This window comes from Streptococcus iniae (assembly GCF_030732225.1).
In the GTDB taxonomy this organism is placed as follows: domain Bacteria; phylum Bacillota; class Bacilli; order Lactobacillales; family Streptococcaceae; genus Streptococcus; species Streptococcus iniae.
Genome location: NZ_CP132230.1, coordinates 1970343 through 2028013 on the forward strand (window position 1 = coordinate 1970343; position 57671 = coordinate 2028013).

The following is a 57671-nucleotide window of genomic DNA, read 5'->3' on the forward strand; positions in this document are numbered from 1 at the left end:
CCATTGTAACCACAATAGCTGAACCCGTTGCACCATCAAGGCGTTCTTCCAGAAAAACTTGACTAGGATTGAGCACTTCAACTAAGCCACCAGATTGCATCTCAAAAATACCAATTTCATTGGTTGAACCAAAACGGTTTTTAACAGCCCGTAAAATACGAAAAGTATGGTGGCGCTCCCCTTCAAAATAAAGAACAGTATCTACCATATGTTCCAACATCCGAGGTCCTGCAATAGTTCCTTCTTTTGTCACATGCCCAACAATAAAGGTTGCGATGTTATTGGTTTTAGCCAACTGCATCAGCTCAGCTGTTACTTCTCTAACCTGACTGACAGATCCTTGAACACCAGTAATATCTGGACTCATCATGGTTTGAATAGAGTCAATAATAAGAAAGTCTGGTTGTAATTTTTCAATCTCAGCACGAACCTGTTGCATATTAGTTTCAGCATAGAGGTAAAATTCATTATCCACATCACCAAGACGTTCACTACGCAATTTAATTTGCTCAGCTGACTCCTCACCTGAAACATAAAGTACTGTTCCTTTTGCTGCAAGTTGAGTTGACACTTGTAATAAGAGGGTAGACTTTCCAATCCCTGGATCACCACCAATCAGAATTAAACTTCCAGGAACAACACCACCACCTAAAACACGGTTAAACTCATCCATATCAGTTTTCGTTCTGGCATAGTGAATGTTATCAACGTCTTTTAATTTAACGGGTTTACTTTTTTCGCCCGTCAGGCTAACCCGAGCGTTCTTAACCTCTTTAACTTCAATTTCTTCCACAAAAGATGACCAAGCGGAGCAATTGGGGCAACGCCCTAAGTACTTAGGCGACTGATAGCCACATTCTTGACAGATAAATTGTGTTTTCTTTTTTGCCATTTTTTAGCGTCTTAGACCTTTCTTTACTGTCCGGTACTGCCAAAACCACCTGTACGAACACCATCTGCTTGATCGTCATCTACAAGAAGATAGGGAGCAAAAACAGCTTGAACAATACGTTCGCCTACTTCAAGTCTTACCTCGTGATCAGTGATGTTTTTCATCTGCGCAAAAATATGCCCTTCGTTTCCTGGGTTACCATAATAATCCCCGTCAATAACACCTACTGAATTGATGAGTACTAACCCCTTTTTACGAGGATTTGACGAACGGTCAAACAAGAAAAGCACCTCACCAGCTTGCATATAAGCCTTAACACCTGTTGGGACCAAAGTAATCTCTCCTGGTGCAATAGTCATTGCCTCAGCTACTTTCAAATCATAACCAGCAGCATGCGCTGTCTCACGCTTGGGAAGCAAATCTTGATTTGTCATTGTTGATAATAATTCAAAGCCACGAATTTTCATAATAATCCTTTCAAATCTCTTCTATAATTAAACAGTTACAATGTCTCTATTATAAAGTATTCGTAAAAGAATAGCAAAAATGCTAAGTTATGACAAAAAACCTCCTTTATTTAAAAGAGGTTTCTAGGAGATTATTAAATATCATCTTCTACAAGGATTTCTGCTGGGATGGCAAACAACTTTGTTAAGGTAAAACATAGTCCCATACTTAATAGAGAAACCACAAAGTAGGTCAACAATTGGTAAGTATCATAGATATACATTAGGTAAGATGGTAATACTGCCAAACCATATGAATTTGATTGGATATGGAACAAGGAAAGCAAGGCAGCACCTGTCCCTGATGAAATCAACATCATATACAGTGGTTTTAAGTTATAGCGTAGGTGTAAACCAAAGAGGACTGGTTCACTGACACCAAATAATTGTGACATAAATGCCCCCATAACGGTTTGTTTGACACGGTCACTTTTAGCAGAGGTGTAAAAAGCCAAACAGGCACCTAAATTGGCAAAACCATACATGGCACATAGGGTAATTAATTGGTTAAAGCCTGTATTGGCAAGTAGGGATGTTTCAATCACAACATACATATGATGTAAGCCGGTAATGACAGCTAAAGGATATGTTGCTCCAACAAAGAAACCACCTAAGCCAAATGGTAAATTCATTAAGCCCTGCGTTAATGCAATCAAGCCTTTTTCTAACCAATGTACAATTGGGGCAAATCCCATTAAAGCAACAACAATCATCACTAGCATGGTAATAAAAGGGGTTAGGATTAAATCAAGTGAATTTGGCATCACCTGACGCAATTTACGTTCTAACTTAGCACCAAGAAAACCCGTTAAAATAGCTGTCACTACTGACCCTTGTGCCCCCATAACAGGTAAAACCCCTGCAACCATAATGGCTTTGGCATCACCTGATGCAACCCCATAGGCATTAGGAAGAATTGGTGATACTAGCATCAACCCCGTCACTAAACCAATCATCGGAGTACCGCCAAACACCCTAAAGGCAGACATGGTAATTAGAGCTGGAAGAAAAGCAAAAGCCGTATCTGTCAACACACTAACGAGTTGATTGAGATAAGCTGGGAAAATAGCTGTTGAGAGACCCATTAACCCTAAAATATGATCATTGAAAATAACACCTTTAAGCCCTAAAAAGAGACCCGTTGCTGCAATAACAGGAACAATCGGAACAAAAATATCTCCAAGTGTTCGCATCAGCGCCTTAACACCTTTTTCTTGCGATTTGACATAAGCGTCTTGGTCAGCTTTAGCCGCAGTTGTCACATTTAACTGCTCAACTTCAGCAAAGACCTTGTTAACAATTCCAGTTCCTAAAATAATTTGATATTGCCCACTATTGTAAAAAGTCCCTTTAACTTCATCAATCTTTTCAACTGCTTTACTATCAATTTTGCTATGGTCTTTAACCACTAGTCTTAAGCGTGTTGCACAATGGGTTGCTGAGATGATATTTTCAGCTCCTACTTCATTAATAATTGCTCGCGCAATGTGTTGGTATTTTTCAGTTGCCATTTAGTTTTCCTCCAAAATGAGAGCAGCAAAAGGCTCTAAAGTGATGTGTTTTTGAGTTAATGTAACTTTTGCTAAATTATGGAATAAAATGTTAGTAAGGGGTTTGTTAATCGTCGTTTTTCTTTCTTGATTACTGAAATTAACGATGATAAGCAAGGACTTTCCCTTATACTGACGACGGTATTGAAAAATGGTGTCATCATCTGACTTTGGAAAAGAAATGTCTCCAAACGTTAAAAGCTCCGCCCATTCCCCCTTAGAAAAAGCAATCATCTCTTTGTAAAAATTTAAAATAGATGACTTATCTTTTTCTTGGTATTCCACTGTTAACTGAGGATTATTCCCAGCCATTGCTAACCAAGGGTCCTTATCAGAAAAACCGCCATACTTAGTCATATCCCACTGCATCGGTGTTCTAGAATGATCTCGGCTTCTTTTATTGATAACTGCCAAGGCTTCTTCTTGAGATAACCCTTCTTGCATCCCTCGGTGGTATTGATCAATTGAGGAAATGTCATCAAATGCTGCAATAGAACTTCTTTGTGCATTTACCATTCCTATTTCTTGACCTTGATAAATAAAAGAGCTTCCTCTTAAAAAGAAATATAAGATTGCCATAGCTTTAACAGCCTCAGGATTTTCAGCATCTTCCTTTAAATACTTGCTGCTTGCTCGTGGTTGGTCATGATTCTCAATAAAAGGTGCCCCCCAGCCTACTTTTTGAATGGCTAGTTGAGAGGCCTTTAAATAATCATAAAGATCAGAAGGCTTCCAATCCACTGGTTTAAACCATTCACTGCCACTTGCAACATCAAGATCAGCATGTTTAAAGTCAAAAATCATTGAAAAATAGCCATCTGGACCAATGAATTCTTCCAATTGATCATAAGGAACACCTGGTGCTTCAGCTACTGTAACAGCCTGATAAGGTTTGAAACATTTCTCATTTAATTCTTTCAGAAACACATCAATACCAGGTTGATTTCGGCTAACCTTTGTACATTTTGCCAGACCATCAACACCATCTGGCTCAATACTTTTAAAACTAAGGTCTTTTTTGATAAAGGTTATGGCATCAACTCTAAAACCTGCAATCCCAAGATCCAACCAACTATTAACCATTTTGTAGATATCTTGACGCATCTGAGGGTTTTCCCAATTTAAATCAGGTTGCTTCTTGTGAAAGGTATGATAGTAATAGGTATCTTCATTTGGTAATTTTTCCCAAACAGACCCTCCAAAGATGGATCTCCAATTATTGGGAATTTCTTTAGATGACTTAAAAATATAATAATCGCGGTATTTACTTGTTGGGTCTGAAAGTGCTTCTTGAAACCATTCATGCTCATCAGACGTGTGATTGATAACTAAATCCAGCAGAATCTTGATGTTTTTTTCCTTAGCCTGTAAAATTAATTCTTTTAGATCATCCATATCACCAAATTCATCTTGAATTGCAAGATAATCTGAAATATCATAACCATTATCAGCCATAGGAGACTTATAAATGGGGCAAATCCAAATACTAGTAATCCCTAGGTCTGCTAAATAATCTAATCTATTGATAATCCCTTTTAAGTCACCAATGCCATCATGATTGGAATCCTGAAAACTTTTGGGGTAAATCTGATAAATAATTTCTGACTGCCACCACTTTGTCATGCATTTTCCTCCTGTTTACGCTTACAAAACTATCTTAACCTAGAAAAAACCTTTAGACAAGATAATCTAAAGGTTTTGGAAATCGGTTCTTTTTTGGAACGATTTTACTCTATTTGTAAAATCGTTTCAAGTTAGTTGTAATTTTAAATAGAGTATTTCAATAGCAAGGCTATAAGGAGTGATATGCCCAGTTGGAATCAATTGTTTTTGAGAAAGATTAGGAATATAAAGATGCTCGTCAGACAGAATATGTGTCTCTTTAAAATCACTGATTAAAACAAGAAAAATGGATGCCATCCACTGTGGCGATTGCAACTCTAATGGAAAATCCTCCGGGGAGTCCAACTGAAAAACCCATAAAATCTGATGATCTAAACCTTGCTTATGACTTAACAAGGCCTGATAACTGGGTAAAATGATCACTGTCTTTCCCAATGGAAAAAAAATCCGTTGAAAATCCTTTGCAAGTCGCAGCTCTAAATCTGTCCTTGCTAGCAGATAAATACGATCTGCCCTTCGAAGGGTTTTTAGGATTTTTTCTGTGTCAAAACGTGCAATGTAGTCAACCACCTGATGATAGAGTTCCTGAAAATCACGGCGAACAATAAGAGTTGCCTCTTGTTTAGCATATTTAAGCACGGCTTTTAACTCAGAAAAGCCAGTTAAGCCTAATTTTTTACACAATCGAAACACACTTGTCGTTGACACATGACAGCTATCTGCTATTTCTTGAATGTTGTAGGAATAGGCGCTTTTATCTTCATTTAAAAAATGGAAAATCAACCATTCTGTTTCTGATAATTGCGCTTTTGAGCTTTCTACAAGTTCTTGTAAGTTCATTTTTTTTGCTCCATTGCCAAACAATAATCGTAGAACAACTGATCTATGATAAAGTAGAAAGTTGTCGAAATTTCATAAGTTCTCTTGGTTGGCGTTCTAATAGATTCCGTCGGAACATAAAGTTGGTAGTCAGCTAATTTTGCCATGCTATTATTGCTAGACTGGGTCATTACCATGGTTTTGGCAGAATGATACTGCAAGTCCTTTAGAATATTAATCGCCTCTTTAGACTCTCCCTTATAAGATAAGAGTAGCACTAAATCCTGAGAGGTAACATTTACCTTGATGTAATCATATTCTCCTTGATCAAAGAAAACAATAACTTCTTTACCAACCGAAGTAAACAAATGCCGCAAGGATTCAACTTCCATTTTTTGGGCATTGCCGGTTCCATAGACATAAAGTCTATTGGTTGTTGTTAAGAGTTTGACCAATTGATGCAAATCTTGTTTTTCAAAAATTTGATCAATGTACCTGTGATACCTGCTAAGAACACGGCTAAAATCTGTCTGATTGACAGGTGCTTTAGACTCTTTTTGAGCTAAAAGAAACTTTAATTCTGCAAAACTATCTATTTCTAATTTCTTTAGCAAACGAGAAATGCTCGAGCGCGAGACAAAACAAGCATCGGCTAAGTCTTGGCTTGTCATTTCTGCTAGTTCTTGCTGATGCTTTTCCAAATAAGTAATAATGGCTAAATCTTGTTCGGTTAACTTCTTATAACAGTTATCTGTTCGTTTGACCCAATCCATTCAAAAACTCCTATTGTTCAGGCACAAAAAGTATTAATACGGCAGTCATGACACAAGTCATAACAAATAAGACTATTTTAAGCATTATGATGGGACTTAATGTGATTGAAATCGCCATTAACACATAGACTTGAATTAAAATATGTCGCTTACGTTTGCGTGACATGACTCTTGTTTCAGGATAATCACCAACGTAAAGCTCATATAATCGACTGTTTTTAAGCCAGTTGGTAAATCTATCTGAACTTCTAGAAAAGCAAAAAGCTGCTAGTAATAAAAACGGGGTTGTTGGTAAAACAGGTAAAAGAATCCCAATAATCCCTAAAATAAAGCTTACCAAACCAAGGGCAAGATAGATTATTTTTTTCATAATACTCCTTTGATTACTTGTTATTATAACAAAAAAATGCTGTATCTGCTTTCTAGTACTGCTTGACGCATTTCTCGTGAATAAATTCACAGTTTTCCCTATTTTTCCTTGCATTCTAATGGTCAAAGCGTTATGATATGTTTATAAGATTAAATTATCTTGAACTTTCAGAAAAAAGAGGAAACAATATGAAACTTATTGGACTTGTGGGAACCAATTCAAACCGTTCTACCAACCGTCAACTTCTTCAGTACATGGAGAAACATTTCTCTGATAAAGCAAGTATTGAACTTATCGAAATCAAAGATATTCCTATGTTTAATAAGCCTGCTGATAAAAAAATCCCAGACATTGTTTTGGAAATTGCAGGTAAAATCGATGACGCTGATGGTCTCATCATTGGAACTCCGGAATACGACCATTCCATTCCGGCAGTACTAATGAATGCCTTAGCTTGGCTATCTTATGGTGTTTTCCCACTCTTTAATAAACCTGTCATGATTACAGGTGCTTCTTATGGGGCTCTTGGCTCATCGCGTGCACAACTACAACTGCGCCAAATCCTTAATGCTCCTGAGTTAAAAGCAAGTGTTCTACCTGATGAATTTTTACTTTCTCATTCTCTTCAAGCCTTTGACAGCGAAGGAAACCTCATTGATCTTGAGACTATTCAAAAATTAGACGCTATTTTTGATGATTTCCGAATCTTCGTTAAGATCACTGAAAAATTATCACACGCACAAGCACTTCTTAAAAAGGAAGCTGAAAACTTTGACTGGGAAAGCCTCTAGGCCAGAAAGGAAGAACCTATGAAACTTGTTGGAATCGTCGGCTCAAATGCTGAACAATCATATAATCGTACCCTACTTGAATTTATTAGACGTCAGTTTAAGCTGAAATTTGAATTGGAACTGTTAGAAATTAAAGATGTTCCTATGTTCAATCAAGATAAAGACCAGTCAAACTGTTTTGCCATTCAATACCTCTATAACAAAATTACTCGTGCAGACGGTGTTATTATTGCTACACCTGAACATAACCATACCATCACTCCGGCATTAAAAAACACATTAGAGTGGCTATCTTACAACCTTCACCCCTTAGAAAACAAACCTGTTATGATTGTTGGAGCATCCTATTATGATCAGGGAACATCTAGAGCTCAAGTCCATTTACGTAAAATTTTAGAAGCTCCAGGAGTCAATGCCTACACACTTCCAGGAAATGAATTTTTACTTGGTAAAGCTAAAGAAGCCTTTGACGACAACGGTAATATTATCAACGAAGGTACTGTAACATTTTTAGAATCTTGCCTAGATAATTTCATTAAATACGTAGGAGTTGTATCATCCTTGAAAAAACCAAAACCTATTCTACCTGAAGACCTAGATGCTGGTAAACCAATTGCAACAAGCATCACTGAAGTTGATCCTGATGATCCCGACTGGTTGGAAAAAGCATCACAGCTTGTTAATGCTGTCGAAGGAGATACTTATGTTAAGTTGGATCAAGGATTATTAACAGTTAATCAAATCAACATGTTCTTAAACGCAATGCCATTTGAATTAACCTATGCTGATGACAATAATCAATTCCTCTATTATAATAATGCCCATCAAGATCCAGAAACCATGTTTGCTAAGCGTGTCCCATCTCAAGTTGGTAATCGTATGTCAACTGTACACGGCTCCCTCCCACCAGCACGTATGAAAAACGTTGAGTGGGTAATCGGTACTCTTCGTAATGGTAATCAGGAATATGTTCGCACTATTGTTCCTGGCTCCCCAGCTGAAGTTATCAATACACACAATTATCAAGCCATGTATTATCCTGACGGCTCTTATGCAGGTATCAATGAAATTGTCTTTAACTTTAAGCCTTGGTTGGACTGGTACCTTAAAGAAACAGGTCAGCATTTAGCCGGCGGAAAAGCTGCAGCTATGCCCCATGCTGTCGATGCAACTTCAGGTGCTTCTGATGCCACATCTGCTCATGGAGCTGATGTGGATGCGACTTCTGGCGCTTCTGAGCATTAAGCCAAAAAACTCTTGTCTTCAGACGGGGATTTGCCATTCCCGTCTTTTCTATTTTTACATGTAATGAGGTTTTTATGTCTGTATTTCAAGAAAAAATCGAGGCTGCCTGTGCTAAAAAGGTCGCTCTCTATGATGAAAGTCTTGCAAGATATGCTTTACGCTCTATCTTTGCTGGAGCTTTTCTGACCATGTCAACAGCTGTTGGTATCTTAGCTGCGGACCTTATTAGTACCCAATTCCCATCTTTAGCCCGTTTCTTCTTTACCTTTTTATTTGCGATTGGATTGATTTACGTTTTAATCTTCAACGGTGAATTGGCCACATCAAATATGATGTACTTGACTACTGGTGCTTATTATAAAAAACTTAAATGGTCAAAAGTAAGTCTAATGCTCTTATACTGTACATTCTTTAATTTGGTTGGAGCTATTATTTTAGCATGGCTTTTTAACCAATCCTTTACTTATGGACAGCTAACAGATAAAAGTTTTGTGATCAATGCTGTTCAACTCAAACTTGGAAAAACAGATTGGATGAACTTCATTGAGGGTATTACAGCAAATATGTTTGTCAATATGGCTATCTTAGGCTATATGCTCTTAAAAAGCGAAGGAGCCAAGTTTTTCATTGCCTTGTCTGCAATCTTTATGTTTGTTTTCTTGATTAATGAACATTTAATTGCAAATTTTGCTTCATTTATGTTAGCAGGTTTCAGTCCAGTAGAAGGCATTAAAGGCTTTACTTTAGTCAACATCCTACGACAATGGACAGTTGTTTTCTTTGGTAACTGGCTAGGTGGTGGACTTTTCATTGGTATTGCTTACGCCTGGCTAAATCAAACCAAAACAAATCATCAAGAAAGTTAATCAAAAATATTGAAAACTTTCTCCGTCAGAAAAAGTCAGAGATTCGCTATTAATGTGCGGCTCTGATTTTAATTTCCTGTAATTCTTATATCAATTTCCACTCGGCTTTCCCTGAAGGTTACAACAATTGTCTGTCTGTCTTTTCACTTCAACTGTCGGTCGTTTTCTCTGATTCACATAGAGACCTTTCTAATAATTGTTGCAACTAATAAATTATTAAAAAACCAAGACATGTAATCGCTTTCGTTATATAATAAAAATAAAAAGGAATGAGTTTATGTCAAATCTTCAAGAACAATCTTATGATTTTTTTATTAGTACTGTTAATGCAGCGAGTAAATTACCCTTTGTTAAGGTAAATAGGGATGAGTTTTTAAAAAAACAATTTAAAAATGACCCTCATTTAGATGATATTTTACGATATGGACCCCAAGTTGTATTTACAGCAGATTCTTTACTTAAGATGGCTGATAAAATATCATCTGATATGACAAAGCAAACCTCTAGTCTTTCTTTTATGGCTGGTTTACCATCTAATCCCCTAACTGCCCCAGTGTCAGCAGGTGCAGATATTGTTCAATTTTTCGGTTATGCTTTAAATATGTCACAAAAAATAGCCTATCTTTTCGGAGAAGACGATTTATTCAATGGTGATACAAATCATCTGCCAGAAGAAGTTAAAATAAAAATTGTTTCTTATTTGGGAGTAATGTTTGGTGCAAGTGGTGCTAGCACTTTATTAATTAATTTTTCAAAAACTATGGGGGAAAATGTTGGTAAGAAAGTCGCTCAAAAAGCTTTAACTAAAACAACCTGGTATCCTCTTGTAAAAAAAATAGCTACTACTATTGGAGCTAAATTTACAAAAAAAACTGTACAAAATGTTTTAACAAAATCAGTACCAATTATTGGTGGTGCAATTTCTGGAGGAATGACTTATCTGACATTTAAACCGATGGGGAATCGCTTGGCAAAAACTTTATACCAAAATCTAAATGGTGAATTTGAAAACCATGATATGGTCTATAATGAAAGTTATATTAATAAAATTATTGAAAATGATTGTGATTTGATCTGAAACCTTAAATTTAAAAATACTAAGTCAACTCAAAGTAGATAACATAGAATGTTATTATCAAAAATATTGAGAAATTAAACGACACCCCAATCGTTAGAGTTTTGCTATGTCCCCCTTTCACTGGATTAGTCCAGTAAAAAGGGGACATAGCAAAACTCTAACGATTGGGGTGCTTTTTATATTATGACAGGTATTAAACTTAACAATCTTGCTGTTTAGATATCTTTTCCTTGATAGGTAAATCGAATTTGTGGAAAATCATTGGCACTGTTTTTATCTTGCATGAAGGCTTTGGCATCTTTTTTGACTTGAACTAAATCGATTGCTTGAGCCTTAGCTGCATAGACACAACCACAGTAACACTGACGGTAAACATCATATTCTTCACACATTTCAACCGATCTACGATAACCATTATTCTTTTTAAAATCACTGGGTAGGTATTTTGTTGTGTAAACGTTTTGCACATCAATTCCCACTGCGTTAATGGTTTGCGAATTTTTATGGGGGCTAATGGTTAATGCACTGGCAAAATAGTCAAAGCCAAGTTCTACTGCTTTTTGTGCCGTTTTATCAAGCCGGTAATCAAAACAAACACGACACCTGTCTCCTCCTTCTGGTTCTTTTTCTAACCCTCTGACTGTTTTAATAAATTCATTAGGCACATAATCTGCTTCTAAAAAACACACATTATTCCCTGTCTTGGCATTAAAATCAGCGACAAATTTCTGAGTAACGTAAGCTCTGCGATGGTATTCGTCTTTAGGGTGAATATTTGAATTGGCAAAGTAAACTGTGATATCAGCATATTGCGTTAAATACTCTAACGTATAAGTTGAACAAGGTGCACAACAGACATGCATCAATATTTTTGGTCGCACAAGCTCTTTGGCCCAAACTTTGGTCATCTGCTGCATGACACGATCATAATTTATATTTTGGTTAGGATTCATTCGACTGAGAATCTCTTGTAAATCAATCATAGTTCATCACTTTCTTAACAGAATGTCTTTATTATACCATAATCACATCTTCAACTTTTAACAATTTATGAGCTAATAAGACACTAAAAAGCCTTTGGAAAATGTGCTCCAAAGACTTTTTTGTATTGTGTTGAGATTATTCAAAGACAAACTGATTATGATAAAGCTCTGAATAGAAGCCTTTTTGGCGAAGCAATTCATGATGATCACCTTGCTCAATAACAAGACCATCTTTCAGCACAATGATTTCATCAGCATTAAGTATGGTTTTAAGGCGGTGAGCAATGACAAAACTTGTTCTACCAGCAACGACAGCTTCCATTGCTTTTTGAATCTTACTTTCAGTAACAGTATCAACATTTGACGTTGCCTCATCCAAAATCAAGACCTGAGGATCTGTCAAAAGGGTTCTTGCAATTGAAATCAACTGCTTTTGACCTGTTGAGAAACTATTTTCATCATCTGAAACTTTGGTGTCATAGCCATCTGGCAAGGACATGATAAAGTCATGAATATGAGTCGCTTTTGCAGCCACCTCAACCATTTCTTGACTAATGGAAGCATCACCAAATCGAATATTATCAGCAATTGTCCCTGAGAATAACACTGACTCCTGAAGAACAATCCCCACATTTTTACGAAGACTATCAAGATCATAATCTCTAATATCAATACCATCAAAGGTGATTGAGCCACCATCGACATCGTAAAAGCGATTGATTAAGTTCATGATTGTTGTCTTACCAGAACCAGTCGGACCTACAACAGCAACCATTTTCCCTTTGGGAGCTGAAATGGTCACATCAGACAATACTTTTTGACCTGGGAAATAACCAAAATCCACATGGTTAATAGCCACACCTTCTTTTAGTTCTGTAAAGATAGTACCATTTTCTGGCCGAACTTCTTCTTTTTCATCGAACATTTCTTGAATGCGACCTGCCCCTGTGAAAGCCAGTTGTAATTCTCCCCATGAAGCTGCAACTTGCATGATTGGTTGGTAATATTGTTGAGAATATTGCACAAACATAACAACTAAACCAAGACCTGCAGCCATTGAAATAGACTTATCATTAAGCACGATGCTTGAGCCGACAAAGATAACAATGGCGGTATTCAACAGACTCATTCCATTCATAACTGGGAATAAGAGACCTGCAAATAAACGTCCTTTGAAGGTGGCTTGGCGAACTTTTTCATTATGCTCTAAAAAGCCATTGATGGTCTCTTCTTGAACACCTTGAACAATAATCGCTTTTTGCCCCGAAATTTTCTCATCCATGTAAGCATTAAGGGCTGACACTTCTTTTTGTTGAATATTAGTGTATTTGCGTGACAAACGAATAATAATAACAAGGAAAATCAAGGCTAGGGGAGTAGTAGCTACTGTTAGAAGAGCTAGACGGGTATCTTGTCTAAACATCATCCAAACCAACCCAATATAAAGGGCAATATTGGTAACAACCTGAACCAAAGACTGATTGAGAGAGTTCTGAATGTTATCAAGGTCACTGGTAAAACGAGATAAAATCGCACCATCTTTATGGCTGTCAAAGAATGATACGGTCAAACGCTCTAATTTCCCAAACAAACCTTTGCGCATTCTATTTGTGGAATGAGCAACAATTCTTGTGAATAACAGACTGTAAACAAGATTTGCTAAAGCTGTAAAAATATAGGCTAACAAGAGTTTATGCATAATTGCCATAAAGGCGGTCGTATCTGGTTTAAACCCCGATTGTCCCATCATTTTAGCTTTATAAAAACTTTGCCCAATTTTACCAAGTTCTGTTAAGGATTCTCCTAAAAATACTGGCGCTTTAACTTGTAAGTAAGTCGCAAGAATAATAGCAAAAGCAATCATTACAAATGATAATTTGTAACGTTTAAAATAAAACCAGAAAAAACGTGCTGTTTTCATTATTCTTCCTCCTTTCCTTTTTGCGTTTCATAAATTTCACGGTAAACATCATTTGATGCAACTAACTCTGCATGCGTCCCTTGACCAATCAGACGACCATCATCCAATACTAAAATGGTATCAGCTTTAACAACTGATGAAATTTTCTGAGCAATAATCACTGTTGTTGTCTCTTTAAGGTCTTTGTTTAAAGCCTCTTGAACAAGTTTTTCAGATTTAGCATCTAAGGCAGATGTGGAATCATCAAGAACCAAAATTTTGGGATTGGAAATAACCCCACGCGCAATAGACATTCTTTGTTTTTGACCACCAGAAAAGTTATTGCCACGTTCTTCAACTTGACTGTCATAACCATTGTCCATGCGATCAATAAATTCACGGGCCTGTGCAATACCTGCTGCTTTTTCCATGGTGGCAAAATCAGCCTTGTAATTTCCTTGACGTAAATTATCTGCAATCGTTCCAGAAAATAGGATGGCTTTTTGCAAGACAATTGAAATATTTTCTTTAAGAGTATTTTTACTTAAACTTTTAAGGTCCTTACCACCAATCAATATACGACCTTCTTGTGGGTCAAATAATCGTGGAATTAACTGTGCAAGTGTGGATTTCCCAGCACCTGTTGCACCAACTACACCAACCATCTGACCAGATGAAACAGAAAATGAAATGTCTTTCAACGTTGCTTCTGTGTCATTTGGATAAGTAAAACTAACATGTTCAAACACAATATCTCCTGAAATGTCGTCATCGCTTGTGTTATCAAATGTCATGGCAGGCTCTGTATCTAGCACTTCTTTCAAACGTTTCAAAGAAACAAAAGCACGACTTGCTTGCATTCCCATAAAACCAACCATGATGATAGAAAACATGATTTGCATCATATAAGTCATAAAAGAAGCAATACTTCCCACAACCATCGGATCTGTTTTCACCATTCCAGAAACCAGTAAGATTGAAACATAAATAGCCATGTAAGACACCAACATCAAAGCTGGTTGCATCATTGAAAAGCCATACCCAATAAACATGTTAAGGCCTAAAAGTTCATTTGAGGTCTCTTTAAATTTTGCGTATTGTTCACGTTCTTGAACAAAAGATTTGACCACACGCACACCACGAAGATTTTCTTTAGCAATCCGATTAATGGTATCCATTAAGGCTTGAAATTTTCCAAAACGTGGTCCCATTTGGCTCATAACTAAGGCCATAATCATTGCAATTAAAACAACCATCAAAACAATAACCCACCACAATTTAGGTAAGGTTTGTACAGCCATGAAAAAAGCCCCTACAAAAAGGATTGGTAGTCGCAATAACACTTGGAAGAGCATCATGACAAGGTTTTGAATCTGATTGACATCATTTGTCATACGAACAACCAAGTTACCCGCATTAAAAGCTTCTACATTCGCATATGAAAAACTTTGAATTTTACGAAAAGTTTGTTCGCGTAAGTCCGCAGATACTCCTTGAGCAATCTTAGCTGACAAAATCGTATTAATTGTTCCTGAAAGCAATCCAATCCCTGCAATGATTAAGAGTAGAATCCCAACTTCTTTGATTTTTCCCTTGTCGTTTTCAATGACTGCTTTTAAAATATCTTGCAAATAATGCGGCTGCAAAAGGGCACTTGCCACAACTGCAATAATCATTAGCATAGATCCTAAGGCATACCATTTATACTTTAGAATAGCTTCTTTAAGCATTCTTATCTCCTTTATACTGTTTCATATTTTTCCTGAGTTGCATGATGACTTTCCCCACAGTCTTCATGTCTTCTTTAGAAATACCTTTTAAGAAATAATGTTCAATGTCCATGCGGCATTCCTGTAACACTGGAATTTTTGACTTGCCTTCTGCTGATAGGACAATTTGTTTGTAGCGTTTATCTGTTTTAGATGGAACCACTTCAATAAAACCGTTTTTTTCCATTCGTTTGACAAGATTACTACTAACTGATTTTGAAATTTGCAATTCTTTTTCAATGTCTTTAACAAAGATTTCTTTTTCCTGATTTCTCTCTAAAAACACCAAAACATGGCCTTGAGGCCCTGCCAAATGGGTAATATCATACTTTCTAGCAGTTTCTTCGCAAATGTGTTCAATTTGATGTGTCAATTCCCGTAGTTCAGCAAATAGCCGTGACATGAATGTCCTCCTTAGTTCTCATGGTAACTATTTTAGTTCTCTTGAGAACTATTGTCAACTAAAAAAGCTTTATTTCAGAAAATAAATCTCCTCTTGCATTTTTGATTACTTCTTGCAAGGGCTTAACAACCTTTTCTGATAGAGTTCGCATAACTTCTATGATATAATAAACTGATTACTCTTAAAGGAGATACAAAATGACAAAACAAAAAGTTGCAATCTTAGGCCCCGGTTCATGGGGGACCGCTCTTGCCCAAGTCCTTAACGACAATGGTCACGAGGTCCGTCTTTGGGGAAATATCCAAGAACAAATTGATGAAATTAATACAACACATAGAAATACCCGATACTTCAAAGAAGCTGTTCTTGATGAGAAAATTATCGCAACAACTGATTTGAAAGTGGCATTGGCAGATGTTGACGCTGTCCTTTTTGTTGTCCCAACAAAGGTTACACGTCTTGTTGCCAAACAAATTGCAGACATCTTAGATCATAAAGTTATTATGATGCATGCTTCAAAAGGCTTAGAACCGGGTAGTCACAAACGCCTATCAACCGTTATTTCTGAAGAAGTACCTGCTGATTTACGTAGTGATGTTGTGGTTGTTTCAGGCCCATCACACGCTGAAGAAACTATTGTTCGTGACATTACCCTTATTACCGCAGCATCAGCTGACCTAGAAGCGGCTAAATATGTCCAAGCACTTTTTAGCAATCATTACTTCCGTCTCTACACAAATAGTGATGTTATTGGTGTTGAAACAGCTGGAGCATTAAAAAATATTATTGCTGTTGGGGCCGGCGCCCTGCACGGACTTGGTTACGGGGACAATGCCAAAGCTGCTGTTATTACTCGTGGCTTAGCAGAAATCACGCGTCTAGGTGTTGAGTTAGGTGCAAACCCACTAACTTACAGTGGTTTATCTGGTGTGGGTGATTTGATTGTTACAGGAACTTCTATTCATTCACGTAACTGGCGTGCAGGTGATGCCCTAGGCCGTGGTGAAAAATTAGAAGACATCGAACGCAATATGGGTATGGTTATTGAGGGGATTTCTACAACTAAAGTTGCTTATGAAATTGCTCAAGAACTTAATGTTTACATGCCTATTACAACAGCTATCTATAAAGTTATTTACGAAGGAATGGATGTCAAAGACAGTATTCTTGGGATGATGTCAAATGAATTCCGTTCTGAAAATGAATGGCATTAATAAAAAACGATTATAATGGAGGCACACATGACCAAAGTAAGAAAAGCTATTATTCCCGCAGCAGGGCTAGGTACACGTTTTTTACCAGCAACAAAAGCCTTAGCCAAAGAAATGTTACCTATCGTTGACAAACCTACTATTCAATTCATTGTCGAAGAAGCCCTAAAAGCTGGAATTGAAGAAATCCTCATTGTTACAGGTAAGTCAAAACGTTCTATTGAAGACCATTTTGATTCAAACTTTGAATTAGAATATAACCTTAAAATCAAAGGCAAAAATGAACTCTTGAAATTAGTAGATGAAACAACATCTATTAACTTACACTTTATCCGCCAAAGTCACCCAAGAGGTCTTGGTGATGCCGTTTTACAAGCTAAAGCATTTGTTGGTAACGAACCCTTTGTTGTCATGCTTGGTGATGATTTAATGGATATTACAGATAATAAGGCAATTCCTTTGACCAAACAATTAATGGATGACTACGAAAAAACACATGCATCAACCATTGCTGTTATGAAGGTTCCTCATGAAGAAGTTTCTTCTTACGGAGTCATTGCTCCTCAAGGTAAGGCTGTGAATGGACTTTACAGTGTGGACAACTTTGTTGAAAAACCAAAACCAGAAGATGCCCCAAGCGATCTTGCTATTATTGGCCGCTACCTTTTAACACCTGAAATTTTTGATATTCTTGAAAAACAAGAACCAGGTGCGGGCAATGAGATCCAATTAACAGATGCTATTGATACCCTAAACAAAACACAACGTGTTTTTGCAAGAGAATTTACTGGCAGTCGCTATGATGTTGGCGATAAATTTGGATTTATGAAAACATCCATTGATTATGCTTTAAAACACAAACAAGTAAAAGATGATTTAGCACAATACATCATTAAACTTGGTAAAGAACTTGACAAACAAAACAAAAAATAAAGAGTGATTCAAGTTAGACCGTCGATAACCTCTGTAGTCAACCTCTAAAATTGTCACTTTAGAGATTGACCATTACATCAAAAAAACTTTTAGAATCTCTGTTATAGAAGAATCTCTAAGAGTTTTTTTCTTTCCCAAAAACGACGAAAAAAGATTGAAGAAAAACCATCCAAAATGAACTTTTCTTCAATCTGAAAGAGGATGCTTAAGTAAGACATCTTTTTTAATGAAATGTATAAATTAGTCCTAAAATCATGATAAGTACATAGAGTGCTCCTGAAAAATAGCGCCGTCTTTTAGACCATCTAAATTGTGTTTGAGGATGTGGTAAGAAGACTGATAATAATGCTCCTCCAACAACTCCTCCCAGGTGGCCTGCAAGCCCAACATTAGGCATAAAAAGATTAAAAACAAGATTTAAGATAATCAGTAGACGATAAGATTTTGCCAATTCTTTTAAAGCTGAGCTATTACTACCAGCACCCAGGTGCATAATAGCTGTAAACAAGCCAAATAAGGAGGTAGATGCTCCTGCTGCAACTATGTTTGGTGTAATAATTAACGTAAAAAGGTTTCCCATAATACCAGATAATAGGTAAATCACAAAAAACTGTTTGGAACCAAAAAGGCTTTCTGCTAATTGCCCCACAAAATAAAGGGTGAAAACATTAATCAAAAAATGATTCCAGCCAATATGGATAAAAATTGGTGTCACCAACCGCCAAAGTTCTTGAGGCATAGCCTTAACGGCGTAACCAAACATTCCTCCAGATTGATAGATTGCTTCTGAGCTCTGTGCTAACGGGCCATAAAAAACTTGCATCAGCCCAAACACTAAGATACTTACAATCAAAAAGAAAAGCGTTGCAGGACTTCTTCGTAAATCATATGTCATTAACATAAACCTCTTTAACAGCGATATCATGAGTTTCTTCCATAAACTCTACCATTTGACAGTCAAAAACCGTACTGAAACTATCCCCTTTATAATCACTGAGGTAGTTATCATAGTAGCCTCCCCCATAACCAATACGATAACCTGCCTGGTTAAAAGCAAGCCCTGGAACATGGATAAGGTCAATCTCTGATTTAGCAACATGGATACCACTCTTTGGCTCTAGCACACCAAAAGAGGTTGTCACTAACTGCTCAGGATCATATGCCATAAAAACCATCTCTCCCATAGGGTAAGTTTTAGGAATCACAAGCTTTTTACCGTCCTGAATAGCCTTATTAATGATCAAACTTGTTTCGTATTCATGTGGTAAGGATAGATAAGTTGCCAGAACTTTTGCTTTTTTATAGGCTTGAGAATGTAAGACCATCTCTAATAGGGCTAAGGATTGCTCCCTTTTTGCTTTAGGCTCTAGTAATTTTAGCTTTGCTAGAACTTCTTGTCTAATCTCTTGTTTTGTCATAATGCTATTTTAACATAAATTCAACCCTGAAAATGCTAATCCGACGAATCTTAGCCAATAACTTTTTAAAAGCACTTCCCTAAAAACCTTTAAGGTTTCTTTAAGTAAGCACCTTTATACTATAAGTATCCTAAATAACGGTTCCCTAGACCGTTAGGGTAATTAAAATTTATTTTGATTACCCTTTTCATAAATCTCCTGGGCCTCCACTTTGTGGGGGTCCTCCCTTTTTATTACTAACATCAAAGGAGTTCAGCGCCTGCTGAACTCCTTTTGAATTAATCTTTACCAAAAATATCTCTAGTATAGACTTTATGATCAACGTCTTCCAAAACCTGATCGTGACGATTTGAAACAATCAGTGTCGCTTCTGATTTAAATTGTTCCAAATCTGAGACAACTTCTAAATCAGTTTCTTCTTCAAGCATTGGTTCATAAAGAATAACATTGACTTGATAACTTTTGATGATATCAATCACATCTTTGATTGCACTTTCTCTGAAGTTATCAGAGTTGCTTTTCATAATCAAACGGTAAATGCCTACTGTTAATTGCTCTTTGTCGACATTTTTTTGCTTCAAAGCATGTAAAATTTGTTTGGCAATATGTTCTTTACGTGTCTTATTAGATTCCACAATTGCTGAGATTAATGATTGTGGGGTGTTTTTATAGTTAGCTAAGAGCTGCTTGGTATCTTTAGGCAAGCAGTAGCCACCATATCCAAATGACGGGTTATTGTAGTGTTTCCCAATACGTTTATCGTGACAAACTCCTTCAATGACTTTTTCTGCATTCAGACCTGACATTTCCGCATAGGTATCTAATTCATTAAAGTAAGAAACACGCATAGCCAAATAGGTATTAGCAAATAACTTAACAGCTTCAGCCTCCTCAGATCCCATAAATAAGACGGCCATATCATCATTGATAGCTGCTTCTTTTAAAAGCGCCGCAAATTGCTCAGCCTGAGCAATCACATGGGCTGAGTCTCCCTCTTCGTAAGAAACAATAATACGGCTTGGGAAAAGGTTATCATAAAGAGCTTTTGATTCTCTTAAAAACTCTGGGCTAAAAATGATGCGATCTGTTTGAAATTTTTCTCTGACAGATTTGATAAATCCAAGAGGAATTGTTGACTTAACAATAATTGTAGCCTGATTATTCAAGGATAAAACCTGTTCAATAACAGACTCAACATGGCTAGTATCAAAAAAGTCAATTTCACTATCATAATTAGTTGGGGTTGCCACAATAACCAATTCAGCATTTTTGTAAGCATTTTCAGCATCAAGAGTTGCTGTAAGGTTTAGTGGGACATTTTTTAAATAATGGTCAATATCATCGTCCTGGATGGGTGACAAACCTCGATTAATCATATCGACTTTTTCTTTGATAATATCAACAACAGTTACCTCATTGTGTTGTGATAAAAGAACTGCTAATGATAATCCAACATATCCAGAACCTGCAACAGAAATTTTCACTTCTTTTACTTCCTTTCTTCGAATAATTAAGTAAGAGGTTCTTCTTCCTCTGCTTTACGAGTTCCCCAGTCAGCATTACGGATAGTAAATAGAGAATACAATCTTAGGGGTTGAAGCACAAACAAATGTAAGATACCGTAAATTGGTGATAACAAGAATGCCAATGGATGCTTAACCATATAATGGATGTTACGGCAAAGGGCAACTAAGAAAATCAAGGTTAAAAAGGCAAGTATTTTCAAGCCGTTAAATTCTTGTGCTTCACCAACAAACAAATCTAAAACAGAATACAACAACATGATAAACATTGAAACTTCCAATACTGTCCACACAGCTACAAGAGGGGTTTGCATCATTTTTTTGACAGAAATAATAGATTCACGGAAGAAAGATTTATTCCATCTATTTTGTTGTTTCAAGTAAGTTTTAAAATTAAATGGAACATCTGTATCACAGCGTGCTGTTGACTGGTAAACCGTTTTTCCAAGGTCTGTCGCATAGTTCGTTAAACATCTGTCATCACCAATACTTACAGGTATTCCCAAGAAAGTTTGTGAGGTATAGCGTTCAATATTAGGGACAACAACCTCGCGACGGTAAACACTCAATGGCCCTGAACATACTAGGATATTCCCTGTTACAGACTGGGCCGCACGCTCAACGCCAAAGGCGTTATCATAACGAATATCCGTTAAAATGGTTAATAAGTTGACATCACGGTTTCTGGCATTAAGGTGTCCTGTTGCAGCATAAACGTCTTTATCATTGAAAGACTTCAGCAATTCTTCTAATGCATCTGGATAGATGTAAGAATCTGAGTCAACCGTTAAAAAGACATCAGCATCAGATCTGCTAAAGGCCCAAGCTTGCGCATGACGTTTCCCCACGTTTTCTGGTAGGCGATGAGCAATAACATTTGTAGCATCAGGATTATTTGCAATATAATCCTCAATCATTTTAATACCAGTTTTATCGGCACTCCCATCATCCACAACAAAAATTTCTGCAATTGGATAGGTTTGACTTTGAACACTCTTCAACGTTTCAAGTAATGATTCACCATCCTCATTATAAGATGGAATAATTGCCGCTACTTTGTAGTTTCCAACTTTTCCTTTATAAGGACGATAGAAGAAGGATAGGGACATTTTTAAGGTTAAGTAAATTAATAATAAGATTCCATAAGGTGTTAGGCTACCTTTTGAGCCAAATACATAGGTATTTAAGACAATCATCAATACCCACAAAATAATAAATGTGGTAAAAGTGATTAGATTTTTCAGTTTTTCCATGTCATTCCTCCTTTATAATTAGTTTTGTCTAAAAGACAGTACCAATTTCCCTCACTTTCATGTTTATTTTAATCAATCGTTCGTTATTTTTATTGATTAAGGTCACATTTTCTAAAAACATTCTCAATTATAAGGGAGTTAAATGTCATATTCAAACCAAGAATTCATTTTAAAATACATAATTTGATGACACCATTTTATAAAGTTTAATTTAAAAAGAAAAAAGACCCTTGCCAAAACTGGCAAGAATCACATCCATTTTAATAAAGTTTTGCCTTCATAAATGCTGTCACTTCCGTCACTGCAAAAGAGAGTGCTTCCTCATTTGGACTCATTTTAGCATGATGGAGTGGATAAGGACTATCAACTCCTAACCAAAACATAAGTCCTGGCATTTTACTTAAGAGGTAACCAAAATCCTCTCCTGTCATTGCTGGAAGGCAATCAATCAGCTGGACTTGTTTTCTTTCTTTGAAAAAACGCATGAAGTCTTCAGCCAATTGGCTATTATTAACTACAGGTAAGTAGCCCGATTGGTTCAAGACAAGTTCAACTTCTAAGCCAAAACTTCTGGCAATCCCTTCTGCCATTTCTCTGATACGTTTTTGTGTTAATTGATTCATGTCTTGACTTAGGGTGCGAATGGTTCCATGTAAGTGAGCCTTTTGGGCAATAATATTATTCGTTGTTCCTGCATGCATCGCCCCAAATGTAACAACTGCTCCTTCAATAGGATCAACATTTCGACTCACGATAGTTTGAACCTGCGTCAAGAAATAAGCTGCTGCTATTAAAGCATCATTGGACTCATGGGGAAATGCTGCATGGCCTCCTTTACCTTTAAAAGTAAGTTTCATTTCACAGGTTCCTGCAAATAAGGTCCCACGATTTGTCGCAATGGTTCCTACCTTCAAATCTGGTCGTACATGTAAGGCATAACATTCATCAGGCATCCACTCATCAAAGACACCAGCTTCATACATCAGCATGCCACCTGCAGCATTTTCTTCAGCAGGTTGAAAGATGAAGAGCATATTTTCTTTGGGCTGTTGCTCTAAGACTTGTTCTAATAAGCCTAAGGCTATGGTCATGTGAAAATCATGCCCGCAAGCATGCATTTTTCCTGAATGACGACTTTCAAAAGCTAAGCCAGTTTCTTCATGAATTGGCAAAGCATCAATATCCGTTCGCCAAGCTATTCTTTTTTGACCAATTGAACCAGATAGGTGAACCAACACTCCTGTTTTCCATGTTTTAAGAGTAACAAAAGCTTTGCCACTTACCATCTGCTCAATTAGCTCTAAAAGATAGGCTTGTGTTTTAACTTCTTCTAAACCAATTTCTGGGATTTGATGTAAATGTCTTCTTATTTTTATTAAATCAAACATGCAACTCCTTTTATAGTAGGCGTAAAGCCTCTTCTAATGCTGTTTTTTGTTGCGTTTTGGCATCAATTTTTTTAATAATACGAGCAGGAACTCCTGCCACAACAACATTTTCTGGAACATCTTGTGTGACAATGGCTCCTGCAGCAACAACTGCTCCATTACCAACTTGCACCCCTTCGATAATGACAGCATTTGCACCCACCAAAACATGATCACCGACACGAACAGGTTCTGCTGAGGCAGGTTCAATAACTCCTGCAAGAACAGCTCCTGCTCCGATGTGACTGTTTTTACCAACACAGGCACGACCGCCTAAGATTGCTCCCATATCAATCATTGTGCCTGAGCCAATTTCAGCACCGATATTGATGATTGCCCCCATCATGATAACAGCATTATCTTCAATAATAACTTGGTCTCGAATAATAGCCCCTGGTTCGATACGAGCCTTAAGGCTACGTTTATCCAAAAGAGGAACAGCCGAATTACGACCATCTTGCTCAACCACATAATCCTTATTTTCAACTAAGTTTACAAGTAATGGCTGAATAGCTTTCCAATCACCAAAAAGGACATTACCGAGGCAAACTACTCCTTTTGGGATGGCATTTGCTAACTCTCCTTGAAAGGTAACCTTAACACTTGTTTTTTTCTCTGCATTGCCAATAAAGGCAATAATTTCTTGCGCGGTCATTTTTTGTGCGGTCATTGTCTTCTCCTCAAAATCATTTTTATTATTATATCAAATTTTCAGAAAATTTGGTATTTTTCCTTTTGTTTATGTAATAGGATAAATTCAAAAAAAGCCAAAGATAATATCTTCAGCTTTTGCTTTGTGACTTATTGTTTAAAGGCGAGCGTTAAGTTCTGCACTTAATGCTTCAAATCCCGGTTTACCAAGTAGGGCAAACATGTTTTTCTTGTAAGCTTCTACTCCTGGTTGGTCAAATGGGTTAACACCATTTAGGTAACCTGAGATGGCAATTGCAATCTCAAAGAAGTAAATAACATAACCAAGTGTGTATTCATCTTGTGATGGAAGTGTTAAGTAAGTGTTTGGTACACCGCCGTCCATATGAGCTAGAAGAACACCGTCCGTTGCTTTTTTGTTAACAAAATCAACATCTTTACCTTGTAAGTAACCAAGACCATCTAGGTCAGCTTCTTCATTTGGAATTGTGATGTTAAGACGTGGTTTTTCAACACGAACAACTGTTTCAAAAAGGTTACGGTAACCTTCTTGGATAAATTGTCCAAGTGAGTGTAAATCAGTTGAGAAGTTAGCTGATGTTGGGTAGATACCTTTTTGGTCTTTACCTTCTGATTCTCCAGCCAATTGTTTCCACCATTCACTGAAATATTGAAGTGATGGTTCATAGTTGGCTAAAACTTCTGTAATATAACCTTTACGGTAGAGAATGTTACGAACAACAGCATATTGATAAGCTTCATTTTCAGCAATTTTCTCTGATGAATAAGCATGACGAGCTGCGTTAGCACCTTCCATCAATTTAGTGATGTCAGCACCTGAAGCAGCAATCGGAAGTAAGCCAACAGGTGTTAAAACTGTGAAACGTCCACCTACGCTATCTGGAACAACGAAAGTTTCCCAACCATTTGCATCAGCTTCAACCTTAACAGCTCCTTTAGCTTTATCAGTAGTTGCATAGATACGTTTGTTTGCTTCGTCTTTGCCATATTTCTTAACAAGAAGTTCTTTAAACACACGAAACGCAATAGCTGGTTCAGTAGTTGTTCCTGATTTAGAAATCACGTTAACTGAGAAATCTTTATCCGCAACGTAGTCCACTAAGTCCGCTAAGTAATTTGATGAAATAGAATTCCCAGCATAAAGAATCTGAGGCGCTTTGCGTTCTTCAGCTGATTGAAGATTTACAAATGAGTTGCTTAAGAAGTCAATGGCTGCGCGAGCCCCTAAGTATGATCCACCAATACCAATCACAACAAGAACTTGGCTATCAGATTGAATTTTAGCTGCCGCTTTTTGAATACGAGCAAACTCTTCTTTATCATAGTCTTCTGGAAGGTTTAACCAGCCAGTCATTTCTGCACCAGGACCTGTACCTTGACGCAATGCTGCATCAGCTGCAGACACGTGCATTTGCATATAATCTAATTCATGTGGTGCAACAAATTGACCTAAAACTTTTGAATAATCGTATGTAATATGTGACATAATGTTCCCCTTAATTTTTATCCGTACAACTACTATATTAACTCTTTATAAGCAATTTTTCAATCTTTTTGAGTATCTTTTCACAAAAGAAGAGAAAGTTTTGAAAATGCTAAATTTCAAGTCCAAGTTAGCCAACGGTTAAAAACTCTTTAGGAGATTTGTAGTCTAATATTTTCTTAGGATAGTTGTTTATCCAATTTTCAATGAATGCGACCTCTCTTTGGGTCGTTTTCTTTGTTCCTTTAGGTAACCATCTTCTGATCAGTCTGTTGTGGTTCTCATTCGTTCCCCTTTCCCAGGAAGCGTAGGGATGTGCGTAGTAGATATCTTCTTTTGGAAAGACAAGAGAAAGTCTGTTGAATTCAGTTCCGTTATCAGCTGTAATAGAGTGAATAGAGTGAGTCTTTACTATACTTTCTAAGGCATGATTGACCGACTGAGCAGACTTATCCGGAATGAGTCTGATAATCTGGTGACGACTACGGCGGTCTGTTAGAGTTAGTAGACATTCATTCTTAGCCCTTGTTAGAATGACCGTATCAATTTCATAATGCCCATTTTCAAGTCTACGATTAATCGCATCAGGTCTTTTCTCAATGGATTGACCAGCAGGTTTGAAACGAGGGCTAGCCTTCTTTGATTTTCCCTTTCTTTTCCTTGGATACAAGATGTGATCAGAATGGATGCCAAGGTGTCCGTTATGAATCCAATAATAGATGGTTGAAACAGGAACAGCTATACCTTTCGACTTCACCATCATTTCAGGTGAAAAGTTCTGCCTCATATAGTGCAGAATCCTCTCTTTCGTATCTTTATCCAAGCCAATAGAACGAATAGAATTTCGTCGTTTATTCTCATAGCTAGCTTGAGCGTAGTCAGCTTGATAAATCATTTCAAATTTACCTTTACGAATTTGTTGTCTAACAAGTCCTCGTTTAACCTCATTATGAATGGTTTGAGGCGCTTTACCTAGCAAGTTAGCGATGGCTCTATTGGACTTTCCTTCTGACTTCCATTTCTCGATGAAGTAACGCTCAGCTATTGTCAAATGTTTTCCTTTTGGTGTATAATGTTCATGCATCTCAAAGTGTCCTATCTTGTGTTTGTGGTGAACTACAAGTATATCTCTTTGAGATGTTTTTTCATACCCTCAGATGGCTAACTTCATTTTAGAACTTTCTAAAGTTTTGAAAATCATTTTCAAGATAACATTTTAGACCATTAAACTTCTCTATTTTGGCATTTTCTATGGTATAATCGTCTTATTCTAAGACAATTGAGGGCAACTAATGAAGCGAAAATTCCCAATAATCATTCTTTTAACAACAGGTCTTTTTTTACTAACAGCTTGTTTTTCAAATGCCCCAAAAAAACTATCAGACAACCATCTTGTACTACAAAGCAAAGAGAGAAAAAATCTTCTAAATACCATCAAAAATCGGTATTATTTTAATCAACTGTCTGATGAGCAAAAAGAAAATTATCTTATTCTTCGGCAAAAAGCCTCCACTTTTAAAGACACTATATCGCTAACGCCAGCTTCCCAGAAAAGTGTGATTAAAACCATCGATGCCTTTATTATGGATAATCCCGACCTTTACTGGCTATCATCCAACCCTTATCAAATCGAGCTGTCACAAAATGACGCCTTTGTAACCTTTAAAGTCCCTGATGATGCTGAGCAAAACTATCAAAAAATTCAAGAAATCACTGATCACATCATTGCTCAAGCTCCTATGACTTCTGATTATGATAAGGTTTCATATTTTTACAAAACCATTATTGAAAACACCGACTACAACAAAGAAGCCTTAGATCGGTTTAATGCTGGTGATCAACGTTTAGCTGCTCAAAACCAAGACGTCAGAAGTGTTTTTTTAGAACACAAATCAGTTTGTAACGGGTATGCCCAAGCTTTTCAGCTGCTCTGTCAAAAAGCTGGTATCTCTTCCATTTATGTTAAAGGAACTGTTAAAAGTTCGCAGACTGAAAAAGAGTTACCACATGCCTGGAATCTTGTTGCAATTGCTGATCACTATTACGCTGTCGATACCACTTGGGGAGATCCCATTTTCGATCAGATGCTTTCTGGACAAAGGCAAGAAAATATTAACTATAATTTTCTTTGCATGCCTGATCATGTTGTTAATCGTAGTCATCATGCTAATCTTGATCTTGACTATCAAAAAGGGAAAAAGATTAAAAATGCTTGGACCTTACCTGACTGCACCGATGACTCCTTACTCTATTCCAAACAAAATCAGTTTTATTTAGAACATTTTAATACCGATGAAGTGCTTAATACCCTTGAACATCAACTTTTAAATGGGCAAAACCCTGTTTCTATTCAAATGGCAAATAAACAAGATTTCTTGAGTTTTACCAAAGACATCGAAAGCAATAACACCAAATACCATGAGCTATTTAACCATTACTGGTCAAACTATTCTGGTTATTCTTACAGCATCATTCCTGAACTCTATAGCATCAGCTTTCATCGAAATGAATAGTTTCAGTATCAACTCATTAAAAACATCAAAAAAGAGAGAATTGTGACATTCTCTCTTTTTGCTACATTGAATGCTTTAAATTCTTTGTTAGCTTTCTTTCCTTTTCAATTCGACAAATCCAAGACCCAATAATAGTGTGCCAATCGCCGCTCCAATAAGTGATGTCGTATCACCTGTTCTTGGAAGGACTGGTTTTCCTGGGGTTTTTGGTGTCGGATGTTTTGGAGGGGTTTTGCCTGTAGGAGGCGTTTGAGGTTTTGGACCCTCTGGTTTTGGTGGAGTAACTTTTACAGTGTTTGTTTTCTTAGTCATGTCTTGACTTGGATCATGATTAAATTGAACCTCTGCAGTGTTTAAGATACCATCTTTGAAATGGACATCTTTCAATGCTGTAACATCTTTGATTTTAGCATAGATAATTGCAGAAACTGTATAGCCTTTAAGGGCTTCCATAGTAGCTTCATCACTAATATCAACTGTGACGGTTTGACCGTCTGCTGAGATAGTAACTTTGCCTCCAAGTGCCGTTAAAGCTTCTTTGGTTAATTCACCATTTTCAGTCACTTTTGCAAGTAGAGCTGTCTTAGCATCAACCTTATCTTTTTTCTCTTTTGCTTTATCAAATGCTTCTTGTGCTTTAGCAATAACTTTTTGTTGGTTATCCGCTTCAACTTTGATTTCAGCTGGAGTCTTAGCTTCGTTTAATGCTTTTGATGCTGCTTCTAAAGCTTGTTTTGCTTCATTTAATTGTCCTGTCAATGCTGCTAATTCTTTTTCTTGTGCTGCAATTTCTGCAGATTTATCAATTAGAACTTTGCCTCCATCAGATCCACTTGGCGCTGTAGAATCTGTTGTTGGAGCAGTATCGTCTGGAACTTTCAATTCAGCTAGTTTGCTTTGTACAGCTTTGACTTGTGTCTCAAGGCTAGCAACTTTAGCCTTAGCTTGAGTGACCTGTTCTTGACTTGCAGTGCCTGTTGCTTTTGTAATCTCCTCTAATTTAGCTTTAGCTTCATCTAAAGCTTTTTTAGCTTCCTGATAATCTTCGTCAATAAAGTTTGAAATCGCATCAGCTTGGCCAGTAATCTTAAGAGCAACACTTGTTACTTTAAGATTGTTATCTAACCTATCTTTAATCGTAATACTTGTGATATTCTGACGTTTTTCTTTTGTCATATCTTGTGGTACGACTGATTTAATATCAAATCTAAAGGCATCGCTAGCTAAACCTAAACGTAAGCTATATGTTGGATTGTCACCATCTACTCCACTTACCGTCTTCACTGGTTTACCTGGTGTTGGTGGGTTAACTGGTGTTGGTGGTGTTTCACCTGGAGGGGTTACCGTTACAGGAACAGTATCTTTACTTCCATCAATACCATTGCTGTTTGTGAAGGCTAGATGTGCCGTATTTGGTACTTTAGAATCAGCATATTTGCTTAAGTCTGCATCTGTTTTAATGTTTGCTGGAATATAAACTTGGATTTGTTTATACCCTTTAAGTGCTGCAAAGTCTTTAACTGTTACAGTCACTTTATTGCCGTCAACAGATTTCACAAATGTTGATTCTGGTAATTGGTAACCATCTACTAAAACAACAACTTCACCATTGATTGTTAAAACGTCCTCAAGGTTATCAGTGATGACAAAGTTTTTATATGTTGAAATGTCATTTGGCAATGCCGCATTGACATTGTACATATAAGAGGTGTTACGTTCAATGTCAAGGTGTTCAAGTGTTTTGTTGATTTTCTTATCAATTCCAGGCTCCGTTGGTGTTGGAGGTAACACTGGAACAGTATTTGAATCTTTAGTCATATTTGGATCATTATTGATGATGTAGTTAGCAGTATTTGGAATACTTGTTGGACCATTTACCATATAAGGTGTCAAGTCTGCACCATCTTTAACTTTAGCTGCAAATGTTACATGTATAGCTTTTCCTGCATATGATTTCACTTGATCTTTTGTAAATGTAATAGTAACTTTTTGATCTTTAACAGTAATTTGTTCAGCAGGAACTGTTTTACCAGCTAGGGTTGCTTTGACAGCACCATCAACTGTTAAGACATTTTCAAGTGTATCTGAAATGTCAAATGCAAATGCTCCTGTTGGCATGGTTGTATCAAGTGTGTATGTAAATACTTCTTGACGCTCTGCTAAATTAGCTTTATCAGCACCATTTACTTTCTTCTCAAGAGGAGGTGTATTTGGTGTTGGTGGAGTCACTGTTACTGGTGGCGTTGATGGCGTTTCTGTGTCAGGTGTTCCATCTACATGTGATTTATTTTGGTAAGTCACTTTTGCTGTATTTGGAATGTTTTGACGCGTTACACCCTCACGAATTTGAGCTGTAATCACAAGTTCAACTTCCTTACCAGCAAGGTCACCTGCTTTAGCGAAGTCTTTCATTGTCGCTGTGACTTTTTGACCGTCTACGTTAACATCGAAGAAGTCTTTCGCGCTACCTTTAATAACTGGTGTTCCTTGGATTGCCAAGTCTTTATCTAAGGTATCAACGATAGTGAATGCTTTATACTTAGCGATATCTACTGGAAGAGTTGACTTAATGTTATAAGTATAATCTTTCTCAGTGTCAATGTCTAAGTGTGATTCTGTATCATTGATTTTCTTAGATACCGTTGGTGTTTCTCCCGGAGGAGTTACCGTTACCGGCGGAGTTGATGGTGTTTCTTCTGGCGGTGTATTTGTTCCTGGTGGTGGCGTTGTGCCATCTGTACCTGGTGTACCACTTACAAAGTTACGGTTGTAGACTACCTTAGTGGTATTTGGAATGTTTTGACGTGTTACACCTGCTTTGATTTGTGCTGTAATCACAAGTTCAACTTCTTTACCAGCTAAGGCACCTGCTTTAACGAAGTCTTTCATTGTCGCTGTAACTTTTTGACCGTCTACTTTAACATCGAAGAAGTCTTTCGCGCTACCTTCAATAACTGGTTGACCTTGAACAACTAAATCACTATCAATGTCATCTACGATAACAAATGAGGTATATCTTGTAATATTGTTTGGAAGGACTGCCTTAATATTGTAAGTATAGTCTTTCTCATTATCAACATCCAAGTGTTTTTCAGTCTTATTAATCAACTTCGTTACAGTTGGATTCTCGCCTGGAGGGGTCACTGTTACTGGTGGCGTTGGTGGGGTTTCTTCTGGCGGTGTATTTGTTCCTGGTGGTGGTGGCGTTGTGCCATCAGTTCCTGGAGTTCCGCTGATAAAGTTACGGTTGTAGACTACCTTAGTGGTATTTGGAATGTTTTGACGAGTTACACCTGCTTTAATTTGAGCTGTAATCACAAGTTCAACTTCTTTACCAGCTAAGGCACCTGCTTTAGCGAAGTCTTTCATTGTCGCTGTAACTTTTTGACCGTCTACTTTAACATCGAAGAAGTCTTTCGCGCTACCTTCAATAACTGGTTGACCTTGGACAACTAAATCACTATCAATGTCATCTACAATAACAAATGAGGTATATCTTGTGATATTGTTTGGAAGGACTGCCTTAATATTGTAAGTATAATCTTTCTCATTATCAACATCCAAGTGTTTTTCAGTCTTATTAATCAACTTCGTTACAGTTGGGTTCTCGCCTGGAGGAGTCACTGTTACTGGTGGTGTTGATGGCGTTTCTGTGTCAGGTGTTCCATCTACATGTGATTTATTTTGGTAAGTCACTTTTGCTGTATTTGGAATGTTTTGACGCGTTACACCCTCACGAATTTGAGCTGTAATCACAAGTTCAACTTCTTTACCAGCAAGGGCACCTGCTTTAGCGAAGTCTTTCATTGTCGCTGTGACTTTTTGACCGTCTACGTTAACATCGAAGAAGTCTTTCGCGCTACCTTTAATAACTGGTGTTCCTTGGATTGCCAAGTCTTTATCTAAGGTATCAACGATAGTGAATGCTTTATACTTAGCGATATCTACTGGAAGAGTTGACTTAATGTTATAAGTATAATCTTTCTCAGTGTCAATGTCTAAGTGTGATTCTGTTTCATTGATTTTCTTAGATACCGTTGGTGTTTCTCCCGGAGGGGTAACTGTTACTGGTGGCGTTGGTGGGGTTTCTTCTGGCGGTGTATTTGTTCCTGGTGGTGGTGGCGTTGTGCCATCAGTTCCTGGAGTTCCGCTGATAAAGTTACGGTTGTAGACTACCTTAGTGGTATTTGGAATGTTTTGACGAGTGATACCTGCTTTAATTTGAGCTGTAATCACAAGTTCAACTTCCTTACCAGCAAGGGCACCTGCTTTAGCGAAGTCTTTCATTGTCGCTGTAACTTTTTGACCGTCTACTTTAACATCGAAGAAGTCTTTCGCGCTACCTTCAATAACTGGTTGACCTCGGACAACTAAATCACTATCAATGTCATCTACGATAACAAATGAGGTATATCTTGTGATATTGTTTGGAAGGACTGCCTTAATATTGTAAGTATAATCTTTCTCATTATCAACATCCAAGTGTTTTTCAGTCTTATTAATCAACTTCGTTACAGTTGGGTTCTCGCCTGGAGGAGTTACGGTTACTGGTGGCGTTGGTGGCGTTGTCGTGGTTGTTCCTGGGTTACCATCTGCATCTACTTTATTAGTATACGTCATAGTAGCTTGGTTAGGAATGTTTTGACGCGTCTCACCACTACGGATTTGAGCTGTAATCACAAGCTCAACTTCCTTACCAGCAAGGGCACCTGCTTTAGCGAAATCTTTCATTGTCGCTGTGACTTTTTGTCCGTCTACGTTAACATCGAAGAATTTAGCAGCCTCACCTTTAATGATTGGTGTATTTTTGACATCAAGTTCTTTTGCAAGGGTATCATTTATCACAAATGTTTGATAAGAAGTGATATCACTTGGAAGACTTGTCTTAATATTGTAATTGTAATCCTTACCAGTATCAATATCTAAATGATCAATACTTTCATTAATCTTTTTAGTTAATGTTGGAGGAGTTACCGTTACTGGTGGGGTTGACGGTGTTTCACTGTCAGGAGTACCATCAGCATGGAACTGATTCTGATAAGTTACCTTAGCAACGTTTGGAACACCTTTTTCACCTTCGGCTAATTTAGCATCTTTATTAAGTTGCGCTGGAATGACCAATTCTACTGATTTGCTAGCATAAGCTGCTGCTGCTTTAAAGTCAGTAATCTTAGCAATTACTTTTTGTCCTGAAACGTCAACTGTAAAGAATTTAGCAGCCTCACCTTTAATTGTCGGTTTAACACCTTCTGCAAGACTAAGTCGAACATCAAGTGTATCTACAATACTAAAGATTTTATACGTCGCAATATCTCTTGGAAGTGTCGCAGTAATATTATACGTGTAATTTGATTCTGGCTCAACAACAGCCTCTGTTAAGCTGCCATTAATAGTTTTCTCCACTGTTGGAACTTCACCTGGTGGGGTTACGGTTACTGGTGGCGTTGGCGGGGTCTCAAGGTCTGGAACATCCACTACATTAGAGTTATTGTAGATAACTTTAGTCGTATTTGGAATGCTTGCCCTTGTGATGCCATCATTAATTTTTGCAGTAATAATTAGTTCTACTTCTTGATCAGCAAATGGTGCTGCCGCAGTAAAGTTATTGATGGCTGCAGTAATGATTTGCCCTTGTCCAGCAACTTTTTCAGGAACTGTTACAGTAAAGAAGCTACGCATTGCCTCATTTTTAATATCAGCTTTTATAACGGTAAGGTCTTTGTCAACGCTATCTGTGATTTCAAATTTTTTGAAACTTGCAATAGCCTTAGACAAGGTTGTCTTAATGTTATAAGTGTACTCCTTACCATTTTCAATAGCTAATTGATCACGATTTTCATTGATTTTCTTAGTTACTGTCGGTGGAGTCACTGTTACTGGTGGCGTTGGTGGGGTTGTTTTATTCGGTAGACCTTCTGAAGCTGGTTTATCATTGAAGCTAACTTCAGCAGTGTTTGGAATATTTGTCGTTACCACACCATCACGGATTTGTGACGTAATCACAAGTTCAACTTCTTGACCTGCATAAGCTTCTGCTGCTTTAAAGTCTGTGATTTTAGCGGTCACTTTTTGATCTGAAACCACAACCTCAAAGAATTTAGCGGCTTCTCCACTAATAACTGGTTTTCCTTGAATAGCAAGATCATTGTTTAAGGTGTCCTTAATTTCAAATGATGAATAATTTGCAATATCTGTCGGCAGTTGAGCTTTAATGTGGTACTTATAATCTGTCTTAGTTGGTGTGTCTAAGTGATCAAGTGTCTCATTAATCTTCTTAGTTAAGGTTGGAGGGACAACATTAACTGGCGGTGTTGGTGGGGTTTTAGTATCAGGATCGCTATCTACCGCAGATTTATTACGATAGGTAACGATAGCTTGGTTAGGAATGCCAGTTTCACCTGCGGCTAACTTAGCATCCTTATTAATTTTAGCAGTGATAACTAATTCCACTTCTTTGCCTGCTAAAGCTTTGGCATCTGAGATGTTCTTCATCGTAGCTGTAACAGCTTGCCCATTCACTGCAACAGTGAAGAATTTAGCCATTTCTGGATCTTTAATGAAGGTTGCTTTGGCATCTGAAGATACGGTCAATCGAGAATCAACATCATCTGAAATCACAAATTTCTGATATTTGGCAATGTCAACCGGAAGAACTGACTTAACATTATAAGTATAAGTTGCTTCTGGCTCAAAGACTGCCGTGTTCAATGTGTCATTGATTTTCTTAGAAATTGTTGGGGTTTCACCTGGTGGGGTTACTGTTACTGGTGGCGTTGGTGGAGTTGTTGTTTCAACAGCTGGATTTCCATCTACAGTAACATTATTACTATAAGTCACTGTTGATTGGTTTGGAATTTCTTGACGTGTAACTCCTTTATTGATTTGTGATGCAATCACAAGTTCAACTTCTACACCAGCATATTTTTTAGCCGCCTCAAAATTAGTTATTTTTGCTGTAACGGTTTGTGCTTTACCATCTTCTTTAGCACTTACTGTAATATCAAAGAATTTGGCCATTTCTGGATCTTTGATAGTAGCAGTTTTAGCTGTTAAATCTTTATCGATGGTATCGTTGATGGCAAACGTCTTATAATTTCCAATATCAGAAGGCAGAGCTGTCTTAATATTGTAATGATAAGCTTGCTCAGTTGGTGTATCCAAGTGAAGAGATGACTCATTAATCATCTTAGTCAATGGTGGTGTTGTAACGGTTACTGTTGGTGACTCAACTGGAGTTCCAACAACACCTGTTTTATTTGTAAACTCAACACTTGCTTTATTATCAACTGTGACTGGTTTTTCTGGATAGGTTTGTGTTGCATCAAGTTTGACGTGAGCAGTAATCACAAGCTCCACAGTTTTATTAGCAAGGGCTTTAGCATTAACAAAATTCTTCATTGTTGCTGTAACTTTATTGTCAACAACTGTGATATCAAAGAATTGTGTCATATCAACACCATCAATCTTAGCCATCACAGGTGTTCCTTGAATAGCAAGACGTGGGTCAATCGTATCTACAATCGCATAAGCTTTGTAAGTTGTAATATCCGTTGGCAACTTACTTGTGACATTGTAAGTGTAGTTTGAATTAAAGGCAACCGTTGCAGATGTTAACTCTTTATTAATCTTCTTATCAACAGTAGGTGTTTCACCTGGAGGTGTTACTGTTACTGGTTGTGTTTCTTTATTCTTTTCTTCATTTACAGCATTAGTAAATACTAAGTTAGCTTTATTTTCAATGAGAAGTGTTGTCACCCCTTTATTGATTTGAGCTGGAATAATTAATGCAATTTGCTTACCGCTTAATGCTTCTTTAGCACGAGCTAGATAAGCTGTTCTTTCAGTCTCAGAAAGCGTCAACGAAATAGCATTGATATTTTTCATCGTTGCTGTGACTTTTTGACCTTCAACTGTAACATCGAAGAATTCTGCTGCCGCACCACTAATAACTGGTTTTTGAGTATCTGTATTAAGAGCTGTTAATTGACTATCTAGAGTATCAGTAATAACAAAGTTCTTATAGTTCAGAATATCTGTTGGCAAGTTAGACGTAATTTCATAGTTGTATGGCACTTCGTTATCAACATCTAAATGTCCAACTTTTGTCTCTGATCCATCTGTTTCTTTCTTAATAATTGTTTTATTAAGATCAGGATCTTGTTGAGGTGGGTTTACTGTTACAACAGGTGGCTTCATCACATGAACATCGTTGTTTGGTTTGACACCTGTTTTAATAGCTTCATTTGGAATTTGTGTATCTGTTACACCAGCTTTAATCTGAGCAGGAATAATCAAACGAATTTTATACTTATCATGAAGTGTTTTCATCATGCCTTCAGGAACTGTTACAACAACTTTCTTAGTTGCTTTACCATCCACTGTGGCATCTTCAACAGATACTTTGAAATGCTCTTTCAAGTAGTCAGTATCAGTTTGGTCCATTGGTCTACCGTCATCTCGAACAGTCTCAACATATGGATTTTTTGTTTGAGATAATTGTAATCTTGGATCAAGAGTATCTTCTAATTTCCATGATTTGTATTCAAAAATATTTGAAGGCAATGTTGCATCTACAATATAATTGTAATCTTGCTCATTTTTAATAGTTAAGTCAGTAACTAAAGCCTTAGGTGTTGTTGTAGAACTTGGGTCTTCAATTTTCTTGTCAATTTTTGATTCTGTTGGTGGCGGTGGTGTGACCGTAACCTTATTTGAATCTTGAGTAAACGTGTTATTAATTGAATAACTTGCTGTATTTGGAATCTCTGCATGGTTAATATCTGTACCATATTTTGCAGAGTGATTCTCTGTGACATAACGGTAGGGCGTTAAATCAGCTTCATTATTTACTTGCGCAAGGAACTCGATATTAACAGGTTTTCCTTCATTGCCTTGAATGTCTTTGGCCCCAAATGTAACAGTTACCACTTCACGTTCAACATTATTAACTACTTTTTTCTCAATTTTGAGAATGTCAGTTAACTCAGTTCCTGTGTAACGTTTTTCTCCAACAGTAACCAAAACTTCATTTGGTAGCGAGGTGAAGTGTAATACCGGCTCTAAAACATCTGTCACAACAAAGTCTTTAGCGTTATATGGCATACTTGTTGTTAAGCCATATTTGAAGACTTCATAACGTCCTGTTAAATCTGCGTGTAGTGTGTCATTAACAGTTTTCTTTAATTCTGGCTTATTGACTGGTGGTGTCACAGTAACCTTGTTAGACTCCACTTTTGGATTGTTATTGACTTGAACAAAGGCAGTATTTGGCGCTTTTGGCATTCCATTTTGATCTGAAATGTACTTCGTCAAGCTTGCAAACTGTTTAAATTTAGCTGTAAAGCTGAGGGTAATTTCCTTATCCGCGTATTGTTTAATTTGATCCTCTGTTAAGGACACTGAAATTTTTTGTTTATTAACATCTGTTTGATCCACACTAATTTGATTTGCTGGAATCTCAACTTGTGCTCCGTCAACAGTGATAAAAACATTCCTTGGATGTTGTGCAGTGACATTAGTAACCATTTCCATTTCTGGAATCAAGGTATCTTCAATTGTAAATGTTTGTGCACCTTTTGGAACAACTGATTTAACTTTATAGATATAAGGGTCATTCCAAACAGCTAATTCAATATCTTCACCAGCTTTATTAATGACAGCTTTGTATGTTCCTTCCGTTACGCCATCAGCTTCACCAGCTTGACGTTCTGTAACAGTTGGTTCAACTGTTTTTGTCACTGGAGGAGGTGGGGTTACTGTAACTGGCGGTGTTGTTGCCGTTGGTTTGCCATTATAATTGATTGTTGCAATATTATCAATTGTACCTGTGGCACCACTTTTAACTTTAGCATTAACAACCAAGTGAATCGGATCATTAGCTTTTACTGTTGCAAATGAAGTTGACTTCATGCGTGAGTAAATAACTTGTTTTCCATTTTCAACAACAACTTCTGTTGTGAAATCAGATGCATCTGTACCAACCATCTTCAGCGGACTGTTTGTTCCTTCAAAATTGACTAATTCGATACGATCATCTAATTCATCACGAATAACATATTCTGTTGCCTTGTTAATATCGGACGGTAATGTCGCAAAAACATCATATGAGAATGTTTGACCATCAGCGCTGTTTAAATGAGTTGCTTCAGCATTAATTAGTTTTAGTGCTGTTGGTGTATTTGGCGACACTGTAACCTTATTGGATTCCAATTTTTCATTGTTCAAAAGAACATTGGCAGTATTTGGAACAAGAACTTTTCCGCTCTTATCAAGATATCTGTCTAATGAAGCACCTTCTTTGATACGAGCCTTAATGGCTAAGGTTAATACTGCAGGGCCTGTATTGCCTTGATTAGCTGCAGTAATCTCACGATTAATTCTTAGTAAGTCAGTACGTGTTAAACTTGTCTTTTGTAAATCCAAATAAACGCGGTCTCTAGTTTCACCATTAATGTTAACTTGTTCAACTTTGATAAATTTTGTCAGCGACGGGATAGATACGCCGTTAACATAAACAAGGTCTTTACCTTCACTGTTTAATGTTCTTAACTCAGGTACTAAAATATCTTCTATTGTGTATGAATCAAAAATACCTGGCCATGTTGAATTGATTCGGTAGTAGTAGTCATCCAATCGTGTAGATAAGTCTAAATGATTACCACCTTTGACATTTGAGTCTTGAGACACTTCCTTAGTAACATCTGTTTTTAATGGTGGTGCTACATAAACTGCATTCGATCGACGCAGTTGGCTAGTTGGATCATCAACAGCTGTTGTGTTTCCATTCCAAATAATTGCCGCCTGGTTTAAGAAACCTAAACCATTGTTATCTTGAATCATTTTATAATACTCTGTAGCGTTATTTTCGAGAGTATATTGATCTTTGATGCGGGCTTTAATGATAAGTTTATAAGTTTTAAACTTGTGTCCACCATATTCACCCTCTTTTATGGTGTCATTATTTGTACCTGGTAACTTTGGAACTTGTGCCACAACTGTTGTTGTTGCATTTCCTTTGGCATCTTTTGTCTCTTGTGTTGATACTGTAAAGTTTGTTAACTTATTACCAGCCTGATCAGTAACGTAAGCATCTACATATTGCAAATGATAATTCAATTGGTCTGTAAACATAACATTTTGTTTCATTTCCAATGGAATGTTATACATATTGTAATCAATTGTATAGGTAAATTCTTCTTTTTGATCGCTTAAACTTGCTGCATAGGATGGTCTATTAAGACCTAATGATGCTAACAATGGGTCTTGGGCAAGATTTCCAGACTTCCCATCATCTCCATTTGTATCGTTACTAGAATCTTTATCTTTGACATCTTTTGTTGCACGTGGGTAACAATATTTAAGGTCTGTAACCTCTACCATGGTTGGTGTTGTCGACCCAATCTGAGCACTGGTATAGGTTCCAACCTTAAAGGTTCCAACAAGTTGACCAACTTCTCTATTAACTTTTGTAGGGGTGTAGTTATCTGGCGGAACAGTCTCATTAGCCTCTGTTGTGCCAGCCGGTTCTTCCTTACGGTTTAATTTATAGTCAAAAGTGTTACTTCCTGGATTAAAGACACTTTCTGGAACAGCAATTGTGACCTTATTACCTTCTTGTTTTACAGTTCCACGAATTTGAGTTGTTGAATCAGTTACAGTCTCAACAACCTTTTTACCATTCAAAGTAATGGAATCAACGGTATATCCATCTGTAATGGTGAAATCACCTTTAACATCTTCTTTGACAAGGGCTGAGGTTACAGCTTTTAATATCTTATCTGAAAAGACATTAATATCAGATTCGTTAACATAGAAGGAGGCCTTTTCTCCAGTTGGAAGAATCTTGTCAGGTGAGGCCACACTTTCAATAGCTTCATGGAAGACTGCTTGAATGGATCTTGGGTCGCCCGTCTGCATTGTTGTTTTTGAGTCTGGCGAGTCTAGACGGTTTAAATAAGCTGATCCATATTGTGCATTTCCTGTAAAAGCTTTAGTATCTTCCCAGAATCCTACAACAACAGTCGCATCATTACCAAGTTTCTGCTTCAGGTCAGTACCTTTTGCTTTCAATTCAGCAGCACGTTTAATGTAATCTTGTGCCGCTTCAGGCCAAACTTGATATCCGTTTTCATCATAACTAGCCCATTCCCTAACAAGCAATTCTGTTCGGTCTAAACTACGATCAAAATAGACAGTAGGATCACCAACTTTCCGATACCCATTAGCAACACCATCTGTTACTAATAAGAAGACAGTTTTTCTATTATTGGTCATAGGCCCTTTGATACGATTGTATTCTGCTATGGTATCATCAATAGCCGGTACTGTTGGTGTTCCTCCGTTCGTATGGAAACTATCAATTGCTTTATTGATATCAGTTGTACTACTCATTAAAGCACTTGGCTTATAATTATAACGATAATCTGCTCCTGTTTCCGGCGTTACCCCAACTACTGTAGTAAAATCATTCACTGACGTTTTCGGGTTTGAGCCAATAGTTCCTGTTGCATATGAACCTTTCAAGTTTTCTAACGGATAGTAATTGTCGTAATAAAAGAACTTTTGACCATATGAATTATAGCGAAAATAACCAGGTAAGTAAGTATCGATATCTACATATACATATTTACTTGATGCATTATAAGTAAATTTGTAGGTTGAACTCCGGTAACTAATATCAGAGTCAATCCCACGATAGGTATTAACCATAACGCGGTCAGTCGTTTCTGGGTTACTTGTAAAAACAAGTTTTGGGTTCTTTTCATCATAGGTTGCACCAGCATCAAGAGGTGTTGTTAACTTTTTCAAAGCCTCCTGAACACTGCCAATTGTATCTTTAAAGGAACCACTATTATCTTGTAAAATTACCAAGTCGATTGGCTGTCTAGGCATTTTCCAATCCACTTTTTCAACGGTTTCTATTTTAATAGAACACCCTTCTTGTGTTGCTTTGGTTGTTGTTGTTGTACCTGTTACGATTGTCCCCAATTCTTGAGCTTTTACAAACAATCCATTGGCAAAAAATGCCGTCCCCGATACTGCAACCATGGCAACTAGAACTCTAACAAACCACTTTTTAAAAGCTTGTTTGTCTATTTGCTTCATTCTCTCTCTCCTCTATAGCATCTCAATCATGCTAACATACTGTTATCTAATTAACCTCATATATCGTGTTTTTCTCGCTTGCGTTGCTGCTAATCAAATAACATGACATCCAATTACACTCCATCAATCTTGTTTAATACCACCTTTCTAGAACCGTTTCTTAAAGACTTTTGCAACAGTTGCCAACATTCCTAAAAGCATTAAGCCTGATAATTCAAGTAATTGATTAGAATCTCCCGTTCGAGGTAATTCTTCTTTTGTCACTACTTGTTTTACGTCTTGCTTTTGTTTTGGAGTATCCAATTGAGTCTGATTCGATATCGGTGTATTTTTTACTGGGTTGCTTGGAGTTGGTTTTTCCATTGTCCCAACTTCAATAATTTCAGAAGTTGGTGCTTCAATCAGCTCTTCAGAAATCAATTCTCTTGAAATTTCGACACCATTTACTGTAATGACAGTGTAAACACGTTTTATAACGCCTTGCTTACCCACCTGAAGTTGATTTTCTTTTCCTTTTTCTAGGTTAGAGTTTTCTACAACAATGCTTGAATAATCAATTGCTTCAGTAACAATCTCTTCAGAAACAACTGTTACAACATCTGGTTGCTTAGTCCCTCGGAGGTATACTGCTTCTTGTCCTGCAACAATGTCTTTTTCACTGCTTGTTGTGATGACTTCAACTGAACTTGCATCTTTTAGTTGATAGCTAGTAACTACTGTTTTATGTCCTGCTTCTGCAGCTGTTTTTAGTTTAGTTTGACCAATTTCTAATGTTGGGTCATCTTCATAAACAACTGTGGTTGGTGCTGGAATAACAACCACTTCTTCTTTTGGCATTGTTCCAACTTTGATAACTGTTGGAACCATTGCTGTGATGAGTTTTTCGGAACCAACATCTCGAACACCATTGGTTTCAGTGTAGCTTTGTTCTCCAGCTGTACCTATTTTAGTTGTTTGTTGTCCATAAGCTAGACTTGGATCTGCTTCGTAAACTGTGGTCACGGCGATTGCTTCCGTCTTAGTAACTGTCACTGGTACAACATCTGGCTGTTTGGTCCCTCGTAAGTATACTGCTTCTTGTCCTGCAACAATGTCTTTTTCACTGCTTGTTGTGATGACTTCAGCTGATGTGGCATCTTTTAATTGATAACTTGTAACAACTGTCTTGCTTCCTGCTACTGCTGCTGTTTTTAGTTTGGTTTGACCTATTTCTAATGTTGGGTCATCTTCATAAACAACTGTGGTTGATGCTGGAATTGCAACAACTTCTTCTTTTGGCATTGTCCCAACTTTTATAACTGTCGGAACCATTGCTGTGATGAGTTTTTCGGAACCAACATCTCGTACACCATTAGTTTCAGTGTAACTTTGTTCCCCTGCTGTACCTGTTTGAGTGATCTGTTGGCCGTAGGCTAGACTTGGATCTGCTTCGTAAACTGTGGTCACGGCGATTGCTTCCGTCTTAGTAACTGTCACTGGTACAACATCTGGCTGTTTGGTCCCTCGTAAGTATACTGCTTCTTGTCCTGCAACAATGTCTTTTTCACTGCTTGTTGTGATGACTTCAGCTGATGTGGCATCTTTTAATTGATAACTTGTAACAACTGTCTTGCTTCCTGCTACTGCTGCTGTTTTTAGTTTGGTTTGACCTATTTCTAATGTTGGGTCATCTTCATAAACAACTGTGGTTGGTGCTGGAATTGCAACAACTTCTTCTTTTGGCATTGTCCCAACTTTTATAACTGTCGGAACCATTGCTGTGATGAGTTTTTCGGAACCAACATCTCGTACACCATTAGTTTCAGTGTAACTTTGTTCCCCTGCTGTACCTGTTTGAGTGATCTGTTGGCCGTAGGCTAGACTTGGATCTGCTTCGTAAACTGTGGTCACGGCGATTGCTTCCGTCTTAGTAACTGTCACTGGTACAACATCTGGCTGTTTGGTCCCTCGTAAGTATACTGCTTCTTGTCCTGCAACAATGTCTTTTTCACTGCTTGTTGTAATGACTTCAGCTGATGTGGCATCTTTTAATTGATAACTTGTAACAACTGTCTTGCTTCCTGCTACTGCTGCTGTTTTTAGTTTAGTTTGACCAATTTCTAATGTTGGGTCATCTTCATAAACAACTGTGGTTGGTGCTGGAATAACAACCACTTCTTCTTTTGGCATTGTCCCAACTTTTATAACTGTCGGAACCATTGCTGTGATGAGTTTTTCTGAACCAGCATCTCGTACACCATTAGTTTCAGTGTAACTTTGTTCTCCTGCTGTACCTATTTTAGTTGTTTGTTGTCCATAAGCTAGACTTGGATCTGCTTCATAAACCTTTGTTACGGCAATTACTTCTGTCTTTGTAACTGTCACTGGAGTCGTACTTCCTCCATTAACAAGAGCACGGTATTTTTCAATTTTTTCTAAAAGCGTTGCCTTAGAAGCCTTCATATTCACAATGTTGTTTACAGCTGCAAAATCTGCAGCCGCATCATCGAACAGTTGCTTTGCATAAGCCACATCACCCTCATCAAGAAATAATTGGATATCATCTAGTTGTTGATTAACCTGATTTATCAAATTTTGTTCGTTTAAGTCTGGAACATCTTCGTCTGCTGGAGGTTCATCCGCTGTAGCTGCTAGTGTTACTGGTGTCGATAATTCTGTGCTTGGTTGAACAACTACTGGTGCTGCTACTGAGAAGGTAGCTTTTGGTGTCTCTAAGACCCTACTTGTCACTGTTGGTTCAACAGTTTTATTTGTTTCAGAAACGGTAGTAGTTTCTGGTGCTGTGACAAGTGGAGTCGTCGCTGTTAAGGTATCCTCTGCCTTAACTGTCTTTGTGGTAAATGACAGACTACCATCATCAACTAAAAGCTGAGAAAGTACTGCTACTGACAACAATGACAAGAACGAAAGGTGCTTGACCTGTTTTTTGGTTCCCATAATTTTCTCCTTATAATCCCTATTTTATGATGATTATCGTAATAAATGTTACTGACCTAATATGTTTTCATCGACATAATCTATTGACAATTAGATGGGCTTTTGTCTCACCAATTATCCAGCTTTGTCCAATTTTACCCTAAAACCACAATCACTTTTTGTGATGATTAGGTTTTTCAATTAAAGCATTGATTTTTTGATCCATTTTGCTTTCTTTCATTTCTGAAACAGTGACATCTTTTACAACACCGTCACTATCGACATAAAAGAAGGTGGGTACCGAATCAATTTTCAAAGCTGTTGCAGCTGCCATCCCATTATCATAATAGTAGGGGAAATCAAATCCTTTTTCTGCAACATAGTTACTTGCTTTTGCTTTTGTTTCTTCTCCGTTACGTGAACCAGTTGCATTGATAAATAAGAAATTAACATCATTTTTGTATTTCGCATACATCTTGTTCATTGTTGGCATCATTGCTTGACAATGCGGACACCAGCTAGCCCACTCCATGACTATCGTTGGTTTTCCTAAGGTCGCATTTGATGAATAAGCCTCCTCATTAACACCAGTTAAACTCAATTCAGGCAATTTTTGACCAATAAATTCCTTAGCTGCTATTTTCTGATTATTAGAAGAATCTTCCCGACTTGTCCTATTTTTCACAACGGCAAAACCAAGACCCCCTGTTACGACTAATAACAGTACAACTAACACGATAAAATGTTTATAATTTTTCAATTATTTCTCTCCCCAATCTACCCATATTATCAATTAAATTATAACACATTAAACTCATTTTAAACGTTTTTTCTAACTTTTTAATATTTTTAAACAGATAGTTATCAAACTCTCATATTACCTTTTTAAAATTAAAAAAACTCCCTCCGATAATAGAAGAAAGTTAAATAAATAGATAAATAAAAAAGAGCACACACTCGATATCGCTTAGGGCTGCTGGATTCCTCCCCTGACCCACTTCACGCACAAGTGTTGCTCCATTTATTATTGTACCATACTTTTTGATATTTGCAATATCTTTACCTAAGAATCACTTTGGCAAATCAAAGAAGTAATTTCTCAAAGTAAGTTACGTCTGCCCTCCAAAACCGGAAGTTAGTGTGAAAAGGATTTTTATGGTGGAATTAAGTCTGAGACGTTTGGATTAGAAATGAGTTTATCCATCATGACAAAACACAAACACCTAACTCTCTCAGACCGTAATGACATCCAATCTGGTTTGGATAGAGGAGAAACCTTTAAAGCCATCGGGCTTAATCTACTGAAACACCCTACTACTATCGCAAAAGAAGTCAAACGAAATAAGCAACTAAGAGAATCAACCAAAGACTGCCTAGACTGTCCGCTACTAAGAAAAGCTCCCTATGTTTGTAATGGGTGTCCAAAGAGGAGGATCAACTGTGGTTACAAGAAGACCTTCTATCTTGCTAAGCAAGCTCAAAGGAACTACGAAAAACTTTTAGTTGAATCTAGAGAAGGAATCCCTTTGAACAAAGAGACCTTCTGGAAAATAGATAGAGTCCTTTCTAATGGGGTCAAGAAGGGCCAACGTATCTATCATATCCTCAAAACCAACGATCTAGAAGTGAGTTCTTCAACCGTTTATCGACACATCAAGAAAGGCTACCTATCCATCACACCAATCGACCTACCTAGAGCTGTGAAGTTCAAAAAAAGGCGAAAGAGCACACTCCCTCCTATTCCAAAAGCGATTAAAGAAGGGCGACGGTACGAGGATTTTATAGAACTCATGAACCAATCAGAGCTGAACTCCTGGCTTGAAATGGACACGGTTATTGGACGGATTGGTGGAAAGGTCCTTCTCACCTTCAATGTCGCCTTCTGTAACTTCATCTTTGCCAAACTGATGGATTCTAAGACAGCTATCGAAACTGCTAAACACATACAGGTCATTAAGAGGACACTCTATGATAACAAGAGAGACTTCTTCGAACTCTTTCCTGTTATCCTAACGGATAATGGTGGGGAATTCGCTAGAGTGGATGATATTGAGATAGATGTTTGTGGACAGTCTCAACTCTTCTTTTGTGACCCTAATCGGTCTGACCAGAAAGCAAGAATCGAGAAGAATCATACCCTCGTGAGAGACATACTGCCTAAGGGGACTTCCTTCGACAACTTGACTCAAGAGGACATTAATCTGGCACTATCTCATATCAACAGCGTTAAGAGACAGGCTCTAAATGGTAAAACGGCTTATGAGCTATTCTCTTTTACTTACGGAAAAGACATCGCAAGTATACTCGGTATTGAGGAAATTACTGCGGAAGACGTCTGCCAATCTCCCAAACTATTAAAAGACAAAATCTAATAAAAGACAAAATCTAACCTAATCAACTAACTGATACAACCTAAACGTCTCACACTAACTTCAACCATAGCGGAACTTAATCTGAAACGCTTTCAGATGAGGAGGTTTTCTTGTACCCTTTTTTTGCGATTTTTAACTCTGAAAACCTATGAAATCAAGTATTATAAAAACCAACGGAACTTAGTCTGAGACGGATTTTCGTTGGTTTTTATTGGTTTTTATCAGACTAAATTCCATTTCTACTAGAGGTGGAACTTACTTTGAGAATTTAGCGGCAAATCAAAGATGAACAATTTAGTAAGGCTAAGTTTTAATGGTTTATTTCTTTCGTTTCCTCCAAAGATTTTGCACTATCAGTATCTGAGAGGTCCGTCTCTTTTTCCTTATCGTTTTGATCTGAGCCTGTCCTTGACACTTCTAAAGTCTCTTTCATCTCCTTGCTTTCATCTAAGTCATCTAAGCCATCTGAGACTAAGGCATCCTCACCAGAAACAGGATTAACAAACTCATCTAACCAGCTACTTGTTCTTCCAACTGCTTGATTTGTTTTAGGCTGTTGCGTCCTTACTTCTTCTGAGGATTCTTTGCGTTCAGGAGTAGTCTCATGATTGGCTTTGTTGAAGTGCATTGTATAAACAGTATCTGATGTTACTGGTTTGTTCAATTCTTCTTTACTCAAGTTATCTTTAGTTTCATCACGTTTATAACCTGGATCTGCTTGTGCCCAAGGTGGTAAAATACCGGCTTGTGCTAGGGAATAATTTTTTCTAACAAGGTAAACAAGGGTTTTACTTCTGCCTGTACGTGTCACCAATTGACCACCTTCTTCTGCCTTAAAGCCAACTGCTGCATAATTCTCAGGATTATGATAGTAGAAATTGCGATGTCTACTTGGGTCATCTTTATCCGTCGGATTATTGCTGTCTGCAGCCACATATGGACCGATATAAGGAGCTGTTGTTCCAAAGGCTGCCAAGTTTACTGTAACACCAACTTTAGCATTTTCATCCTTTTCATAAGAACCCGAACGGCGGTACTCAATGAATTCAAAATTTGGATGTGGAACAGGTTCTGGATCTACTAAACCTTGTTGTCTTGCTTCTTTCCATGTTAACTCTGGGTTAACCAGATAGTAGAATCCACCTTGAACATGGCCATTAAGTTTAAGACGCCCATTCGTAAAGGTTGTGTAACGAACAGGAACGTAGGTTGATAAATCAAAGTCATCGAAATTATCTCCAGGGCCATAAACATTCTTTTCTGGTTTTTTTCTAAATTTGTCAAAGTCAACATAGAAAGCTTGGTGTTCCCTTTCCATTTTTCCTTTTGTTGGCATGGTTGCATTCCAACCTTTAAAGACACGTCCTTCTTCTTTAACAGCCTCTGGAAGTTTAATGTTGACATCTTCCCAATTCATGTCTTTACGAACTAAATAATAGATGCGTTTGGTTTTTTGACCATTAATTTTCAGGTCGCCATAATGGCTATTGGTACTAAAGGTTAGCAAGATAAAGTTTTTAATATTTTGTATCCCCTCAACCTTATATTTATCATAAACCCCATTACGTGTTAAGTTATCCATTGAACCTTCTGTATAAAATGGACCATAAACTGTTTGTGTCTCTTGGTCTAGAGTAGTGCTCTCTGTTTTGACATCACGTTCTGGATCGTCTGGTAAATCGGGATCAATTTTATAAACATGGGCATGGTCGCCATGACGAACACTCATATAGTTTCCATCCACCGTAATGTCTTCTCGCTTCACTTGAAAACGTGCCATGTACTCTTTGATCAGTCTTTCTTTACGTTGTTCAAAACTTTCACCATCTTCTTTTCTAAGAATATGGTCTTCAGGACTAACAAATGGCTTACTTGGATCAAGATCTTTCAAGAAAATAAGATGAGTGTGCTCTTCATGTGGGTACTCTAACCCAACTTGCCCTTGATGGATTACTTTTTTAATGCGGCTAGAATCAATACCTAAACCTTTTGCTAGATAAGCCCGTTTCAACTGGTAATCAGCCTCTTCTTCTTCTGTTAAGGTTTTTGTCTCTCCTTTAGATTTATAGCGATCCACTAGATAAGACCATTTACTCTTACTCAAAGCTTCAAAACTTATTGGGTGTAAATGGTTGCCATGTTTGACTAAAATACCTGTATCTGTACTTCCACTGATATTTGTACCATCAAATAAGAAGCCATCACTGGTTCTAAAGTCAAGCCCCGACACACCAGCTTGATGAGAAATGACAGGAGGTTGAGCTGGCAAGAATGGTCTTGTAGTACTGATGTGATGAACAAGGTTAGTGCCTAAACTTGATTTTAAAATATAGTGGTAATGATCGCCATGGCGAACAGTGTAACCATTAGCATCCTCTGCCACAATATCATTAGGGTTAAAGACATAACCATCATCGGCATGACCAGCAGCTGACCTAGCTTGAGAGCTTGCAGAAGCCTGTGAAACTGGCCCTTCCTTATAGGTTTTAGGAATCAAATACTCCCACTTTGTTCCCTTTAAGTCTGAATAAAAGAAAAAGTGTTTGTGGTCACCATGTTTTACAATAATGCCCGATTCTGTTTTCCCTTCAATCTGTGATTCACTGGTCAGCATAAAGCCATCATCGGTCGGTTTATCAATCCCTGAAATCTCTTTGTTTCGTGATTTCTTCGATGATTTGACAGCTTTAGCTTTTTTGGATTTTGACAGTTTTTGATGCTTTTTATGCCCTTGAACCCCTTCTTTTGCCGGCTGTGATTGACAAGCCGAAAGCGCAAGACTGCACGATAGTAAAATACCCGTTAGGCATAAAAGACGATTCTGCTTTTTAATCATAAAAGTTAACTCTCCTTTATTTTAATTTACCAGTTAAGTATATACCTTTTTCTAATCAGATTCAATAGTTTTTCTAAGATAATTCTTTCTTTTGGAAGACAAAAAGAGAACGGCCTTAAACGTCCTCTTGCTTATCTATTTTTTTGGCATCCTTTTTCTTCTGACGATTTTGACGGAAAAAGTTCTGCATAATTGCTGCGCAGTCATGGGCTAAAAGCCCCATTTCAACCTCAACACGGTGATTAAGACGGTGATCAGACAAAATATCATAAAGGCTACCCGCAGCCCCGAATTTTTGATTACTAGCACCAAAAATAACCCGCGGAATCCTTGCTAAACCAATAGCTCCGCTACACATCACACACGGCTCAATAGTCACAACTAAGGTCGTGTCTAAAAGACGCCAATTACCTTGGTGGTGATTGGCTTCGTTTATGGCCATGATCTCAGCATGCATGATAGCCTGATTTAATTCCTCACGCGCATTGTGTCCACGACCTATTATCTGGCCATCTTTAACAATAACACAACCAATGGGAATTTCTTCTTTAAGGAGGGATTTCTCTGCTTCTTTCAAAGCTTCCCGCATAAAATATTCTTTTTCTTCTTGACTATAATCCATTAGGTATTACACCCCAAATCCCAAACCTTACCTGGACAAGCCAAGTCAACTGGTATGGCATCCGCATATTTTTGTGTCTCTGCCTTTAAAATCGCCAAATGATTTTCTGGATCAATTCCTTGCGGCGCTACAGGTGGCATATGGGTTAAGACCAATGTTTTGACCTTAGCTTCTTGAGCAATGAGGCCTGCCTCTTTACTGGTTAAATGGGCAATATGATTCTCCATTCCCTCATACAAATAGACATCTGCTAAGAACAGGTCTGCATCACTAGCAAAAGACGAAAGGCCTTCAAAATAGCCAGTATCTGCTGTAAAGACTAAGACTTGCCCTGTCTTACGCTCCACTATTCTAAAAGCATAACAAACAACTGGGTGAACTGTTTTGATGAAAGTAATGTCAAACGGACCTATAGACTGACTTCCATTAATATCATAGGCAATACCTTCTGAAACACCATCTAAAGTCAGTTTTTCAAATTCATGAATGTCTTCATTATGGCCATAAATCGGTAAAACCTTTGCTTGCCACAAGTGTTTCGGATAAAGTTGGCGATAATGGCGCAGAACCCCCAAATCAGCCACATGATCAGGGTGGTAATGACTGATAATAACAGCATCCAAATCAAGCGGACTCATGACCTTTTCCAATTCATTAACAGCGCGACTGCCCGCATCCATCAAAAGGGTGAAGCCATCTTCTCCTGTTAGTAAATAGGATGTTGTTCCCGCATTCTGATAGGGGTAAGCTCCCCAAGATCCCAGACATCTAATCTCCATGTCAACTCCTCGATTTTTATTTCTTCTATTATATCAAAAAATCGTCTCCTGTGACGGGATGAGCAGGGCACCTGATTTTACGACTGCTTAATAAAGGCATCCTTAATACGACTAGCAATCACAATTGCAAGCACAGCTTTCAGGGTATCCCCTGGAATAAAAGCCAAGTTAGACAACAAAGCTGTAACAAGTGACATGCCGGTAAAATGCGACAACCAAATAGCACCTAAAATATCAACCAAAAGCACACCAGTTAGTAAAAGTGCTGTGATCGCCTTCATTTGTTGGGGCACAGGCAAAGCCTTGTAAGCTAGTGTGAAAAAAGCTGGTGTTAGTAACCAACCAATAACGTAACCAGCTGTTGGCCCTGCTAGAACTGGAAGTGTGCTACTGCCACCTGAAAATACCGGTAGAAAAATTCCCAAGAGTAAAAAAATGAGAACAGTCATCGTACCACGTTTAGCACCTAAGACAAGAGCCGTTAACATAACTGCTAAATTCTGAAGAACAATCGGTACTGGAATAAATCCCAAAGGGATTGCTGGAATCATCCCTAAAACGATCATCAAAGTGGCCATCATTGCCATATATACTAAGTCTTTTGTTTTAAACATAAAGTCTCCTCAATTAAAATAAATAGAACTGTGCCTTGCACATTCAGGATTAAATGGTTTCTGACAATTTGGACATGCCTTTGTTTCATACTCTTTTCTTGACAAGAAGGTGCGACAGGCTCCACAAATTACTGGAAGTGCTTCTGAAGTATCTGTGGCTGCAAAAGGATGGTTTTCCATCTCATCATGGCAGTGATAACAGGCATAGTATTTTTGACAAACCTGACATTTCAAAGCAACAATGTCTGTTAAACTGTGATAATGCACACATCGTGATTGAGCATCTAAGCCAATTCCAAATACCATCATATTTCCATTCATTGTATTAGTTTAAAAAACTATTCTCTCTTTGTCAACCCGTTTTTTAAATAAGGTTAACAAAAACACCAAAAAAACACCTCAAGAATTAGAAGCCACTTAAAGAGACCCTCCCACAAAAATTTGTGAGCTAGGGTCACTATTCATTGGTCATTTTTAAGTTATAATAGAAGAAAAATGAGAAATGAGTGACTATCTATGAAAAAAGAAAAATGGTTGGCCTACACACTCTTCATCGCCCACAGCATGACCTTACTTCTTAACTATTTAACTGCAACTGGATATTTAACAGGTCACAGTCAAAAAGACATTTCTAATCACTACCATACCCTAATCACCCCTTCATCAGCAGCTTTTTCTATCTGGTCCGTCATTTATTTTTTACTTCTTATCATTATTGTCAAAGCTTATCTGACAAAAGAAGCTACTTATCTTGAAAAACTTAAAGCCATTTACCCATTTGTTATGGGAACTTTCCTTTTTAATGCTTTGTGGGTCATCAGTTTTACAAGTCATCAGATTGGCTTATCTACACTGCTAATTTCACTTTATACTGTATTTCTGCTAATAATCCTTATCTTTTTAAAGCAATTGGAAAACAAACTCTCTCTTCTTAGTATGAGTTTTGGCATCCACTTTGGCTGGTTACTCATTGCAACACTTGTCAATTGGACAATCTTTTTTCAAAAAATCAACTGGGAACAGCCTGTTATTTCAACAATACTATTAGCAATTATTCTTGTACTTCTTAGTATTTTTGTCATTTGGCTTGCCAACAAAATCAACAACCCTTTTGTCTTACCACCACTCAGTTGGGCCTTTTACTTTATCTTTACCGAAAATCAACTTGGACCAGTTCATTTGGCTAAAATAACAATTGGTTTTTTAGCTCTTGCTTTAGCCATTCTTATAGCACTTACTTTTAGTTATATGATGATTCAAAGCTTGCGAAAACAACACTATTAACAAGAAAAACCCTTGAACAAGGCATAAACTTCCTTGTCCAAGGGCTTTTTAATTAGAAATTACGTGATGATTTATTGTAACCATAACGTTCCAAGAAATCTTCTCTAAACTCAAGAAGGTTATCATCCATAATGGCTTGACGCACTTTTTTCATCAAGTTGACAAGGAAGTAAAGGTTATGGTAGCTTGTCAAACGAATTCCAAAGGTTTCATCTGCTTTAAGCAAGTGACGAATATAAGCTCTTGTGTAATTTTGACAAGTATAACAATCACAGTCATGGTCAAGTGGTGTAAAATCTTCAGCAAACTTAGCATTTTTAACAACCAAACGCCCTTGACTCGTCATACAGGTTCCATTACGAGCAATACGTGTCGGAAGAACACAATCAAACATGTCAACCCCACGGATAACGCCATCAATTAAACTATCTGGAGCACCAACTCCCATTAGATAGCGTGGCTTGTTTTCAGGCAACAAAGGAGTTGTAAAGTCAAGCACCGCATTCATTTCATCATGGGTTTCTCCAACTGCTAAACCACCAATTGAATAACCTGGGAAATCCATAGCGACTAAATCAGCAGCTGATTGACGACGTAAATCTTCAAATCCAGCCCCTTGAACAATCCCAAAAAGACCTTGATCATGTGGACGACGGTGGGCTTTGAGGCCACGTTCTGCCCAACGGCTTGTTCTTTCAATTGATTTTTTAACATAGTCATATGGCTGGTAAAATTGTGGGCACTCATCAAAACTCATCATGATATCTGAACCTAAATTGTTCTGAATGGAGATTGCTTTTTCAGGTGACAAAAACATTTTAGAGCCGTTTAAATGGTTTTTAAAGGTAACGCCTTCTTCTGTGATGTTACGAGAATCGGCCAGAGAATAAACTTGGAAACCACCTGAGTCAGTTAAAATTGGCTGATCCCAATTCATGAATTTATGCAAGCCACCTGCACGCGCAATCAGGTCATCGCCAGGGCGTAACCATAAGTGATAGGTGTTTGAAAGAATAATGCCTGAACCCATCTCTTTTAACTCTTCTGGTGATTGCGTCTTTACAGTGGCTTGGGTACCAACTGGCATAAACATAGGTGTTGGAAAAGTGCCATGTGGGGTAATAATTTCTCCCAGACGGGCACCTGTGCGCTTATCTTTTTTGATAAGACGGTATTTAATTGGATAATCTGTCATTTTTTCCTCGCTTTCAAGAAATACAGTCTTGAGCTTTTTTATGATGACTCACCTTAGTGAGAACCACTTTATTCTATCAAATTTTAAGCCTCTTGTCATTCCAATCGACAAGTTAATCAAACGATTTCTTATCCCTATTAGTATGTTATAATAAATGAAAGGAGTTACAATGACACATTCACTACTAAAAAAAGAAGCTAAAGCTTGCTTAGAAAATTTACCTGGTAAAATCTTGCTTTACCTTTTACCTCTATTATTGACACTATTTCAATTTGGACTTCAAGTTCACCAAAGATACCTCTTAGAAATGGGCGCCGCAATAGCAACTGCCCCTTCACTTTTTCCTCTATTGCTTAGAATCATCTCAGCCTTCCTTTTTCTTTCAGCTTCATTTGCCCTTCTTGCTGCTCTTCGTGGGCAAAAGGATAAATTGACTGTCAACGATAGTACGCTGAGCTTGACTCGGCCTTATTTTTGGAAATCAACTTTTCTATTACTTTTTCGCTACCTCCTAAATACTTTATGGTCACTTACCTTTTTCATTGGTGTGGTTATCCTGACAGTTGGAACGATCTTGGCTTTTGGTGCACTAAATAAAGGGAACCCTCTAACAGGACCTCTTTTGCTATCTGGTCTTGGCCTAAGCGTTACCATTATAGGAGCAATCATTGCTTTAAATCGGAAAATCGCATATAGTATGGCTGGACCAATCATGTATGATCAGATACGTCTGAACACTTACATTGGCTCAGTTGAGTGTCTTAATGATAGTGTGGCTTTGATGAAAGGGCACAAATGGCAATATTTCAAACTGGTTTGTAGCTTTATCGGTTGGTTCATCCTAGTTATATTTAGTCTGGGTATCTTAGCTTTCTATGTTATTCCCTACTACAAAACCACTAGTCTATGCTTCTATGAAAAACTTCGCAAAGCACATGAAGCTGAACTAGCAGACACATCATTAACTGAATAGAATTAAAAGAGACTGCACTGAGCAATCTCTTTTTGATTGTATTTTAGAAATGTCTTTTTTGAGCCTTCTTTTGGCAGTCTGGGCAAATGCCGTAAGCAATGATTGGAATCCGTGTGATTTGATAACCTGTCTGTTCAAAGGCTTCCTTTGCCACATCCATAACATCAACATCCATGAAATCAGCAATTTTCCCACAAATTTCACAAACAGCATTAACATGCTGGTGCCCCATAAAATCATAGTAAGTTGTTAAGTCGTTGGAAATTTTAATTTCACTAACAAAGCCCTCATCTACTAAAACTTTTAAGTTATTATAAACAGTCGCAAGACTCATATTTGGAAAGTCATCTTTCAAATCACGATAGATCCTATCAGCACTTGGATGCTCGGTTGATCTAATCATATAAGAAATGATTGCCTTACGCGTCTCTGTAATGCGAATATGTTTTTCTCTGAGATGCTCTAAAACATTTTCATAGGCATCTAAAGCTTGCTGATTATGCGAATGGACATCCATGTATGCATCTCTCCTAACTTTCATTTTAATAGACAAAAAGCCTTTATTTTAATTGGCTATAAAACCAATTCCTTGTAATCAATTTTTAAACAACGGTTCATGACAATATCATGACGGTTATTAGCTCTTAATAGCTCTTCAGCCTCTTGACTCTCTAAACCTAGTTGTGCCCAGAAAACCTTAGCATCTGTTTCAAGAAAGTCATTAGCAACATCTAAAAGAGCTTGACTAGGCCTAAAAACATCAACGATATCAATAGCAACTGGCACTTCTTTTAGACTGGCATACACCACTTGACCGAGAATTTCTTGACCAGCACATGTGGGATTAACAGGAATAATCTGGTATCCCATAGCTTGCATGAATTTAGCAACCCTGTAAGCTGCAGACTCACTTCTTTGCGACAAGCCAACAACAGCAATAGTCTTAGCATGTTCCATATAGTCTTTAATACAATTCTCATTAGGATTTTGAAAAGCGTAAGCCATTGTCCTATTTCCTCACTGTCACAAACTCCCCAAAGAGCATTTTCTCATATTATAACATAAAAATGGCAATTCAGTAGCTTGAACCACTGACTAAATCAGTATTTATTTTGCTTCATACCAACTTTGTCCAGCATTTTCATCAGCTCTCAAAGGTACACTTAGAGCAACTGCCGCTTCCATGGTTTCCTTAACCAAAGCCTTAATAGCAGGCAATTCAGCCTCTGGGACCTCAAGAACTATCTCATCATGCACCTGCAAAAGCATACGACTCTCGAACTGCCCATCTGCCAAAGCTTTATCCAAATTAATCATTGCGATTTTAAGAATATCGGCTGCGCTGCCTTGAATAGGCGAATTAATGGCTGTACGCTCCGCAAAAGAACGGATATTGAAATTGCGAGAATTAATCTCCGGTAATTCACGACGGCGTTTAAACAAGGTTTCTACGTAGCCTTTGTCCTTAGCTTCGCGGACAACAGTATCCATATATGATTTAATGCCTGGGTACTGTTGGAAGTAAGTATCAATATAGTCCTTGGCCTGTTTACGACTAATCCCTAAATTGTTTGACAAGCCAAAATCTGAAATACCATACACAATGCCAAAATTGACAGCCTTAGCATTGCGACGGTCATTAGCTGTGACATCTTCTGGTTTTGCAATGCCAAAAACACGCATAGCCGTTGAGGTATGAATATCAGCATCTTCATTAAAAGCAGCAATCAAATGCTGATCACCTGAAATATGTGCTAACACACGCAATTCAATCTGTGAATAGTCCGAACTTAACAAAAGAGAACCCTCTTTTGAAGCCGTAAAGGCTTTACGAATTAATCGCCCTTGTTCCAGACGAACAGGAATATTTTGCAAGTTAGGATCTGAACTTGATAAACGACCTGTTTGTGTCAAATCTTGCACATAACGGGTGTGGATTTTACCATCACTCATAATGTAATCTTGTAGACCAATAACATAAGTTGACTGCAACTTGGTGATTTGGCGGTAGTCCAAAATCTTAGCCACAATTGGCGCAATAGGTGCTAAGCGTTCCAAAACATCAACTGCTGTTGAATAACCCGTTTTAGTTTTCTTGGTCATTTCAAGAGGCAACTGCATTTTTTCAAACAGAATAACCCCTAGTTGTTTCGGTGAATTAATATTGAATTCTTCTCCAGCCATCTCATAGATTTCTTGTGTGAGACTTTCAATAATTATTTTATTTTGCTCCGCCATGTCAACTAAGCTCTCTTTATTGACCTTAATGCCAGCAATTTCCATTTTAGCTAAGACGTTCGCTAAAGGAAGTTCAATGTCCGTAAAAAGTTCTGATTGTTGGTGTTCTTCTAGTTTCGCTAGCATAGTAGCTCTGCTATCAACCAAGACCTTTACTTTACGTGCTAAATGATCAAGGAAAATAGCTTTTTCTGGAAAGGCCCGTTTGACACCTTTTCCATATACAGCTTCATCACTTGCAAGGGTCATCGTCGTGTGTAGGCGAGCAATTGTTTCCAGTTCATTATCTTCAACATTAGACAAGAGGTAATTAGCTAAACGTGCATCATAAGCAGCCGCAGGCACAGCAATCTCTAAATGGCTTAGGAGCACTTTTGCTCTCTTAAAATCATAGGTTGCCATTGGTTTAGCAAGAAAGGTTTTAAATAATGGGTCTTTGAGTAATTCTTGATTCTCAGAAACAAAAATCCTCTGGCTATTTCCCCATGCAAAAGCAGCAATAGACTCACGGTGATAATTCTCATTTAAGACTTCAAAATAAATCACATCGTCATCTGCGAAATGCTCTTTTGTCAGTTGCTCTACTTCTTGGAAATTGATTTCTTCTTTTTCAGCTTCAGGCATAGTTTGAGCAAGACCTGCTCTTAATTGATGAAAGCCCATGTCCTCATAAAAGGCAGCTAAAGTGTCAAGATTTGGTCCCTTATAAGCAAGATCATCCAAGCCAATTGTGATGG

Annotated in this window: 41 protein-coding genes and 1 other RNA gene (2 of these 42 cut by a window edge); 10 read left to right on the forward strand and 32 right to left on the reverse strand. The window is 37.6% G+C overall.

The window, feature by feature from the left end; translation table 11 throughout:
• The 7 genes from radA to Q9317_RS09690 all read right to left on the reverse strand — a co-directional run.
• Window positions 1–892 carry the 5' portion of a DNA repair protein RadA gene (gene radA, locus Q9317_RS09660; protein WP_003100207.1) on the reverse strand. Its footprint begins 473 nt before the window's first position, so 892 of the gene's 1365 nt are visible here — the first part of the coding sequence; the start codon lies at window positions 890–892; its stop codon lies off the left edge, out of view.
• Window positions 893–915: 23 nt separating this feature from the next.
• On the reverse strand, window positions 916–1359 hold the full coding sequence (locus Q9317_RS09665; RefSeq protein ID WP_003100209.1) for a dUTP diphosphatase: 444 nt from the start codon (window positions 1357–1359) through the stop codon (window positions 916–918).
• Window positions 1360–1493: 134 nt separating this feature from the next.
• A complete protein-coding gene (locus Q9317_RS09670) occupies window positions 1494–2909 on the reverse strand; it encodes a PTS transporter subunit EIIC (protein WP_003100211.1) in 1416 nt (471 codons plus the stop codon).
• A complete protein-coding gene (locus tag Q9317_RS09675; protein ID WP_003100212.1) occupies window positions 2910–4571 on the reverse strand; it encodes a glycoside hydrolase family 13 protein in 1662 nt (553 codons plus the stop codon).
• 126 nt (window positions 4572–4697) lie between these two features.
• The gene (locus tag Q9317_RS09680; RefSeq protein ID WP_003100214.1) at window positions 4698–5411 is read right to left on the reverse strand and encodes a MurR/RpiR family transcriptional regulator; all 714 of its coding nucleotides are present in this window, start codon (window positions 5409–5411) and stop codon (window positions 4698–4700) included.
• On the reverse strand, window positions 5408–6163 hold the full coding sequence (locus Q9317_RS09685) for a MurR/RpiR family transcriptional regulator (protein WP_003100216.1): 756 nt from the start codon (window positions 6161–6163) through the stop codon (window positions 5408–5410). The genes Q9317_RS09680 and Q9317_RS09685 overlap by 4 nt, the downstream gene beginning before the upstream one ends.
• 10 nt (window positions 6164–6173) lie before the next feature.
• The gene (locus Q9317_RS09690) at window positions 6174–6533 is read right to left on the reverse strand and encodes a YbaN family protein (RefSeq protein ID WP_003100218.1); all 360 of its coding nucleotides are present in this window, start codon (window positions 6531–6533) and stop codon (window positions 6174–6176) included.
• Window positions 6534–6721: 188 nt separating this feature from the next.
• On the opposite strand from Q9317_RS09690, the gene Q9317_RS09695 reads away from it, so the two are divergent.
• The 4 genes from Q9317_RS09695 (at window position 6722) to Q9317_RS09710 (ending at window position 10513) form a co-directional block, all read left to right on the forward strand.
• Window positions 6722–7324, forward strand: coding sequence for an NADPH-dependent FMN reductase (locus Q9317_RS09695; RefSeq protein ID WP_003100220.1), 603 nt, complete (start codon window positions 6722–6724; stop codon window positions 7322–7324).
• An 18-nt stretch (window positions 7325–7342) separates the two neighbouring features.
• The gene (locus Q9317_RS09700; protein WP_003100221.1) at window positions 7343–8569 is read left to right on the forward strand and encodes an NAD(P)H-dependent oxidoreductase; all 1227 of its coding nucleotides are present in this window, start codon (window positions 7343–7345) and stop codon (window positions 8567–8569) included.
• A 74-nt stretch (window positions 8570–8643) separates the two neighbouring features.
• Window positions 8644–9435 carry a formate/nitrite transporter family protein gene (locus Q9317_RS09705; RefSeq protein ID WP_003100223.1) on the forward strand — a complete coding sequence of 264 codons (792 nt, stop codon included), beginning with the start codon at window positions 8644–8646 and terminating at the stop codon, window positions 9433–9435.
• A gap of 277 nt (window positions 9436–9712) precedes the next feature.
• Window positions 9713–10513, forward strand: a complete 801-nt coding sequence (locus tag Q9317_RS09710) for a hypothetical protein (RefSeq protein ID WP_003100225.1) — start codon at window positions 9713–9715, stop codon at window positions 10511–10513.
• A 215-nt stretch (window positions 10514–10728) separates the two neighbouring features.
• Here the strand turns inward: Q9317_RS09710 and Q9317_RS09715 are convergent, their stop codons facing one another.
• From Q9317_RS09715 to Q9317_RS09730, 4 genes are all read right to left on the reverse strand, one after another.
• Entirely contained in the window at window positions 10729–11496 is a 768-nt protein-coding gene (locus Q9317_RS09715; RefSeq protein WP_003100227.1) for an epoxyqueuosine reductase QueH, read from the reverse strand.
• A gap of 136 nt (window positions 11497–11632) precedes the next feature.
• Window positions 11633–13417 carry an ABC transporter ATP-binding protein gene (locus Q9317_RS09720; RefSeq protein WP_003100229.1) on the reverse strand — a complete coding sequence of 595 codons (1785 nt, stop codon included), beginning with the start codon at window positions 13415–13417 and terminating at the stop codon, window positions 11633–11635.
• Window positions 13417–15126, reverse strand: a complete 1710-nt coding sequence (locus Q9317_RS09725) for an ABC transporter ATP-binding protein (protein ID WP_003100231.1) — start codon at window positions 15124–15126, stop codon at window positions 13417–13419. Before Q9317_RS09725 ends, Q9317_RS09720 begins: the two co-directional genes overlap by 1 nt.
• Window positions 15119–15568, reverse strand: coding sequence for a MarR family winged helix-turn-helix transcriptional regulator (locus tag Q9317_RS09730; RefSeq protein WP_003100233.1), 450 nt, complete (start codon window positions 15566–15568; stop codon window positions 15119–15121). The genes Q9317_RS09725 and Q9317_RS09730 overlap by 8 nt, the downstream gene beginning before the upstream one ends.
• Window positions 15569–15765: 197 nt before the next feature.
• Between Q9317_RS09730 and Q9317_RS09735 the strand changes: the two genes are divergently transcribed.
• Window positions 15766–16782, forward strand: a complete 1017-nt coding sequence (locus Q9317_RS09735; RefSeq protein ID WP_003100234.1) for an NAD(P)H-dependent glycerol-3-phosphate dehydrogenase — start codon at window positions 15766–15768, stop codon at window positions 16780–16782.
• A 27-nt stretch (window positions 16783–16809) separates the two neighbouring features.
• Window positions 16810–17712, forward strand: coding sequence for a UTP--glucose-1-phosphate uridylyltransferase GalU (galU, locus tag Q9317_RS09740; RefSeq protein ID WP_016356183.1), 903 nt, complete (start codon window positions 16810–16812; stop codon window positions 17710–17712).
• A gap of 223 nt (window positions 17713–17935) precedes the next feature.
• On the opposite strand, the gene Q9317_RS09745 is transcribed toward galU, so the two are convergent.
• The 8 genes from Q9317_RS09745 to Q9317_RS09780 form a co-directional block, all read right to left on the reverse strand.
• Window positions 17936–18607: a rhomboid family intramembrane serine protease gene (locus Q9317_RS09745; RefSeq protein ID WP_016356185.1), complete on the reverse strand. Its 672-nt coding sequence runs from the start codon at window positions 18605–18607 to the stop codon at window positions 17936–17938.
• Entirely contained in the window at window positions 18597–19130 is a 534-nt protein-coding gene (locus Q9317_RS09750) for a 5-formyltetrahydrofolate cyclo-ligase (protein ID WP_003100239.1), read from the reverse strand. Before Q9317_RS09750 ends, Q9317_RS09745 begins: the two co-directional genes overlap by 11 nt.
• 278 nt (window positions 19131–19408) lie before the next feature.
• Entirely contained in the window at window positions 19409–20614 is a 1206-nt protein-coding gene (locus Q9317_RS09755; RefSeq protein ID WP_003100241.1) for a nucleotide sugar dehydrogenase, read from the reverse strand.
• A gap of 26 nt (window positions 20615–20640) precedes the next feature.
• Window positions 20641–21906 carry a glycosyltransferase family 2 protein gene (locus Q9317_RS09760; protein ID WP_003100243.1) on the reverse strand — a complete coding sequence of 422 codons (1266 nt, stop codon included), beginning with the start codon at window positions 21904–21906 and terminating at the stop codon, window positions 20641–20643.
• Window positions 21907–22166: 260 nt separating this feature from the next.
• Window positions 22167–23294: an N-acetyldiaminopimelate deacetylase gene (locus tag Q9317_RS09765; RefSeq protein ID WP_003100245.1), complete on the reverse strand. Its 1128-nt coding sequence runs from the start codon at window positions 23292–23294 to the stop codon at window positions 22167–22169.
• A 10-nt stretch (window positions 23295–23304) separates the two neighbouring features.
• Window positions 23305–24003: a 2,3,4,5-tetrahydropyridine-2,6-dicarboxylate N-acetyltransferase gene (gene dapD / locus Q9317_RS09770; protein ID WP_003100247.1), complete on the reverse strand. Its 699-nt coding sequence runs from the start codon at window positions 24001–24003 to the stop codon at window positions 23305–23307.
• A gap of 138 nt (window positions 24004–24141) precedes the next feature.
• Window positions 24142–25491, reverse strand: coding sequence for a glucose-6-phosphate isomerase (locus Q9317_RS09775; RefSeq protein ID WP_003100250.1), 1350 nt, complete (start codon window positions 25489–25491; stop codon window positions 24142–24144).
• Between the two features lie 127 nt (window positions 25492–25618).
• Window positions 25619–26572 (reverse strand): IS30 family transposase, encoded by a 954-nt coding sequence (locus tag Q9317_RS09780; protein WP_003098714.1) that lies wholly within the window; start codon window positions 26570–26572, stop codon window positions 25619–25621.
• A gap of 208 nt (window positions 26573–26780) precedes the next feature.
• Here Q9317_RS09780 and Q9317_RS09785 point away from each other — a divergent pair, with 208 nt between their 5' ends.
• Complete coding sequence (locus tag Q9317_RS09785; RefSeq protein ID WP_003100252.1) at window positions 26781–28001, forward strand: transglutaminase domain-containing protein; 1221 nt, start codon at window positions 26781–26783, stop codon at window positions 27999–28001.
• An 87-nt stretch (window positions 28002–28088) separates the two neighbouring features.
• Here Q9317_RS09785 and Q9317_RS09790 read toward each other — a convergent pair whose 3' ends face one another.
• The 4 genes from Q9317_RS09790 to ffs form a co-directional block, all read right to left on the reverse strand.
• On the reverse strand, window positions 28089–41105 hold the full coding sequence (locus tag Q9317_RS09790; protein ID WP_003100253.1) for an isopeptide-forming domain-containing fimbrial protein: 13017 nt from the start codon (window positions 41103–41105) through the stop codon (window positions 28089–28091).
• A 147-nt stretch (window positions 41106–41252) separates the two neighbouring features.
• Window positions 41253–44042 (reverse strand): G5 domain-containing protein, encoded by a 2790-nt coding sequence (locus tag Q9317_RS09795; protein ID WP_003100254.1) that lies wholly within the window; start codon window positions 44040–44042, stop codon window positions 41253–41255.
• 151 nt (window positions 44043–44193) lie between these two features.
• Window positions 44194–44781 carry a TlpA family protein disulfide reductase gene (locus Q9317_RS09800; RefSeq protein WP_003100255.1) on the reverse strand — a complete coding sequence of 196 codons (588 nt, stop codon included), beginning with the start codon at window positions 44779–44781 and terminating at the stop codon, window positions 44194–44196.
• A 172-nt stretch (window positions 44782–44953) separates the two neighbouring features.
• An RNA gene (gene ffs / locus Q9317_RS09805) (signal recognition particle sRNA small type) lies at window positions 44954–45050 on the reverse strand.
• 176 nt (window positions 45051–45226) lie between these two features.
• Here ffs and Q9317_RS09810 point away from each other — a divergent pair.
• The gene (locus tag Q9317_RS09810; RefSeq protein WP_003098632.1) at window positions 45227–46393 is read left to right on the forward strand and encodes an IS30-like element ISSag9 family transposase; all 1167 of its coding nucleotides are present in this window, start codon (window positions 45227–45229) and stop codon (window positions 46391–46393) included.
• Window positions 46394–46703: 310 nt separating this feature from the next.
• Here the strand turns inward: Q9317_RS09810 and Q9317_RS09815 are convergent, their stop codons facing one another.
• The 5 genes from Q9317_RS09815 to Q9317_RS09835 form a co-directional block, all read right to left on the reverse strand.
• Window positions 46704–49229, reverse strand: coding sequence for a pneumococcal-type histidine triad protein (locus Q9317_RS09815; protein ID WP_003100260.1), 2526 nt, complete (start codon window positions 49227–49229; stop codon window positions 46704–46706).
• Window positions 49230–49344: 115 nt separating this feature from the next.
• Entirely contained in the window at window positions 49345–49851 is a 507-nt protein-coding gene (gene tadA, locus Q9317_RS09820) for a tRNA adenosine(34) deaminase TadA (protein WP_003100261.1), read from the reverse strand.
• Complete coding sequence (locus tag Q9317_RS09825) at window positions 49851–50630, reverse strand: MBL fold metallo-hydrolase (RefSeq protein ID WP_003100262.1); 780 nt, start codon at window positions 50628–50630, stop codon at window positions 49851–49853. The genes tadA and Q9317_RS09825 overlap by 1 nt, the downstream gene beginning before the upstream one ends.
• Before the next feature lie 77 nt (window positions 50631–50707).
• Window positions 50708–51244: a biotin transporter BioY gene (locus Q9317_RS09830; protein WP_003100264.1), complete on the reverse strand. Its 537-nt coding sequence runs from the start codon at window positions 51242–51244 to the stop codon at window positions 50708–50710.
• A gap of 9 nt (window positions 51245–51253) precedes the next feature.
• Window positions 51254–51550, reverse strand: coding sequence for a CHY zinc finger protein (locus Q9317_RS09835; protein ID WP_003100266.1), 297 nt, complete (start codon window positions 51548–51550; stop codon window positions 51254–51256).
• Window positions 51551–51760: 210 nt separating this feature from the next.
• On the opposite strand from Q9317_RS09835, the gene Q9317_RS09840 reads away from it, so the two are divergent.
• The gene (locus tag Q9317_RS09840; protein ID WP_003100268.1) at window positions 51761–52528 is read left to right on the forward strand and encodes a TspO-related membrane protein; all 768 of its coding nucleotides are present in this window, start codon (window positions 51761–51763) and stop codon (window positions 52526–52528) included.
• 52 nt (window positions 52529–52580) lie between these two features.
• Here the strand turns inward: Q9317_RS09840 and tgt are convergent, their stop codons facing one another.
• Window positions 52581–53723 (reverse strand): tRNA guanosine(34) transglycosylase Tgt, encoded by a 1143-nt coding sequence (tgt, locus tag Q9317_RS09845; RefSeq protein ID WP_003100269.1) that lies wholly within the window; start codon window positions 53721–53723, stop codon window positions 52581–52583.
• Window positions 53724–53892: 169 nt separating this feature from the next.
• Between tgt and Q9317_RS09850 the strand changes: the two genes are divergently transcribed.
• Entirely contained in the window at window positions 53893–54696 is an 804-nt protein-coding gene (locus Q9317_RS09850; protein WP_003100274.1) for a DUF975 family protein, read from the forward strand.
• Window positions 54697–54739: 43 nt separating this feature from the next.
• Here Q9317_RS09850 and perR read toward each other — a convergent pair whose 3' ends face one another.
• From perR to polA, 3 genes are all read right to left on the reverse strand, one after another.
• A complete protein-coding gene (perR, locus tag Q9317_RS09855) occupies window positions 54740–55213 on the reverse strand; it encodes a peroxide-responsive transcriptional repressor PerR (protein WP_003100276.1) in 474 nt (157 codons plus the stop codon).
• A gap of 56 nt (window positions 55214–55269) precedes the next feature.
• Complete coding sequence (locus tag Q9317_RS09860; protein ID WP_003100278.1) at window positions 55270–55701, reverse strand: CoA-binding protein; 432 nt, start codon at window positions 55699–55701, stop codon at window positions 55270–55272.
• A gap of 102 nt (window positions 55702–55803) precedes the next feature.
• A protein-coding gene (gene polA, locus Q9317_RS09865) for a DNA polymerase I (RefSeq protein ID WP_003100281.1) crosses the window boundary here: on the reverse strand, window positions 55804–57671 show its 3' portion. 775 nt of this gene lie beyond the right edge of the window; 1868 of the gene's 2643 nt are visible here — the last part of the coding sequence; its start codon lies beyond the right edge, outside the window; it ends in the stop codon at window positions 55804–55806.

Coding starts and splice junctions, on each gene's coding strand:
- Q9317_RS09860 (WP_003100278.1), bottom strand. CDS start 55,701: ATGGCTTACGCTTTTCAAAATCCTAATGAGAATTGTATTAAAGACTAT.
- Q9317_RS09745 (WP_016356185.1), bottom strand. CDS start 18,607: ATGACATATGATTTACGAAGAAGTCCTGCAACGCTTTTCTTTTTGATT.
- Q9317_RS09850 (WP_003100274.1), top strand. CDS start 53,893: ATGACACATTCACTACTAAAAAAAGAAGCTAAAGCTTGCTTAGAAAAT.
- Q9317_RS09710 (WP_003100225.1), top strand. CDS start 9,713: ATGTCAAATCTTCAAGAACAATCTTATGATTTTTTTATTAGTACTGTT.
- Q9317_RS09815 (WP_003100260.1), bottom strand. CDS start 49,229: ATGATTAAAAAGCAGAATCGTCTTTTATGCCTAACGGGTATTTTACTA.
- Q9317_RS09780 (WP_003098714.1), bottom strand. CDS start 26,572: ATGCATGAACATTATACACCAAAAGGAAAACATTTGACAATAGCTGAG.
- Q9317_RS09750 (WP_003100239.1), bottom strand. CDS start 19,130: ATGACAAAACAAGAGATTAGACAAGAAGTTCTAGCAAAGCTAAAATTA.
- tgt (WP_003100269.1), bottom strand. CDS start 53,723: ATGACAGATTATCCAATTAAATACCGTCTTATCAAAAAAGATAAGCGC.
- Q9317_RS09680 (WP_003100214.1), bottom strand. CDS start 5,411: ATGAACTTACAAGAACTTGTAGAAAGCTCAAAAGCGCAATTATCAGAA.
- Q9317_RS09830 (WP_003100264.1), bottom strand. CDS start 51,244: ATGTTTAAAACAAAAGACTTAGTATATATGGCAATGATGGCCACTTTG.
- Q9317_RS09675 (WP_003100212.1), bottom strand. CDS start 4,571: ATGACAAAGTGGTGGCAGTCAGAAATTATTTATCAGATTTACCCCAAA.
- dapD (WP_003100247.1), bottom strand. CDS start 24,003: ATGACCGCACAAAAAATGACCGCGCAAGAAATTATTGCCTTTATTGGC.
- Q9317_RS09785 (WP_003100252.1), top strand. CDS start 26,781: ATGAAGCGAAAATTCCCAATAATCATTCTTTTAACAACAGGTCTTTTT.
- Q9317_RS09735 (WP_003100234.1), top strand. CDS start 15,766: ATGACAAAACAAAAAGTTGCAATCTTAGGCCCCGGTTCATGGGGGACC.
- galU (WP_016356183.1), top strand. CDS start 16,810: ATGACCAAAGTAAGAAAAGCTATTATTCCCGCAGCAGGGCTAGGTACA.
- Q9317_RS09840 (WP_003100268.1), top strand. CDS start 51,761: ATGAAAAAAGAAAAATGGTTGGCCTACACACTCTTCATCGCCCACAGC.
- Q9317_RS09705 (WP_003100223.1), top strand. CDS start 8,644: ATGTCTGTATTTCAAGAAAAAATCGAGGCTGCCTGTGCTAAAAAGGTC.
- perR (WP_003100276.1), bottom strand. CDS start 55,213: ATGGATGTCCATTCGCATAATCAGCAAGCTTTAGATGCCTATGAAAAT.
- Q9317_RS09685 (WP_003100216.1), bottom strand. CDS start 6,163: ATGGATTGGGTCAAACGAACAGATAACTGTTATAAGAAGTTAACCGAA.
- Q9317_RS09670 (WP_003100211.1), bottom strand. CDS start 2,909: ATGGCAACTGAAAAATACCAACACATTGCGCGAGCAATTATTAATGAA.
- Q9317_RS09760 (WP_003100243.1), bottom strand. CDS start 21,906: ATGGAAAAACTGAAAAATCTAATCACTTTTACCACATTTATTATTTTG.
- Q9317_RS09730 (WP_003100233.1), bottom strand. CDS start 15,568: ATGTCACGGCTATTTGCTGAACTACGGGAATTGACACATCAAATTGAA.
- Q9317_RS09665 (WP_003100209.1), bottom strand. CDS start 1,359: ATGAAAATTCGTGGCTTTGAATTATTATCAACAATGACAAATCAAGAT.
- Q9317_RS09720 (WP_003100229.1), bottom strand. CDS start 13,417: ATGAAAACAGCACGTTTTTTCTGGTTTTATTTTAAACGTTACAAATTA.
- Q9317_RS09795 (WP_003100254.1), bottom strand. CDS start 44,042: ATGGGAACCAAAAAACAGGTCAAGCACCTTTCGTTCTTGTCATTGTTG.
- Q9317_RS09690 (WP_003100218.1), bottom strand. CDS start 6,533: ATGAAAAAAATAATCTATCTTGCCCTTGGTTTGGTAAGCTTTATTTTA.
- Q9317_RS09825 (WP_003100262.1), bottom strand. CDS start 50,630: ATGGAGATTAGATGTCTGGGATCTTGGGGAGCTTACCCCTATCAGAAT.
- Q9317_RS09700 (WP_003100221.1), top strand. CDS start 7,343: ATGAAACTTGTTGGAATCGTCGGCTCAAATGCTGAACAATCATATAAT.
- Q9317_RS09790 (WP_003100253.1), bottom strand. CDS start 41,105: ATGAAGCAAATAGACAAACAAGCTTTTAAAAAGTGGTTTGTTAGAGTT.
- Q9317_RS09835 (WP_003100266.1), bottom strand. CDS start 51,550: ATGGTATTTGGAATTGGCTTAGATGCTCAATCACGATGTGTGCATTAT.
- Q9317_RS09810 (WP_003098632.1), top strand. CDS start 45,227: ATGACAAAACACAAACACCTAACTCTCTCAGACCGTAATGACATCCAA.
- Q9317_RS09775 (WP_003100250.1), bottom strand. CDS start 25,491: ATGTCACATATTACATACGATTATTCAAAAGTTTTAGGTCAATTTGTT.
- Q9317_RS09765 (WP_003100245.1), bottom strand. CDS start 23,294: ATGTTTGATTTAATAAAAATAAGAAGACATTTACATCAAATCCCAGAA.
- Q9317_RS09725 (WP_003100231.1), bottom strand. CDS start 15,126: ATGCTTAAAGAAGCTATTCTAAAGTATAAATGGTATGCCTTAGGATCT.
- Q9317_RS09715 (WP_003100227.1), bottom strand. CDS start 11,496: ATGATTGATTTACAAGAGATTCTCAGTCGAATGAATCCTAACCAAAAT.
- tadA (WP_003100261.1), bottom strand. CDS start 49,851: ATGGATTATAGTCAAGAAGAAAAAGAATATTTTATGCGGGAAGCTTTG.
- Q9317_RS09695 (WP_003100220.1), top strand. CDS start 6,722: ATGAAACTTATTGGACTTGTGGGAACCAATTCAAACCGTTCTACCAAC.